The organism is Pseudomonas sp. PWP3-1b2 (assembly GCF_049896045.1).
Classification (GTDB): domain Bacteria; phylum Pseudomonadota; class Gammaproteobacteria; order Pseudomonadales; family Pseudomonadaceae; genus Aquipseudomonas; species Aquipseudomonas antarctica_B.
Window position 1 is genome coordinate 230,687 of the sequence record NZ_JAFCTN010000001.1, and the last position, 42,912, is coordinate 273,598.

40 protein-coding genes and 2 pseudogenes (1 of these 42 running past the window's edge) are annotated in these 42,912 nt (G+C 61.0%); 28 read left to right on the top strand and 14 right to left on the bottom strand.

Annotation, left to right across the window (positions count from 1 at the left end; translation table 11 throughout):
- The 3 genes in view from ACP7A2_RS00995 to ACP7A2_RS01005 are tightly spaced (at most 11 nt apart) and all read left to right on the top strand, a layout consistent with a single transcriptional unit that may run on beyond the window.
- Nucleotides 1–1,053, top strand: the 3' portion of a protein-coding gene (locus ACP7A2_RS00995) for an amino acid ABC transporter permease (protein WP_426132716.1). Its footprint begins 129 nt before the window's first position; the window shows 1,053 of its 1,182 coding nt (coding positions 130–1,182); the start codon falls outside the window, past its left edge; the stop codon is at nt 1,051–1,053.
- Nucleotides 1,054–1,063: 10 nt separating this feature from the next.
- Nucleotides 1,064–2,161: an amino acid ABC transporter permease gene (locus ACP7A2_RS01000; RefSeq protein ID WP_375069884.1), complete on the top strand. Its 1,098-nt coding sequence runs from the start codon at nt 1,064–1,066 to the stop codon at nt 2,159–2,161.
- Nucleotides 2,162–2,172: 11 nt separating this feature from the next.
- On the top strand, nt 2,173–2,937 hold the full coding sequence (locus ACP7A2_RS01005) for an amino acid ABC transporter ATP-binding protein (RefSeq protein WP_375069883.1): 765 nt from the start codon (nt 2,173–2,175) through the stop codon (nt 2,935–2,937).
- Between the two features lie 51 nt (nt 2,938–2,988).
- Here ACP7A2_RS01005 and ACP7A2_RS01010 read toward each other — a convergent pair whose 3' ends face one another.
- Both ACP7A2_RS01010 and ACP7A2_RS01015 read right to left on the bottom strand, forming a co-directional pair.
- Nucleotides 2,989–3,480 carry a type II toxin-antitoxin system MqsA family antitoxin gene (locus ACP7A2_RS01010; protein ID WP_426132717.1) on the bottom strand — a complete coding sequence of 164 codons (492 nt, stop codon included), beginning with the start codon at nt 3,478–3,480 and terminating at the stop codon, nt 2,989–2,991.
- A pseudogene (locus tag ACP7A2_RS01015) lies at nt 3,477–3,593 on the bottom strand (type II toxin-antitoxin system MqsR family toxin); the annotation flags it as partial. The pseudogene ACP7A2_RS01015 and the gene ACP7A2_RS01010, both read right to left, overlap by 4 nt.
- 149 nt (nt 3,594–3,742) lie before the next feature.
- Between ACP7A2_RS01015 and ACP7A2_RS01020 the strand changes: the two are divergent.
- The 9 genes from ACP7A2_RS01020 to dacB all read left to right on the top strand — a co-directional run bounded on the left by ACP7A2_RS01020 (nt 3,743) and on the right by dacB (nt 14,085).
- Nucleotides 3,743–4,402, top strand: a complete 660-nt coding sequence (locus tag ACP7A2_RS01020) for a FadR/GntR family transcriptional regulator (RefSeq protein WP_426132718.1) — start codon at nt 3,743–3,745, stop codon at nt 4,400–4,402.
- Entirely contained in the window at nt 4,392–5,654 is a 1,263-nt protein-coding gene (locus ACP7A2_RS01025; RefSeq protein WP_426132719.1) for a CynX/NimT family MFS transporter, read from the top strand. The genes ACP7A2_RS01020 and ACP7A2_RS01025 overlap by 11 nt, the downstream gene beginning before the upstream one ends.
- A gap of 474 nt (nt 5,655–6,128) precedes the next feature.
- The gene (locus tag ACP7A2_RS01030) at nt 6,129–6,953 is read left to right on the top strand and encodes a response regulator (protein WP_426132720.1); all 825 of its coding nucleotides are present in this window, start codon (nt 6,129–6,131) and stop codon (nt 6,951–6,953) included.
- Between the two features lie 188 nt (nt 6,954–7,141).
- Nucleotides 7,142–7,777: a response regulator gene (locus ACP7A2_RS01035; RefSeq protein WP_426132721.1), complete on the top strand. Its 636-nt coding sequence runs from the start codon at nt 7,142–7,144 to the stop codon at nt 7,775–7,777.
- A 280-nt stretch (nt 7,778–8,057) separates the two neighbouring features.
- Nucleotides 8,058–8,528, top strand: coding sequence for a nuclear transport factor 2 family protein (locus ACP7A2_RS01040; protein ID WP_348057965.1), 471 nt, complete (start codon nt 8,058–8,060; stop codon nt 8,526–8,528).
- 36 nt (nt 8,529–8,564) lie between these two features.
- Nucleotides 8,565–8,837, top strand: coding sequence for a GIY-YIG nuclease family protein (locus ACP7A2_RS01045; protein ID WP_348057963.1), 273 nt, complete (start codon nt 8,565–8,567; stop codon nt 8,835–8,837).
- Between the two features lie 75 nt (nt 8,838–8,912).
- Nucleotides 8,913–9,848 (top strand): glutathione S-transferase family protein, encoded by a 936-nt coding sequence (locus tag ACP7A2_RS01050; protein ID WP_426132722.1) that lies wholly within the window; start codon nt 8,913–8,915, stop codon nt 9,846–9,848.
- Between the two features lie 108 nt (nt 9,849–9,956).
- On the top strand, nt 9,957–12,371 hold the full coding sequence (locus tag ACP7A2_RS01055; protein ID WP_426132723.1) for a TonB-dependent siderophore receptor: 2,415 nt from the start codon (nt 9,957–9,959) through the stop codon (nt 12,369–12,371).
- A gap of 262 nt (nt 12,372–12,633) precedes the next feature.
- Entirely contained in the window at nt 12,634–14,085 is a 1,452-nt protein-coding gene (dacB, locus tag ACP7A2_RS01060; protein WP_426132724.1) for a D-alanyl-D-alanine carboxypeptidase/D-alanyl-D-alanine endopeptidase, read from the top strand.
- A gap of 1 nt (nt 14,086) precedes the next feature.
- On the opposite strand, the gene ACP7A2_RS01065 is transcribed toward dacB, so the two are convergent.
- Nucleotides 14,087–14,866, bottom strand: a complete 780-nt coding sequence (locus ACP7A2_RS01065) for an IclR family transcriptional regulator (RefSeq protein WP_426132725.1) — start codon at nt 14,864–14,866, stop codon at nt 14,087–14,089.
- 120 nt (nt 14,867–14,986) lie between these two features.
- Here ACP7A2_RS01065 and hmgA point away from each other — a divergent pair, with 120 nt between their 5' ends.
- The 4 genes from hmgA (at nt 14,987) to ACP7A2_RS01085 (ending at nt 19,708) form a co-directional block, all read left to right on the top strand.
- Nucleotides 14,987–16,270: a homogentisate 1,2-dioxygenase gene (gene hmgA / locus ACP7A2_RS01070; protein ID WP_426132726.1), complete on the top strand. Its 1,284-nt coding sequence runs from the start codon at nt 14,987–14,989 to the stop codon at nt 16,268–16,270.
- Between the two features lie 3 nt (nt 16,271–16,273).
- Nucleotides 16,274–17,560: a fumarylacetoacetase gene (gene fahA / locus ACP7A2_RS01075; protein ID WP_426132727.1), complete on the top strand. Its 1,287-nt coding sequence runs from the start codon at nt 16,274–16,276 to the stop codon at nt 17,558–17,560.
- A 12-nt stretch (nt 17,561–17,572) separates the two neighbouring features.
- On the top strand, nt 17,573–18,208 hold the full coding sequence (gene maiA, locus ACP7A2_RS01080) for a maleylacetoacetate isomerase (protein ID WP_426132728.1): 636 nt from the start codon (nt 17,573–17,575) through the stop codon (nt 18,206–18,208).
- A 129-nt stretch (nt 18,209–18,337) separates the two neighbouring features.
- Nucleotides 18,338–19,708 (top strand): MFS transporter, encoded by a 1,371-nt coding sequence (locus ACP7A2_RS01085; RefSeq protein WP_426132729.1) that lies wholly within the window; start codon nt 18,338–18,340, stop codon nt 19,706–19,708.
- A 326-nt stretch (nt 19,709–20,034) separates the two neighbouring features.
- On the opposite strand, the gene ACP7A2_RS01090 is transcribed toward ACP7A2_RS01085, so the two are convergent.
- Nucleotides 20,035–20,838, bottom strand: coding sequence for a SirB1 family protein (locus ACP7A2_RS01090; protein WP_426132730.1), 804 nt, complete (start codon nt 20,836–20,838; stop codon nt 20,035–20,037).
- Nucleotides 20,839–21,025: 187 nt separating this feature from the next.
- On the opposite strand from ACP7A2_RS01090, the gene ACP7A2_RS01095 reads away from it, so the two are divergent.
- Complete coding sequence (locus ACP7A2_RS01095; RefSeq protein ID WP_375069859.1) at nt 21,026–22,045, top strand: Leu/Phe/Val dehydrogenase; 1,020 nt, start codon at nt 21,026–21,028, stop codon at nt 22,043–22,045.
- Nucleotides 22,046–22,100: 55 nt separating this feature from the next.
- Here ACP7A2_RS01095 and ACP7A2_RS01100 read toward each other — a convergent pair whose 3' ends face one another.
- Nucleotides 22,101–22,361: a YebG family protein gene (locus ACP7A2_RS01100; RefSeq protein WP_003171979.1), complete on the bottom strand. Its 261-nt coding sequence runs from the start codon at nt 22,359–22,361 to the stop codon at nt 22,101–22,103.
- A gap of 327 nt (nt 22,362–22,688) precedes the next feature.
- Between ACP7A2_RS01100 and ACP7A2_RS01105 the strand changes: the two genes are divergently transcribed.
- The gene (locus tag ACP7A2_RS01105) at nt 22,689–23,177 is read left to right on the top strand and encodes a phosphate-starvation-inducible protein PsiE (RefSeq protein WP_426132731.1); all 489 of its coding nucleotides are present in this window, start codon (nt 22,689–22,691) and stop codon (nt 23,175–23,177) included.
- On the opposite strand, the gene ACP7A2_RS01110 is transcribed toward ACP7A2_RS01105, so the two are convergent.
- The 3 genes from ACP7A2_RS01110 to ACP7A2_RS01120 all read right to left on the bottom strand — a co-directional run bounded on the left by ACP7A2_RS01110 (nt 23,174) and on the right by ACP7A2_RS01120 (nt 26,479).
- A complete protein-coding gene (locus ACP7A2_RS01110) occupies nt 23,174–23,491 on the bottom strand; it encodes a DUF3509 domain-containing protein (protein ID WP_426132732.1) in 318 nt (105 codons plus the stop codon). The two genes, ACP7A2_RS01105 and ACP7A2_RS01110, sit on opposite strands and share 4 nt — an antisense overlap.
- Nucleotides 23,492–23,755: 264 nt before the next feature.
- Nucleotides 23,756–25,042, bottom strand: coding sequence for a serine/threonine transporter (locus tag ACP7A2_RS01115; protein ID WP_426132733.1), 1,287 nt, complete (start codon nt 25,040–25,042; stop codon nt 23,756–23,758).
- A 60-nt stretch (nt 25,043–25,102) separates the two neighbouring features.
- Nucleotides 25,103–26,479: an L-serine ammonia-lyase gene (locus ACP7A2_RS01120; protein WP_426132734.1), complete on the bottom strand. Its 1,377-nt coding sequence runs from the start codon at nt 26,477–26,479 to the stop codon at nt 25,103–25,105.
- Between the two features lie 137 nt (nt 26,480–26,616).
- On the opposite strand from ACP7A2_RS01120, the gene ACP7A2_RS01125 reads away from it, so the two are divergent.
- Both ACP7A2_RS01125 and ACP7A2_RS01130 read left to right on the top strand, forming a co-directional pair.
- Complete coding sequence (locus tag ACP7A2_RS01125) at nt 26,617–27,564, top strand: LysR substrate-binding domain-containing protein (protein ID WP_426132735.1); 948 nt, start codon at nt 26,617–26,619, stop codon at nt 27,562–27,564.
- A 212-nt stretch (nt 27,565–27,776) separates the two neighbouring features.
- Complete coding sequence (locus tag ACP7A2_RS01130) at nt 27,777–28,187, top strand: HPF/RaiA family ribosome-associated protein (protein WP_348057929.1); 411 nt, start codon at nt 27,777–27,779, stop codon at nt 28,185–28,187.
- 58 nt (nt 28,188–28,245) lie between these two features.
- Here the strand turns inward: ACP7A2_RS01130 and ACP7A2_RS01135 are convergent, their stop codons facing one another.
- Entirely contained in the window at nt 28,246–29,757 is a 1,512-nt protein-coding gene (locus tag ACP7A2_RS01135) for an MFS transporter (RefSeq protein ID WP_426132736.1), read from the bottom strand.
- A gap of 106 nt (nt 29,758–29,863) precedes the next feature.
- On the opposite strand from ACP7A2_RS01135, the gene ACP7A2_RS01140 reads away from it, so the two are divergent.
- Nucleotides 29,864–30,736 (top strand): LysR family transcriptional regulator, encoded by an 873-nt coding sequence (locus ACP7A2_RS01140; protein WP_426132737.1) that lies wholly within the window; start codon nt 29,864–29,866, stop codon nt 30,734–30,736.
- A 58-nt stretch (nt 30,737–30,794) separates the two neighbouring features.
- On the opposite strand, the gene fecA is transcribed toward ACP7A2_RS01140, so the two are convergent.
- The 3 genes from fecA to ACP7A2_RS01155 all read right to left on the bottom strand — a co-directional run bounded on the left by fecA (nt 30,795) and on the right by ACP7A2_RS01155 (nt 34,648).
- Nucleotides 30,795–33,131, bottom strand: coding sequence for a TonB-dependent Fe(3+) dicitrate receptor FecA (gene fecA, locus ACP7A2_RS01145; RefSeq protein ID WP_426132738.1), 2,337 nt, complete (start codon nt 33,129–33,131; stop codon nt 30,795–30,797).
- Nucleotides 33,132–33,221: 90 nt separating this feature from the next.
- Nucleotides 33,222–34,163 (bottom strand): FecR domain-containing protein, encoded by a 942-nt coding sequence (locus tag ACP7A2_RS01150; RefSeq protein ID WP_426132739.1) that lies wholly within the window; start codon nt 34,161–34,163, stop codon nt 33,222–33,224.
- Nucleotides 34,160–34,648 carry a sigma-70 family RNA polymerase sigma factor gene (locus ACP7A2_RS01155; RefSeq protein WP_426132740.1) on the bottom strand — a complete coding sequence of 163 codons (489 nt, stop codon included), beginning with the start codon at nt 34,646–34,648 and terminating at the stop codon, nt 34,160–34,162. The genes ACP7A2_RS01150 and ACP7A2_RS01155 overlap by 4 nt, the downstream gene beginning before the upstream one ends.
- A gap of 170 nt (nt 34,649–34,818) precedes the next feature.
- Here ACP7A2_RS01155 and ACP7A2_RS01160 point away from each other — a divergent pair, with 170 nt between their 5' ends.
- From ACP7A2_RS01160 to ACP7A2_RS01185, 6 genes are all read left to right on the top strand, one after another.
- Nucleotides 34,819–35,121: a DUF3649 domain-containing protein gene (locus ACP7A2_RS01160; RefSeq protein ID WP_375069848.1), complete on the top strand. Its 303-nt coding sequence runs from the start codon at nt 34,819–34,821 to the stop codon at nt 35,119–35,121.
- The gene (locus ACP7A2_RS01165) at nt 35,118–36,692 is read left to right on the top strand and encodes a PepSY-associated TM helix domain-containing protein (protein WP_426132741.1); all 1,575 of its coding nucleotides are present in this window, start codon (nt 35,118–35,120) and stop codon (nt 36,690–36,692) included. Before ACP7A2_RS01160 ends, ACP7A2_RS01165 begins: the two co-directional genes overlap by 4 nt.
- The gene (locus tag ACP7A2_RS01170) at nt 36,693–37,019 is read left to right on the top strand and encodes a DUF3325 domain-containing protein (protein WP_426132742.1); all 327 of its coding nucleotides are present in this window, start codon (nt 36,693–36,695) and stop codon (nt 37,017–37,019) included. It abuts the gene before it with no gap.
- Between the two features lie 7 nt (nt 37,020–37,026).
- Nucleotides 37,027–37,605: an RNA polymerase sigma factor gene (locus ACP7A2_RS01175; RefSeq protein ID WP_426132743.1), complete on the top strand. Its 579-nt coding sequence runs from the start codon at nt 37,027–37,029 to the stop codon at nt 37,603–37,605.
- A complete protein-coding gene (locus ACP7A2_RS01180; protein WP_426132744.1) occupies nt 37,602–38,579 on the top strand; it encodes a FecR family protein in 978 nt (325 codons plus the stop codon). Before ACP7A2_RS01175 ends, ACP7A2_RS01180 begins: the two co-directional genes overlap by 4 nt.
- 189 nt (nt 38,580–38,768) lie before the next feature.
- Entirely contained in the window at nt 38,769–41,009 is a 2,241-nt protein-coding gene (locus tag ACP7A2_RS01185; protein ID WP_426132745.1) for a TonB-dependent receptor, read from the top strand.
- Nucleotides 41,010–41,088: 79 nt separating this feature from the next.
- Here ACP7A2_RS01185 and ACP7A2_RS01190 read toward each other — a convergent pair whose 3' ends face one another.
- Nucleotides 41,089–41,439: a glutaredoxin family protein gene (locus ACP7A2_RS01190; RefSeq protein WP_375069837.1), complete on the bottom strand. Its 351-nt coding sequence runs from the start codon at nt 41,437–41,439 to the stop codon at nt 41,089–41,091.
- Entirely contained in the window at nt 41,439–42,443 is a 1,005-nt protein-coding gene (yejK, locus tag ACP7A2_RS01195; RefSeq protein WP_348060401.1) for a nucleoid-associated protein YejK, read from the bottom strand. Before yejK ends, ACP7A2_RS01190 begins: the two co-directional genes overlap by 1 nt.
- A gap of 396 nt (nt 42,444–42,839) precedes the next feature.
- On the opposite strand from yejK, the pseudogene ACP7A2_RS01200 reads away from it, so the two are divergent.
- Nucleotides 42,840–42,912, top strand: a pseudogene (locus ACP7A2_RS01200) (HU family DNA-binding protein); the annotation flags it as partial.

A 42,912-nucleotide genomic window follows, 5' to 3' on the forward strand; every position in this document is an offset into this window, starting at 1 on the left:
CAGACCAACCTGCAACACCGGGGCATTACTTCGGGTTTCGACTTTCTTGAGCGCAGTGCCGGCTTCGGCATCGCTCAACACCTGATCGACTACACAGAATCGGACAGCTATGCCCGGGTCTTTGTCATCGGTCTGCTCAACACCTTGCTGGTGACGGTAATCGGCGTGGTCCTGGCGACCTTGCTCGGTTTCATCATCGGCGTGGCACGGCTGTCGCCGAACTGGATGATCAACAAGCTGGCGACCGTGTATGTGGAAGTATTCCGCAACATTCCGCCGCTGCTGCAAATCCTGTTCTGGTACTTCGCGGTGTTCCTGACCATGCCGGGGCCGCGCAACAGCCACAACTTTGGCGACACCTTCTTTGTCAGCAGCCGTGGCCTGAACATGCCGGCAGCGATTGCCGCTGACGGGTTCTGGCCATTCGTGGTCAGTGTGGTGGTGGCGATCATCGCGATTGTGCTGATGACGCGCTGGGCCAATAAACGCTTCGAAGCGACGGGCGTACCGTTCCACAAGTTCTGGACCGGGCTGGCGTTGCTCATCGTGATCCCGGCGCTGTGCGCGCTGATCTTCGGCGCACCGCTGCACTGGGAAATGCCAAAGCTTGCAGGTTTCAACTTTGTCGGCGGCTGGGTACTGATCCCTGAACTGCTGGCGCTGACCCTGGCGCTTACGGTCTACACGGCAGCGTTTATTGCCGAGATCGTGCGGTCGGGCATCAAGTCCGTCAGCCACGGCCAGACCGAAGCCGCGCGCTCCCTGGGCCTGCGCCCTGGGCCGACGCTGCGCAAGGTCATCATTCCGCAAGCCCTGCGGGTGATCATTCCGCCGCTGACCAGCCAGTACCTGAACCTGGCGAAAAACTCGTCACTGGCCGCCGGTATCGGTTACCCGGAAATGGTTTCGCTGTTTGCCGGCACGGTGCTCAACCAGACCGGCCAGGCCATCGAAGTGATTGCTATCACCATGAGCGTGTACCTGGCGATCAGCATCAGCATTTCGCTGCTGATGAACTGGTACAACAAGCGCATTGCGCTGATCGAGCGGTGAGGAAACACGCATGAGTACGCATACTTTCAAACCTGATATGCCGCCGCCGAACAAAGTGTTCGGGCCGATGGCCTGGATGCGCGCCAACCTGTTCTCCAGTTGGCTCAACACCCTGCTGACGTTTCTGGCGTTTTACCTGATCTACCTGATCGTGCCGCCGATTCTGCACTGGGCAATTCTGGACGCCAACTGGGTCGGCACCACGCGTGCCGACTGCACCAAAGAGGGCGCCTGCTGGGTGTTTATCCAACAGCGCTTCGGGCAGTTCATGTACGGCTACTACCCCGGCGACCTGCGCTGGCGTGTGGACCTGACTGTGTGGCTGGCCATCGTTGGCGTGGCGCCGTTGTTCATCTCGCGTTTTCAACGCAAGGCGGTCTACGGCCTGAGCTTCCTGGTGCTGTACCCGATCATTGCCTATTGCCTGCTGCACGGCGGGGTGTTCGGCCTGACCAATGTGGCGACCAGCCAGTGGGGCGGCCTGATGCTGACCCTGGTGATCGCCACGGTCGGTATCGCCGGCGCCTTGCCGTTGGGCATCGTGCTGGCGCTGGGACGGCGTTCGAACATGCCGGCGATTCGTGTGGTCTGTGTGACCTTCATCGAATTCTGGCGCGGCGTGCCGTTGATCACCGTGCTGTTCATGTCTTCGGTCATGCTGCCGTTGTTCCTGCCCGAAGGCATGGGCATCGACAAACTGCTGCGGGCCTTGATCGGCGTGATCCTGTTCCAGTCGGCCTACGTGGCTGAAGTGGTGCGCGGTGGCTTGCAGGCGATTCCCAAAGGTCAGTACGAAGCGGCTGCGGCGATGGGCTTGGGTTACTGGCGCAGCATGGGCCTGGTGATTCTGCCGCAAGCCCTGAAGCTGGTGATCCCGGGCATCGTCAACACGTTTATTGCGCTGTTCAAGGACACGAGCCTGGTGATCATCATCGGTCTGTTCGACCTGCTCAACAGCGTCAAACAAGCTGCCGCCGACCCGAAATGGCTGGGCATGGCCACTGAAGGCTACGTGTTCGCGGCCCTGGTGTTCTGGATTTTCTGTTTTGGTATGTCGCGCTATTCCATTCATTTGGAACACAAGCTCGACACAGGCCACAAGCGTTAGGAGTTGATGTTATGAGCGAAGCGATCAAACAGCCTGTGAGCCCTGAAGGCATTATCCAGATGCAGGGCGTCAACAAGTGGTACGGCCAGTTCCACGTGTTGAAAGACATCAACCTCAACGTCAAGCAGGGCGAGCGTATCGTGCTGTGCGGCCCGTCGGGTTCGGGCAAGTCCACCACCATCCGCTGCCTCAACCGTCTGGAAGAGCACCAGCAAGGCCGCATCGTGGTCGATGGTGTTGAGCTGACGAACGACCTCAAGCAGATCGAAGCGATCCGCCGTGAAGTCGGCATGGTGTTTCAGCATTTCAACCTGTTCCCGCACCTGACCATCCTGCAAAACTGCACGCTGGCCCCGATGTGGGTACGCAAGATGCCCAAGCGCAAGGCCGAAGAAATTGCCATGCACTACCTTGAGCGTGTGCGCATTCCGGAGCAGGCCCACAAGTTTCCGGGGCAACTGTCCGGCGGCCAGCAACAGCGTGTGGCGATTGCCCGTGCCCTGTGCATGAAGCCGAAAATCATGCTGTTCGATGAACCGACGTCGGCACTCGATCCGGAAATGGTCAAGGAAGTACTCGACACCATGATCGGCCTCGCGGAAGACGGCATGACCATGTTGTGCGTGACCCACGAAATGGGCTTTGCCCGCACCGTGGCCAATCGCGTGATCTTCATGGACAAAGGCGAAATCGTTGAGCAGGCGGCGCCAAATGACTTCTTCGACAACCCGCAGAATGACCGGACCAAGATGTTCTTGAGCCAGATTTTGCATTGATCGATGGTTGAAACAATAAACCCGGCCTTGTGCCGGGTTTATTGTTTGGGGCTAGGACGCTTTAAGTGCTCCAGCGTCGTGGTGCACCGTGTAGGTAAAGGCGCCGCGCATGTCCGCACCTTCGGCCAACGCTTTTGCGTCAGCCAGCAAATGCGGGTGACGATCCAATAAACGCATCAGCACCACCAAGGGTTTGGGGGCAAGAAGCTCGCCGCGTTCGTAGCGGGAGAATGCGTTGTGGCCGCCACCTGAGAGCAACTCCACTGCTTCTTTTTGGGTAAGGTGCAGTTTGCGGCGGGTGCGTTTGATCTCGGCGCCGATCATTTGCCGAGCCGCGAGGACCAACTCGTCCATTGCTGCGTCGTAGCGGTCTGTACTGTCGTTGTTTGGGTCCCAGAAGCCGTCGCCGCACTCCGTGCATTCCCAGCCTGAGAGATTGTCGACGCGACGCTCCATGCCTTTAACGCTGATGGTTTCGCTACGGCCTTCGAAATACATCAGCCCATTGGGCGCGCCGCAGATGTAGCAATTTTTAACCTTCATAGGTTTTTCTCCTTGAAGGAGATCACCGGAGGGTCACCGTCCGGGGAGTAAGTGACCTTGATGTAAATCTCCCTGTCTTTTGCGTGCGTGTGGTACACGTCCTGCCAAACCCGAGTCCAATAATTACCCTCTGAGGGTAATTTTACCAATCGAAAATACTGCTCCTTTTGTTGCCTCAGAACCCTAGCCCGTTGCCTTTGTAGGCAGCTACGAATAGGCTGTAGGAAAATTCATCCTATGATTGGACGAAAGTGCAAAACCCATGACAGACATCGCCCCCTTGATCAAACGCTCCCTGGTCGATCAGGCCCTTGAGCAACTGCGCTTGCGCATCAGCAAAGGTGTATGGGCCATTGGCGAACGCCTGCCCACCGAGCCCGAGTTGTCTGCCGAGTTGGGCATCAGCCGCAACACTGTGCGCGAGGCCATGCGCGTGCTGGCGTTTTCCGGGTTGATTGACATTCGCCAGGGCGATGGCAGTTACCTGCGCTCCATGACCGACCCGCTGGGGACGATGCGCGCGTTATCGCATTGCACGATCAGCCAGGCGCAGGAGACGCGGCAAATACTCGAAGTGGAAGCGATTGGCCTGGCGGCCGTGCGCCGAACCGATGAAGACCTGAACGGTTTGCGCGCGGCGCTCAACGCCAGTGCCGAGCTGTATCACGGTGATTTGGAGGCCTATATCAGCGCCGACCTGGTGTTTCATCAGCGCATGGTCAACGCGGCACACAACCCGGCGTTGAGTGAGCTGTACCACTACTTCTCCGCCATCGTCGGCGCCCAGCTGCGCCAGACCCTGAACATTTCGCCGCGTCGCCAGGCGGTGTTCGACCTGCATATCGCCCTGCTCGAAGCCGTCGAACGCCAAGACCCGGAACGCGCCAAATCCCTCTGCCGGCAGTTGATCAATGAACCCTGAAAACACGCTTGAAGAACTGTTGATCGACGCCGAGGCGGACGACGAAGTGGTGCAACACAGCCAACCCGTCGTCAGTCGCCCGTGGCTGTTGCTGCTCGGCTTGATTCTGGTGGCGTTGAACCTGCGCCCGGCGCTGTCGAGCATGTCGCCGTTGCTGAGCGAGGTGTCCGTCAGTTTGGGGTTGTCGGCCGCCAAGGCCGGTTTGCTGACCACCTTGCCAGTGCTGTGCCTGGGCTTGTTCGCGCCGCTGGCGCCGATGCTGGCGCGGCGTTTTGGCGCCGAGCGCGTGGTGTTGGGCATTCTGCTGACGCTGGCCGGCGGCCTCATCCTGCGCAGTGCTTTGGGTGAGGTCGGGTTGTTCGCCGGCAGCCTGATCGCTGGCGCGAGCATCGGCATTATCGGGGTGTTGTTGCCCGGCATCGTCAAGCGCGATTTCGCTAAACAGGCCGGCACCATGACCGGCGTCTATACCATGGCACTGTGCCTGGGCGCGGCATTGGCGGCGGGCGCTACAGTGCCGTTGAGTCATTACTTCGACAACAGTTGGAACATCGGCCTGGGCTTCTGGATTTTGCCCGCGTTAGTGGCGGCGCTGTGCTGGTTGCCGCAGGTTCGGCAAAAGCACGGCGCGCATCAAGTTGCCTATCGGGTGAAGGGCTTGCTGCGCGACCCGCTGGCCTGGCAGGTGACGGTGTACATGGGCTTGCAGTCGTCGCTCGCCTACATCGTGTTTGGCTGGGTGCCATCGATCCTGATCAGCCGTGGCCTGAGCGCCACCGAAGCCGGGTTGGCGTTGTCGGGTTCGATCATCGTGCAACTGCTCAGCGCCCTGACCGCGCCTTGGCTGGCGACCCGTGGCAAGGACCAGCGCCTGGCCATTGTGGTGGTGATGGTGTTGACACTGGGTGGGCTGTTCGGCTGTTTGTATGCGCCGCTTGAGGGGCTGTGGGGCTGGGCGATTCTGCTGGGATTGGGGCAGGGTGGCACGTTCAGTTTGGCGTTAACCCTGATCGTCTTGCGTTCGCGCGATGCTCACGTGGCAGCCAACCTGTCAGGCATGGCCCAGGGCATCGGCTACACCTTGGCTTCGTTGGGCCCGCTGGCCGTCGGCGTGCTGCATGACTGGACCGGTGGCTGGGGCGCCACGGGCTGGGTATTTGGCGTGATCGGCCTGGGCGCAATTGTTGCGGGGCTGGGCGCAGGCCGCGCGGCCTACGTGGGTGTCACCAGCGAGAGCGTCAAGCGTTCATAGGCCTGGATCAGGTGCTTTGAATGCGGCACCGGTATTCCACGGTCAGGGCGACGGAGCCGTCGATGAGCGCCTCAGCGTCTATTCTTTCAGCAGGTCTTGCTGTGAAAGGGTGTGTGGGGCAGACGCGTACGGTGAAGTTGCCCGGTGTTATAGCGTTGTTTTGGGCACGCGCAGCGACCGGGATAACGGGAGAGAATTTATCGCCGGGATGAAACCCGGGGATGCAACTTTCCCTTATGTCAGGGTGGCAATGAAGCGCCGGGCGTGTTGATTAAAAAATCACAGTTTGGTCATCGTTGTCGTAGTTGTTGTATCGCTGCGCCATAAACATTCGGCTATGTTTTCGCGCGGGTTGATTTCCGCAATCTGTTAATCGGGTTCCGGTAATCATGTTGCTGCGAACAGTTCGAAACGGTTCGATGTCCCGCTGCGGCAGGCAGGCCGGGCGAGTTGGTCGCTCTCGATGAGGGCGCTATGGCGGGCAACTCTGCAGACCGAGGTTCGCGGCAGGCGGCTTCTGACTCGGCCACGTTGGCTCACTGGTCTCACGCTCAAGTGCTCGTGGTGGATGACCATCGCACCTACCGTTTGCTGCTGGGGGCCATGCTGGAAAAGCTCGGTGTGGCCTATCGGTGTTGTGACAACGGCCAGCAGGCATTGCACGCGCTGGACGCTGACCGCTTCGACCTGGTGATCACTGACTGTCGAATGCCGGTGATGGACGGTTTTGCCATGACCCGTGAACTGCGCCGACGCGAGAGGGCTGAGGGGCGTGCGGGAATCATTGTGCTGGCGCTGACCGCAGGCCTGGGGCCGGAGGACATCCGGCAATGTGAGGCGTGCGGAATGAATGGTTGGCTGACCAAACCCCTTGGTCTCGCGCAGTTGGACGAGGTGCTGCGTTGCTGGTTGAACCCTTCGCAAGCCGCACCGCCTGCCGACAAGCCCACGGGCTCAGCGCGTGTGCGCAACATTCCCATTCCCAGCCGAGCGAGCCTGATCGAGACGTTCGGCACGTGGGAGGTGGTCGAGCCGATGCTGCTCAGCCTGCTTCAGGAGGCCCACGCGGACCTTGCCGTGTTGACGGGTGCCCAAGCGTGCCTGGACGCCAGCCTGACCACGCAGTCTTTGCACCGTTTGGTAGGCAGTGTCGCCTTTTTGGGTGAGAGCGGTCTGGAAGACGAGGCGATCAAGCTGATCAATGCCGTGCATTTATCCGGGGTCGAACTGAACCAAACCGCCTTGAATCAGTTGCGCGAGGACATCAACTTGTATCTTGATTACTTGGCTCAGCTGTAGAGTTGGTGAAGGAATTTATACATTTGTGCGTAGTACGTTTCCGTATGTCTTTTCTCTTTGTTGTGTGGGAGTTTGTGGTGGGCTCTTTAAACACGGGGCGGAACGGAAAGTGGCTAATTATTTCCTATTGTTGCTAAAAGACTATCGCGCTATGTTCGCGGTCTCAAATTGCCATCATGGAAAAGTCGATGATCCGCGTCATTATTGCTGACGATCACCCTATCGTTCGTGTGGGCCAAAGAGTGGTGATCGAGGCGAGTGGTAAATACAAAGTAGTCGGCGAGGCAGATGGCCCCGATCAACTGCTTGATCTGGTCGATCGAATCCCTTGCGACGTGATCGTTACGGATTTCGCGATGCCCGGAAATCAACAGGCCGACGGCTGTGGGTTATTGGGCTTGTTGAACCGCAGGTACCCTGACTTGCCTGTGATCCTGGTGACCATGTTTGCCAATGTCGCGACCCTGAGAGCCGCCTTTGGCCACGGTGCCAAGGGTGTCATTGCCAAAAGCGCGTCTGCCAGGGAGCTACCCAAAGCATTGATGTCGGTGACGCAGGGGCGCACTTTTGTCAGTGAGTGCCTGCGCGTGCAACTGGACCAGGCCTGCCTGGCGCGGCCCACTCAAGCGCCCAAGTTGTCGGGTAAGGAACAGGAAGTAGTGCGCATGTTGGCGAGCGGAATGACGGTCACCCAGATTGCTGCACGGGTTAATCGAAGTATTTCTACTATTAGTAAACAGAAGAGTACAGCGATGCATCGGTTGTGTATTTCCACAGATGTTGATTTGTTCAATTACGCGCGTGACGCGGGTATGGTGCCTTAAACTTTTCAGCAAGTTTCGTCGGATCTTGCTCGGATATTAAAGGCAACTAATGACAATGTTCAGGCAGTGTTTAAAGTTCGGCGCGTGATTGTTTTCAGACGCTGGAGCTGAACGCATTACGGCTGAAGGCCTGGTCTGACAATGACCAGGCATCATAAGCGCCGAAGGACGTATGCCTAGTACGCGCATCCTGCTCATTTACAGGGCAAATGGTCATGGCCTTCCCGGCGTCCGCAGACTATCGTGCAGCCCTGATAACAATGAACTGCGGAGCCTGCTTATGAGTGATGCCCACAACGCCCTGATCACGAGTTTTTACCAGGCGTTCCAACGCCTCGACGCCGAAGCCATGGCCGCCTGTTACACCGACGACGTGGTGTTCAGCGACCCGGCTTTTGGTGAGCTGCGCGGCCGTGACGCCGGCGACATGTGGCGCATGCTCACCACTCGCGCCAAAGACTTTTCCCTGACGTTCGACCATGTGCGCAGTGACGAAACTACCGGCAGCGCCCATTGGGTAGCGACGTACCTGTTCAGCGCCACCGGCAATACAGTGGTCAACGACATTGGCGCGCGGTTTGTGTTTCGCGACGGCAAGATCAGCGAGCACCACGACCACTTTGACCTGTGGCGCTGGTCCCGCCAGGCGCTGGGTATCAAGGGCCTGTTGCTGGGCTGGTCGCCCGCGTTGAAAAACGCCGTGCGCGTGCAGGCACTCAAAGGCTTGAAGGCATTTCAGGCCAGTCGTTGATAAGATTGGTGCCCCTTTGCTGTGCCGAATTTACCCGTGACCACGCCTGAACCCAAACCCTGGTTTGTCTACCTGGTGCGCGCCGCTAACGGCTCGCTGTATTGCGGCATCAGCAATGACCCGCAGCGCCGCTTTGCCTCGCATCAAAGCGGCAAGGGCGCGCGGTTTTTTCTGTCGAGCCCGGCGGTAGCGTTGGTGTACACCGAGCAATGCGCGAGCAAAGGTGATGCGCTGCGCCAGGAGCGGTTGATCAAGAAGTTGAAGAAGAGCGCCAAGGAGTGCCTGGCAGCGAGCGGTGAATCACGCTGACTGATAGGTGCTCATCACGCCTATTCACGGTGTCTCGCGCTAAGCTAGCGGCTCATTTGTTTAGCGGAGCCTGGCATGTCTGAGTTGATCCTCCACCATTACCCGCAATCTCCCTTTGCTGAAAAAGCCCGCTTGCTGCTGGGCTTCAAAGGCCTGTCCTGGCGCTCCGTGCCTGTTCCGCCGATGCTGCCAAAACCTGACCTCACGGCACTCACCGGCGGCTATCGCAAGACGCCGGTGTTGCAGGTTGGCGCGGATATCTACTGCGACACCGCCCTGATCGCCCGTCGCCTGGAGCAGGAAAAAGCCGCACCAGCGCTCTTTCCGCGTGGGCAGGAATTCACCACCCAAGCCTTCGCGGCCTGGGCCGACAGCGTGGTGTTTCACCATGCCGTGAGCCTGGTGTTCCAGCCGGAATCGGTGGCCGTGCGTTTTGCCAGATTGCCGCCGGACGTGTTGAAGGCGTTTGTCGCTGACCGCGTGGCGCTCTTCAGCGGCGGCACGGCGAACAAGATTCCGCCCGAGCTGGCGCGGCATCAATGGCCAGCGATCATGCTGCGTTTGGAGCAGCAGTTGCAGCACGAGTCGGGCGACTTCCTGTTTGGCGAAGCCTCGATTGCCGACTTTGCCCTGGCCCACGTAATGTGGTTTCTCAAGGCCACGCCGGTTACTGCGCCGTTGGTGGATGAGTACCCGGCGGTCGTGGCCTGGCTGGGTCGGGTGCTGGGCTTTGGGCATGGCACCGCCAGCGACATGACTGCCGAGCAGGCGCTGGAAATTGCCCGCAACGCCACGCCCGCGCCGTTGCCGGACGAAGTCTTTGTTGACCCCAACGGCTTCAAGGCTGGCCAACAGGTGACCATTGCGGCAACGGACTACGGCGTCGATCCGATCGCCGGCGAGTTGCTCTTTGCCGGGCGTGAAGAGCTGATTCTGCGCCGCACAGACGAACGCGGTGGCATCGTCCACGTGCATTTCCCGCGTTTCGGGTTCCGCCTGCAGGCGCAATAAACAGATTATTTTCAAAAAGAGGTGAGGTAAATCCACCGCCCAACCGTGTAGTGCTTGAAACTGCGATCTATTCGCATTAACAGCGTTTTCTACACGGGTTCTCACAGCATGAAGTCGACGGCGGGCGGTTGGGTTAAACAGTGGCTGGGAGCCTCGGTATTGGCGGTATCGGGGTTAGCGTTGCTGCCCCTGGGCATCGCGCAGGCGCAGGAGCAGCAAAGCGCCCGGTTTACCTTTGCCCTGGCAGCCAAACCGCTGCCCCAGGCCTTGAGCGATTTCAGCCGCGTCACCGGCATCAGCGTGATCTACACCGACGAAGCGCCCTACGGCCTCAGTGCCCCAGCGGTGAGCGGGCAGATGAGCGCCACCCAGGCCCTGCAACGCTTGCTCGGCAACTCGGGCTTTACCTTCCGCCAGGTCGACGCTCACACGCTGGCCCTGGAGCCGGTGCCCACCGACGGCGCAGTCAACCTCGGCGCCACCACCATCAGCGGCGCCAGCTCTGTTCAGGACAGCACCAGTTACCAGCCACCGCCCACCAGCTCGGTGATGCGCTCCCACGGCTTGCTGCTGGAAACCCCGCAAACCGTCAACGTGGTGCCCGCCCAGGTGCTGCGCGACCAACAACCGCGCAACCTGGACGACGCCCTGGGCAATGTCAGCGGCATTACCCAGGCCAACACCCTTGGCAGCACGCAGGACGCGGTGATGCTGCGCGGCTTTGGCGACAACCGTAACGGCTCGATCATGCAGGACGGCATGCCCGTGGTGCAGGGCCGCGCGCTGAACTCCACCGCCGAACGTGTCGAGGTGCTCAAGGGCCCATCGTCGTTGCTGTATGGCATTCAGGACCCGGGCGGCGTGGTCAATATCGTCAGCAAAAAGCCTGAACTGGTGCAGTCCACGTCCTTGACCGCGCGCGGCTCGACCTTCGGCGACGGCAAGAACGGCAGCGGCGGCAACCTCGATACCACCGGCCCCATTGGTGACAGCGGCCTGGCCTATCGCTTGATCGTCGACCATGAAGACGAAGATTACTGGCGCAACTACGGCACCCACCGCGAGACGCTGGTGGCGCCGTCCCTGGCCTGGTACGGCGACACCACCCAGGTCGTGTTCGCCTATGAACACCGCGAATTCCTCTCGCCGTTTGACCGTGGCACTGCTATTGACCCGAAGACCAACCACCCGCTGAACATCCCGGCGACGCGTCGCCTGGACGAGCCGTTCAACAACATGGAAGGCCGCTCCGACCTGTACCGCCTGGAAGTCGATCACGATTTGAACGACGACTGGAAAGCGCATTTCGGCTACAGCTGGAACCGCGAAACCTACGACGCCAGCCAGGTGCGCGTGGCCAAGGTCAACGCCAACGGCACCCTGACCCGCAGCATGGACGGCACGCAAGGTGCGCTGACCACCGACCGCTTTGCCACCACCAGCCTGGAAGGCAAGGTCAACGTGGCCGGCATGAGGCATGACCTGGTGTTCGGCCTGGACGATGAGTACCGCAAAATCTACCGCGCCGACCTCATCCGCCAGGCGCCGCGTGGCACCTTCAACTACAACAACCCGGTGTACGGCAACGAAGTGGCGGGCACCACCGTCAGCGCACCGGACAGCAACCAGATGGACCAACTGCGCAGCGACTCGCTGTTCTTCCAGGACGCCATTCACCTGACCGACCAGTGGATTCTGGTGGGCGGCGCGCGCTATCAGATGTACGACCAATACGCCGGCAAAGGCGTGCCGTTCACCGCCAACACCGATGGCAACGGCCAGAAGTGGGTGCCGCGCGCGGGCCTGGTGTACCGCTACACCGATGAGTTGTCGTTCTACGGCAGCTACACCGAGTCGTTCAAACCCAACTCCACCATCGCGCCGCTGGCCAACAAAAGCGTGCTGGATGGCAGCCTGGAGCCGGAACAATCCAAGGCCTGGGAATTGGGTACCAAGTTCGACCTGCCGGGGCGCATCACCGCGAGCGCGGCGCTGTTCAACATCGAAAAACGCAATGTGCTGGTGCAGGTCGGCGATGGCCTGACCTCGGTGTACAGCGTCGCGGGCAAAGTGCGATCCCGTGGTTTGGAACTCGACGCCAGCGGCCAGTTGACTGACCAGTGGAGCCTGATCGGCAGTTATGCCTACACCGACGCCGAGGTCACCGAAGACCCGGACTTCAAGGGTAACCGCCTGCAGAACGTCGCGAAAAACACCGGCTCGTTGTCGGCCGTATATGACTTCGGCAGCATCCTGGGCGGCGACCAACTGCGTGTCGGCGCGGGTGCACGCTATGTCGGCGAGCGGGCAGGGGACGCCGCCAACAGCTTCGAACTGCCGGGCTACACCGTGGCCGATGCATTCGCCAGCTATGACACCAAGGTCGAAGGGCAGAAGGTCAAGTTTCAGCTCAACGTGAAGAACCTGTTTGATCGCACGTACTACACCTCATCGGTGAACACGCAGTTTGTGTCGATTGGCGATGCGCGGCAGGTGTCGGTGTCCAGTACCCTCACGTTCTAACCCTGTGGTGAGCTCGCTGAGGTGAGTGGGCCTGTTGTGTTGAGCCGGCCTGTTGTGGTGAGTGGGCTTGTTGTGGCGAGCGGGCTTGCCCCGCGTTGGGGCGCGAAGCGGCCCCTTTTAAAGCCACCGCATTTCTCCAGGCACACCGCACTGCCTGGTTTTGGGGCTGCTGCGCAACCCAACGCGGGACAAGCCCGCTCGCCACAAGTGAGCCGAGCTGGTAGCGTTGCCGCCACTAAAGGCTTTGCGGAAAACGGTACTGATGCAATTGGGTAGATGGATACACACCAGCGCGATGCTGGTGGGCTTGAGTTTTTTACTGGGAGGCTGTGCGAGTGTTTCACCGACCTCAACCTCTCTGGACCAATTGCTGGCCGACCCTGCACTGCACGGCGCCACGGTGTCCCTCACAGTGCGCGACGCCCGCAGCGGCAACACGCTCTATCAACACAACCCGCGCACGCGGCTGGTGCCTGCCTCCAATCTCAAACTGCTGACCACGGCGGCGGCGATGGACGTGCTGGGGCCGCAATACCGTTTCGCCACGCAACTGCTGAGCAACGGCATACGCCAGGGCGACCGCCTGACCGGTAACCTCTACCTGCGCGGCCTGGGTGACCCGACCCTTCAGTTCGCCGATTACCAGGCACTCGCGGCGCAACTCGCCAGCCAGGGTATCCGCCAAGTGCAGGGCGACCTTGTGTTCGACGACACCTGGTTTGATGCCGAGCGGCTGGGCGTCGATTGGTCCCAGGACGACGAAAGCACCTACTACGGCGCGCAGATCTCGGCGCTGACCGTGGCGCCCAATACCGACTTTGACGCAGGCACCGTGCTGGTCACGGCCAGGGCGCCGATGCGCGGTGGTCAGCCGGTGAGTGTCGAGATTTTCCCGCCCACCGATTACCTGCAATTGAGCAACCGCGCCATCAGCGGGCCGGGCAATACCTACGGGATCAACCGCCGCCACGGCACCAACCTGTTGCAGCTCAGCGGCGCCGTGGCACCGGGCAAGCAAAGCAAGCAATTGGTCAGCGTGTGGGAGCCGACGCAGTTGGTTGCCAACCTGTTTGAGCAAGCGTTGGCGCAGCAGGGCATCAGCGTGTCCGGCCGTCGCCTGATCGGCGGCGCAACGCCAGCGGCCGTTACTGTGCTGGCCGAGCATCAATCGGCGCCGTTGCAGGAGCTGATTACGCCGCTGCTCAAGCTGTCAAACAACAACATGTCCGAAGCCTTGCTCAAGGCCATGGGGCGCAAAGCGTCCAACAGCGGCACGGCGGCGGCGGGTGTGGTGGCGGTGGCCGGGTTTCTCAAGCGTCAGGGGCTGGATACGGCGGCGCTGAATCAGGTCGACGGTTCGGGCTTGTCGCGGCTTAACCTGGTGTCGTCGCAAACCGTCACCGACCTGTTGCTGGCCGCGAGCAAACAGCCGTGGTTCAACGCTTGGTACAACGCGCTGCCGATTGCCGGCAACCCCGACCGCATGACCGGCGGCAGCCTGCGTTATCGCCTGCGCGAAACGCCCGCGCAGAACAACCTGCATGCCAAGACCGGTTCGATGGGCGGCGTATCGTCCCTGAGCGGCTACATCACTGATGCCCACGGGCGCCGGTTGGTGTTCTCGATGATCACCAATAACTATGTGGTCTCGGGCGAACACGTCAAAGGCGTGGAAAACCGCGTGGCAGTGGCGCTGTCACGCTGGGGCGGTTGATTCAGGGCTGGTAACCCATGCGCCAACTCACGGCCCGGGTCGCCGCCAGCAAACGCTGCGCCGCCGGGCCATCTTCATCGGCATGAAACAGCGAGGTGGGGCCGACCACGGTCATCACCGCCGCCACCTGCCCGACCGCGTTGAAGACCGGTGCCGACAACGCATCCACGCCGGGCATCAGCAAACCATGCACAAAGTGCAGGCCACGGCTGCGGATTTGTTCACAGGCGCTGGCGTACGCGGTGTCGTCCGCCAAGGCGTGGGCAGTGCCGGCCTGAACCTCACGCTCACGCAATTCCACGGTTTCGCGCGACGGCAAATAAGCGCTGAACACCAGCCCGGTGGACGAGCTGAGCAGCGGCAACACTGAACCCAACTGGGTCACGACGGTGATGGCGCGCACCGCCGGTTCAATCTGCACAACTGTTGCGCCCTGATTGCCCCACACCGCCAGAAAACAGGTTTCATTCAACTCATCGCGCAGCTCTGCCAGGGGCATCGCGCCGACTTTCAGCACATCCATGCTGCCGAGCGCAGCCAGGCCCACGCGCAAGGCTTCGCGGCCAAGGCCGTAGTGGTTAGTGGCGGTGTTCTGTTCGGCAAAGCCTGAGGCAATCAACGCCTGCAGATAGCGGTGCACTTTGCTCGCTGGCATCTGCACGTGCTCGGCCAGGCGCGACAGCGACGTTGCCGGCGCCAGTTCGGCGAGGGCTTTGAGAATGTCGGTGCCTACTTCGGCCGAGCGGACTTTCTGTTTACCGGTGTCGCGGGGCTTTTCCATGGAAGGGCGAGAATCCGAGAGATGAATGGGCGTCTTTATAGCTTGACGGTCAGCAGTGATCAAATTACGTTATGCGTAACTGGATTACGATAAAAACAACTTCCGTCAAGAGGATGATCCATGCACCTCGAATACCTGTCGGGCTTCGGCAATGAATTCGCCAGCGAAGCCTTGCCCGGCGCGCTGCCCGTTGGCCAGAACTCCCCGCAAAAAGCCCCCTACGGCCTCTACACCGAACTCTTCTCCGGCACGGCCTTCACCATGGTGCGCAGCGAAGCCCGTCGCACGTGGCTGTACCGCATTCAGCCGTCGGCCAACCACCCGGCATTCGTCAAACTGGAACGGCAGTTGGCCGGCGGGCCGTTGGGCGCCGTGACGCCCAACCGTCTGCGCTGGAACCCTTTGGACACGCCTAGCGAGCCGACCGATTTTATCGACGGGCTGGTAGGCATGGTTGCCAACAGCGGGTCGGAAACTCCCTCAGGTATCAGCATCTATAACTACCGCGCGAATCAGTCGATGGACCGCGTGTTCTTCAATGCCGACGGCGAACTGTTGATCGTTCCCGAGAACGGCCGCCTGCGCATCGCCACCGAATTGGGTGTGCTGGACGTTGAACCACTGGAAATCGCAGTGCTGCCTCGTGGCCTGAAATTTCGCGTTGAGCTGCTTGATGGCCAGGCGCGCGGCTACGTCGCCGAGAACCATGGCGCACCGCTGCGCCTGCCGGACCTGGGGCCTATCGGCAGCAACGGCCTGGCCAACCCACGCGACTTCCTCACGCCGGTTGCCCGTTACGAAGACCTGAAACAACCGACAACGCTGGTGCAGAAATTCCTGGGTGAACTGTGGGCCTGCGAACTCGACCACTCGCCCCTCAACGTGGTCGCCTGGCATGGCAATAACGTGCCGTACAAATACGACCTGCGTCGCTTCAATACCATCGGCACGGTGAGCTTCGATCACCCGGACCCGTCGATCTTCACCGTATTGACCTCGCCCACCAGCGTGCACGGCCTGGCCAACCTCGACTTCGTGATTTTCCCGCCGCGCTGGATGGTGGCCGAGAACACCTTCCGTCCGCCGTGGTTCCATCGCAACCTGATGAACGAATACATGGGCCTGATCAGGGGCGCCTACGACGCCAAGGCCGAAGGCTTCCTGCCCGGCGGCGCCTCGCTGCACAGCTGCATGAGCGCCCACGGCCCGGACGGTGAAACCTGCACCAAGGCGATAGCCGTGGACCTGGCGCCGCACAAGATCGATAACACCATGGCCTTCATGTTCGAGACCAGCCAAGTGCTGCGTCCCACACAGTTCGCCCTCCAGTGCCCGCAACTGCAAAACACTTACGACGCTTGCTGGGCCTCGCTGCCCGCCACCTTCAACCCGAATCGGAGATAACCCATGACTCAGCCAACACCTACCCGCAGCTGGGTGGCCTCCGCCAACGGTCACGCCGATTTCCCCCTGCAAAACTTGCCGCTGGGTGTGTTCAGCATCAACGGCTCGGCGCCGCGCAGTGGTGTAGCGATTGGCGACGCGATCCTCGACCTGCACGCGGCGCTGGACGAGTTCGAAGGCGAAGCGCGCCGCGCTGTTGAAGCCACCGCGGGCGGCCAGTTGAACGCCTTTTTCGAACTCGGCCGCGGCCCGCGTGTGGCCTTGCGCGAGCGCTTGCTGGAGCTGCTCGCCGAAGGCAGCAAGCTGCACACCCGTGAAGCGCAGGTGCTGCACCGCGCGGTAGATTGCCAGATGCACTTGCCGGCGAAAATCAGCGACTACACCGACTTCTATGTCGGCATTGAGCACGCGCAGAACGTCGGCAAACTGTTCCGTCCGGATAACCCCTTGCTGCCGAACTACAAGTACGTGCCGATCGGTTATCACGGTCGCGCGTCGACCATTCGCCCGTCGGGCACCGAAGTGCGCCGCCCTAAAGGCCAGACCCTGCCAGCCGGGCAAACCGAGCCGACTTTCGGCCCGTGCGCACGCCTGGATTACGAGTTGGAGCTGGGGATCTGGATTGGCCAAGGCAATGCCATGGGCGACTCGATTGCCATTGGTGACGCGGCTGAGCACATCGCCGGTTTCTGCCTGCTCAATGACTGGTCGGCGCGGGATATCCAGGCCTGGGAATACCAGCCGCTGGGGCCGTTTTTGTCGAAAAGTTTTATCACCAGCATTTCGCCGTGGGTGGTAACGGCCGAGGCCCTGGAGCCGTTCCGCCAAGCGCAACCGGCACGCCCGGAAGGCGACCCGCAGCCGTTGCCGTACCTGCTGGATAAACGTGATCAGGCTGCGGGTGGTTTTGATATCGAACTGGAAGTGCTGCTGACCACCGCCTCGATGCGTGAGCAAAACCTGCCGGCCCATCGCCTGACACTGAGCAACACCCAGCACATGTACTGGACCGTGGCGCAAATGGTTGCGCACCACAGCGTTAACGGCTGCCAGTTGCAGGCCGGTGACCTGTTCGGTTCGGGCACTTTGTCCGGCCCGCAGCCGGGGCAGTTCGGCAGCCTGCTGGAAATCACCGAAGGCGGTAAAAAGCCGATTGAACTGGCCTCAGGCGAAGTGCGCAAGTTTCTCGAAGACGGCGATGAAATCATCCTGCGCGCCCGTTGCAACCGTGAAGGGTTTGCCTCCATCGGCTTCGGCGAATGCCGTGGCACCGTGGTCGCGGCGCGCTAAGAGGGCAGGGCGATGGAACTCTATACCTACTACCGTTCTACCGCGTCGTACCGGGTGCGTATCGCCCTGGCGCTCAAGGGTTTGGATTTTACCGCGCTGCCGGTCAACCTGCTGGCGCCGCCGGGAGGCGCCAATCGCCAGCCCGAGTATTTGGCAATCAACCCGCAAGGGCGAGTGCCGGCGTTGCGCACCGACGAGGGCAAGTTGCTGATTCAATCGCCCGCGATCATTGAGTACCTGGACGAACGTTATCCACAGGTGCCGTTGCTTTCCAGGGACCTGACGATTCGCGCGCATGAGCGTGCGGTGGCCGCGATCATCGGTTGCGACATTCATCCTCTGCACAACTCCAGCACCCAGAACCTGCTGCGCCAATGGGGGCATGACGAGGCGCAATTGCTGGAGTGGATCGGGCACTGGATCAGCCAGGGATTGGGCGCAGTGGAGCAGTTGATTGGGGACGCAGGGTTTTGTTTCGGCGAGCAGCCGGGGTTGGCGGATACGTTTTTGATTGCGCAGCTGTATGCGGCGGAGCGCTTCAAGGTACCGCTGACGGCGTACCCGCGCATTGGGCGCGTAGCCGCGCTGGCAGCGCAGCATCCGGCGTTCATTCAGGCACACCCTGCCAACCAACCTGACACCCCCTAAATCAATGTGGGAGCTGGCTTGCCTGCGATCCAGTCACCTCGGTACATCAGGTATATCGAGGTGATCCTGTCGCAGGCAAGCCAGCTCCCACCGGATTCACCCGAATAAAAATAATAAAGGTACCTTGCGATGCACAATCAGATTGCCAGCTTTCGTGCGGCACTCGACGCCCGTCCGGTGTCGCGCTATCAGTGGTTGATTCTTCTGTTGCTGGCATTGCTGCTGGTCACCGACGGCTACGACGCCCAGGTGCTCGGCTATGTAGTGCCTGCATTGGCCAAGGATTGGGGCCTGGAAAAAGCCGCATTCGGCCCGGTCTTCAGCGCCAACCTGCTGGGGCTGACGTTGGGTTCGCTGCTGGTAACGCCGCTGGCGGATCGCTTTGGTGTGCGACGAATCCTGTTCGGCTGTGTGCTGATCTACGCCAGCCTCACCGTGCTGATGGTGTTTGCCAATTCACTGACCACGCTGATGGCCGCGCGGTTTATCTGCGGCGTTGGCATGGGCGGCGCGATGCCCAGCGCCATGGCGTTGATGTCGGAATATTCGCCGCCGCGCATGCGCACCTTGATGGTGACCCTGGCGGCGTGCGGCTTTTCGTTCGGCGGTGCGGCAGGTGGGTTTGTGGCCGCAGGGTTTATCGAGGGTTACGGCTGGCAGGCGGTATTTCTGGCGGGCGGTGTGACGCCGTTGCTGCTGTTCCCCTTCCTGGTGTGGCTGCTGCCGGAATCCTTGCCACGGTTGTTACGAGATGCGCCGCCGTATGTGCGGTTACGCAAGGTCACCTCGCGCATGTTGCCCGACTGGCAACCGCCGCTGGCGAGTGAGGCGGAAAACCGGAGGGAGCAAGGCAGCAAACTGACGGTTGTGGAGCTGTTCCGTCACGGCTATGCACGTGCGACCCTGCTGCTTTGGGCGACCTTTTTTGTCAGCCTGATCCTGCTGTATTTCATGATCAGCTGGTTGCCGTCGCTATTGCTGGAAAGTGGCCTGGCATTGAAAGAAGCCAACCTGGTGACCTCGATGTTCCTGTTCGCCGGCACGCTGGGCGCCATCGGCATGGCCTGGTTCGCCGACCGCCTGAAAAGCAAGGTGCGGTTGCTGTCCGGCGTGTTGGCGGCGGCTGCCGTGTGCACCATTCTGCTGGGCCTGAACCACGACAACCCCCGTTATCTGGTGGCCTGCGTATTTGCCGCCGGGTTCTGCATCATCGGCGGGCAACTGACCCTCAACGCCTTTGCCAGCAACTTCTATCCGGCGCACGTGCGCGCTACCGGAACCGGCTGGGCGCTGGGCGTGGGGCGATTTGGCTCAATCCTGGGGCCGCTGTTTGGCAGCATGCTGTTGGCAATGCACATTCCGGTGGAGCAGATTTTCTTCTTTTGCGCGATTCCGGCGGTGATAGCGGCGTTGTTGATTATTCAAGTGCGTTCGCCGGGAACGGTAATGCCGAAGAGCCCGCTGCAGGGCGATATCCTTAAGGCCCCGGCGAATCACTGAGGTCTGGTTGGGTTAGTGGCAAACGGGAGACCGTGGCCAGCCAGCTTGTTGTGGCGAGCGGGCTTGCCCCGCGTTGGGCTGCGGAGCAGCCCCAAAACTAACACCCAGTACATCCTGACACACCGCATTCTTCCGTATCAGGGGCTGCTTCGCAGCCCAACGCGGGGCAAGCCCGCTCGCCACGACAAGCCCGCTCGCCACGACAAGCCCGCTCGCCACAACAAGCCCGCTCGCCACAATAGGCCCACTCACAACAACAGGCCCGCTCGCCACACAAGGCCCTATGCCATAGCAATCCCGGCCACAACAAACCCCGTCATCAAGCCTTAGTGCACAACGCTGTTGGGCGGCAGATGCCCCAGCCGCTCGGTCAGGCGCAGGCGCTGGATCGGGTCTTCGCTGAGCAACAAAGCGTGTTCCAGGTCGAAGCGCTCGGCGCTTGGGCAATCCAGGCGTTGGTACAGGCTGGCGCGTGCCAGGTAGTCGGCGGCGCTGCCATTGCCCAGCTCCAGCACGCGCTCGGCGTCGATCAAGGCGGCCAGTGGGGCGTCGTTGGCAAGGTGCAGCTGGCGCAGGTTGCGCGACAGCCGCTGCAGGATCGCGCGCGGTTCGGCGGTCAGCAGGTGGTCGGCGTGCAACTTGAGATTCGGCCCGTACTGACGGTGCAGCAGTTCGCGGCAATCGTTGGGATACAGGCGTCGACCGCCGCAGGGGTCAAGCAGGTGATCGTTACCGGGCACCCGCAGCAGGAAATGGCCGGGGAAGTTCACGCCCACCATGGGGATGTTCAGGCGACGCGCCATCTCCAGTGCAATCAGGCCCATGACCAACGGTTGCCCGCGTTTGCGCTGCAGCACCTTGTCGAGCAGGGCAGCGGCGGGGCGCAGAGGGGTGAAGTCATCCTGGGCGAACCCCAGGTCGTTCAGGCGCCGCAGCAGCGGTTGGCCGAGTTCATCCGCCGGGAGCATGGGCATGCCAACGCTGACCTGTTGCTGGAGCACCACCAAGTCTTGCAGGATCAGCAATGGCTGCACGCTGGCGTCGTGTTCGGCGGCAATCCACAGCGCGGCTTCAAACAGCGCAGGTGGCGAGCGTTCAAGGCAGGCGAAAAAGGCTGTGCGGGGATTCATTGCATTCTCCGGCGTATGCCCCCGTTTTAGCCTTGCTGGGAATATTCGTCCAGCACCTTAAGCGATATACCAGCGGCTTATGTCTCAGGGCCCGCAAAACCGGGCGGCTTATTCCAGCGTGCTCCGGCATTTTTCTGCCGCAAGCCTATACTTGGGCCTCAACCAGAAGTGATTCGGGAGCTTGACGATGTTTGCTCTCATGCACAGCACCCGCCTTGAATCGCTGCACCTGAGCATCGACCCGGTGACCGGGCTGAAGGCGGTCATAGCCATCCACAACAGCCGCCTGGGCCCTGCCTTGGGCGGGTGTCGTTACCTGTCTTACCCCGACGATGAAAGTGCCGTGGCCGACGCCGCGCGCCTGGCTCAAGGCATGAGCTACAAAGCCGCCCTGGCTGGCCTGCCGGTGGGCGGCGGCACCGCAGTGATCATCCGCCCGGTACACGTCGAAAGCCGCGCTGCGTTGTTTGAAGCCTTTGGCCGCTGTATCGAGAAACTCGACGGACGCTTCATCACCGCGATCGACAGCGGCACGTCGGTCGCCGACATGGACTGCATCGCCCAACACACCCGTTTTGTCACCAGCACCACCGCCGCCGGCGACCCTTCCGCGCACACCGCCATGGGCGTGTTCACTGGCATCCGCACCACTGCCATGGCCCGCCTGGGCAGCGATAACCTCGAAGGCTTGCGCGTCGCGGTACAGGGCTTGGGCAATGTTGGCTACGCCCTGGCCGAACAACTGCACGCGGCGGGCGCCGAACTGCTGGTCAGCGACATTGACCACGGCAAGGTGCAACTGGCCATGGAGCAACTCGGCGCGCACCCCATCGCCAACGACGCCTTGCTCAGCACCCCCTGCGACATCCTTGCGCCTTGCGGCCTTGGGGCCGTATTCAACCGCCTCAGCGTCGGCCAATTGCGTTGCGCCGCCGTCGCCGGTTCTGCCAGCGCACAACTGACCAACCTCGACGTGGCCGACCAGTTGGAAGGGCGCGGCATCCTCTACGCCCCGGACTACGTCATCAACTCCGGCGGCCTGATTTACGTCGCCCTCAAGCACGGCGGAGCCGAACTGCCGGGCATCACCGCCCACTTGGCGAACATCGGCACGCGCCTCACGGAAATCTTCGCCCACGCCCAAGCCGAAAAACGCTCCCCTGCGCGGGTGGCGAATGAGTTGGCCGAGCGCCTGCTCTACAAATAACCCAGGCATTAAAAAGGCCCTGAGTCAGTGACTCAGGGCCTGTTCAATTCGGGCTTTATTCCGCCGCTGCGTTGAGCAACTCGGACAACGCGTCCGGCTGGCTCTTGAACGCCTTGGCAAACACATCGCGATTCTTCGCCATGTAGATCCCGGCTTCTTCCACCTGCTGCTCGCTCAGGGACGGCACGGCTTTTTGCAACACTTCTGCCAGCAACTCTGCGAGTTCAAGCATTTTGTCATGACGGTCAGCTTCGGCTTTATCCATGAACAAACGCTCCAGATCTCGGCTGCTGCGGTATACCACTTCGACGGCCATTCACCACCTCACATGCCTTCACGATAGTTGTCTTTTGCGACTACTGTATTTATATACAGCGAAAAGGATAAGCCAAACCACGGGGTTTGGGTAGCAGCTTTTTAATGTAGCCGAGAAATAGCCGGCGGAGCACCTCAAACGCAGTCAGCGGCCTGAGCCCAGCGGGAGCAAGCGCCCTCGCCACAGGAGTGCGCTTCCCTAACGACTGTGCCTCATGTCGCGCGGCCATCATCTCATTTCTCACTCCCTGGCCTTTTTTCTGCATGCAGAACAACCGTCACGTCTAACCCGCACTATCCGGTCGAGCCGACCTAAGGAAGCATCATCGTGAAAATCAATTGGGCCGAAAGGCTGCGCCAGAAAGTCCATGGGCTGGCCGAGTCGCTGGGCAATCTGTTCGTGGAGACGTTCCACTACCTGGCGCTATTCGCCATTGGTGCAGTGACCGCGTGGGCGGCGGTGATGGAATTTCTGGGGATGCTGGAGAACGGCCACATCAAGATCGATGACATCTTGCTGCTGTTCATCTACCTGGAATTGGGCGCAATGGTCGGGATTTACTTCAAGACCAACCACATGCCGGTGCGCTTTCTGATCTACGTGGCGATCACCGCGCTGACGCGTTTGCTGATCTCCAACGTGTCGCACCACAACCCGCCGGACATCGGCATCATCTACCTGTGCGGCGGCATTCTGTTGCTGGCGTTCTCGATTCTGGTGGTGCGTTACGCCTCGTCGGCGTTCCCTTCGGTGAAAATCGAAGGCCCGCGTCGCAAGGGCGAGGCAAGCCTGGAGACCGAGAAAGGCGAACTTTAAAGCCCGACGCTGAAGGGCAGGGGGCGGGCAGGCGGTGGCTGCAAGAGCTTGTGGCTGTCGCCGTCGGTCATCACCGCCAGGATCTCCATGGCGCTGTGACCCTGCTCAATGGCAATGCCGAATTGAATGCTTTGCACCAGGCGTTTGAGCCGTTGCGGATCGTTGCGTTGCTCGGCGCTGATCATGCGTTTGGCCACCACGCCAGCCTCATTCGAGAGGGTGAGCATGATGCTGCCATCCAGCCGCTGGATGCTTAAGTTGACACGGTAAGTGGGCGTGAACGTGTCGGTGATGATCTGAAAAGGATTGTCCATAGTGCGTTACCGCCTGATTAGAACATGCAGTCATTGACGACCGGTGTCGGGATTGGTTCGCGTCTCCTGACCACCGGCCAAATTCCGTTTCCCTCAGAAGCTGTACAGCAAAGGCCGTGCCGTACAGCAACCTTCCAGACGCTGAAATCCAATGTGGGAGCGGGCTTGCCCGCGATTGCGGTGTGTCAGCGGGTTAAAAACTGGCTGACAGACCGCTATCGCGGGCAAGCCCGCTCCCACAGGGGGTGTGTGTTGTGCTTTGTTTCAGGGCAACACAGAGAAAACGATCGCAGACAGCGCAATCAGCCCGATTACCACCACAAACACATTCGACGCCTGCCCTGAATACTGGCGCAGGGCGGGTACGCGGTGGATGGCGTACATCGGCATCAAAAACAGCAGGCACGCGATGATCGGCCCGCCCATGGTTTCGATCATCCCCAGAATGCTTGGGTTGAAGGTGGCCACGGCCCAGCAGGTCAGCACCATGAACAGCGCGGTGCTGCGTTCCAGCCATTTGGCCGACAGGCTGCGGTTACGCCCGCGCAGGGATTTGACGATCAAACCCTGGAAGCCTTCGCTGGCGCCGATGTAGTGGCCGAGGAAGGATTTGGTGATGGCCACCAAGGCAATCAACGGCGCAGCGTAGGCGATCACCGGCGTCTGGAAGTGGTTGGCCAGGTACGACAGGATCGAGATGTTCTGTGCCTTGGCCGCGGCCAGATCAGCCGGTGACAGCGCCAGTACGCAGCTGAAGCAGAAGAACATGACGGTCAGCACCATCATGCCGTGGGCGGTGGCGAGGATGCCGCTGCTTTTGCGCTCGGCTCCGGCGCCGTACACGCGCTTCTGGTCGACGGCAAAGGCGGAAATGATCGGCGAGTGGTTGAAGGAGAACACCATCACCGGGATCGCCAGCCACAGGGTTTTGAAGAACAGTGGCAGAGGCATGCCTTCGCTGGCGGAGGCGAAGAAGGCGCCGTTCCAGTTTGGCACCAGGCTCACCGCCAGCAACAACAGAGCCGCGACGAACGGGTAGACCAGCACGCTCATGGCCTTGACGATCACGCCCTGGCCGCAACGCACAATTGCCATCAGGCCGAGAATCAGCACCAGCGAAAGAATCGCGCGGGGCGGCGGCGCCACGTGCAGTTGGTGTTCCATAAAGCTGCTCAGCGTGTTGGTCAGTGCGACGCTGTACACCAGCAGGATCGGGAAAATCGCGAAGAAGTAGAGCAGGGTGATTAGCTTGCCCGCGCCGACGCCGAAGTGTTCTTCGACCACCTCGGTAATGTCACCGGATGTGCCCGACAGCACAAAGCGCGTCAGCCCACGGTGAGCGAAGAAGGTCATGGGGAAAGCCAGCAGCGCCAGTACGATCAGCGGCCAAAAGCCGCCGACCCCGGCGTTGATCGGCAGGAACAGGGTGCCTGCGCCGATGGCGGTGCCGTAGAGGCCCAGCATCCAGGTGGTGTCGTGCTTGGTCCAGCCGGTTGTTGCGGTCGTTTCGGCAGCAGGATTGTCGGCAGCAGGTGTACGTACATCGGTCATCGGTATTGCCTCGTTATTATTTTTGCGCGGGCTCACGTGTGGGGCGGGTAGCAGTGCTCGTCAGCACTCCACCCAGCTGACCGCCAGGCCGCCCCGTGAAGTTTCTTTGTATTTGTCGTGCATGTCGGCGCCGGTGTCGCGCATGGTGCGGATCACCCGGTCGAGGGAAATGAAGTGTTTGCCGTCACCGCGCAGGGCCATTTGCGTGGCGTTGATCGCCTTGACGGCGGCGATGGCGTTGCGCTCGATGCACGGCACCTGCACCAGGCCACCGACCGGGTCGCAGGTCAGGCCGAGGTTGTGTTCCAGGCCGATTTCGGCGGCGTTTTCCAGTTGCTCAGGCGTGGCACCGAGGATGTCCGCCAGCCCGGCAGCAGCCATGGCGCAGGCCGAGCCGACTTCACCCTGGCAACCGACTTCGGCGCCCGAGATTGAGGCGTTTTTCTTGCACAAAATGCCGACGGCAGCCGCGGCCAGGAAGAAATTGACCACATCGTCGTCGGACGCGTCGGGGTTGAATTTCATGTAGTAGTGCAGCACCGCCGGGATGATCCCGGCCGCGCCATTGGTCGGCGCGGTGACCATGCGCCCGCCGGCGGCGTTTTCTTCGTTGACGGCGAGGGCGAACAGGTTGACCCATTCCATGGCCGACAAGGTCGAGGTGATGACATTCGGTTTGCCGATTTCCAGCAGGCTGCGGTGCAATTTCGCGGCGCGGCGCGGCACATCCAGGCCGCCAGGCAGGATGCCCTCATCGCGCAGGCCTTGTTCCACGCATTCGCGCATCACCGACCAGATATGCAGCAGGCCGCTGCGGATTGCTTCATCGCTGCGCCAGGCACGTTCATTGGCCATCATCAGCTCGGAAACCCGCAGGCCGTGCTTATTGCACAAGACCAGCAGTTCAGCGGCGCTGGAAAAGTCGTAGGGCAATTGCACAGTGCTGGTCGGCGCAATGCCCGACTCGGCTTCGGCGGCTTCAATGATGAAACCGCCGCCCACCGAGTAATAGGTTTGCTCACTCAACAGCCCGTTATCACCGTAGGCATGCAGGGACATGGCGTTGGGGTGGTAGGGCAGGCTTTCGTCCAGCAGCAGAAGGTCGGTGTGCCAGTTGAAGGCGATGTGATGAGTGCCGGCCAGAGGCAGCCTGCCGGATTCGCGCAGTTGCTGGATGCGGGCGTTGATAGAGGTTGGGTCGACCTGATCTGGCCATTCACCCATCAGGCCCATCACGCAGGCGCGGTCGGTCGCGTGGCCGACGCCGGTGGCGGACAGCGAGCCGTATAAGCGCACTTCGATGCGACGGGTCTGGCTGAGCAGCTGTGTGTCTGTCAGTGCCTGGGCAAAGGTCGCCGCCGCCCGCATCGGGCCGACGGTGTGGGAGCTGGACGGGCCGATGCCGACTTTGAATAGATCAAAAACACTGATAGCCATGCTAAAGCCTTACAAGCAATGGAGTAGAAATCGCTGCCATGTTTTGTAGAGCGAGCGGAATTTGCGCGATACTGAGCCTCTGGATTGGCACTGACCAACGAATTATTCTAAGACACCCTTTAGCAGGACTAAACTCTATGAGCCGGCATCTCCATGGCCAGACGTACGTCTGGTTGCACGTTTTTTCCTGTGCGGCGCGGCATTTGTCGTTCACCCGCTGCGCCGAAGAGCTGCACATCACGCCGGGGGCGGTGAGCCAGCAAATTCGTCAGTTGGAGGAGCGTTTGGGCTTTCGGTTGTTCCATCGGCGCGCGCGCGGCGTGGAACTCAGCGCCGAAGGGCAGCGGCTGGCCACAACGGTGGGAGAGGCGTACGGCAGCATTGATGCAGAGTTGCAGCGGCTGGACGCGGGCATGATCAGCGGCACCTTGCGTCTGCGTTCTATCCCGTCGTTTTTGGGCAAGTGGCTGACCCCGCGTTTGCCGCGGTTGCAGCAGCGGTTTCCGGATATCCAGCTGCGCATGGTTGCCGAAGACAGCAGCATTGCTCTGCACGAAGGCGATTTTGACCTGGCTATCGACTTGAACGACGGCAGCTACCCGGGCTTGTTATCCACAGCCTTGCTCGATGAGCAAATATTCCCGGTGTGCGCGCCGAGCCTGCTGCGCGGCAGGCCACCGCTGCATGGCCCGGCCGACCTGGTGCATTTCCCGCTGCTGCACGACATTACCGCCTGGCGTGGGAGTTATGAGTACGCCGAGTGGGAGTTTTACCTGAATGCCATTGGCTACCATGGCGCCGACGTTCGGCGCGGCCACACCTTCAACCGCAACCACCTGACCATTGAAGCCGCCATCGCCGGCATGGGCGTGGCCATCGCGCGGCGCACGCTGCTCAACGATGAACTGGAGCGCGGCACCTTGATCGTGCCGTTCGGCCTGGCCGTGCCCAACCATAAACGCTATGTGCTGCTGTATGCGCCCGGTGCGCTGAACCATCCGGGCGTGCGGGCGGTCCATGATTGGCTGGTGGAAGAAGCGAAGATTTTTCGTGGATTGCACCCCCTGGGAGAGGGGCAATTGTAGGGAAGTGGGCGTGTAAGAAGGCGTGCCCAACTCCCGACCATAACAGCGTGTTTGATGGTTGTCAGACTTAATTTGTAATGTGTGATTTATCTTCGCAAAGGGGTTGAATTGTTTTGCGGTCTGCCCAATTGTGTAATCAAGAGGTCATGGTTTTACCTGCCTGGTAAAGCAGTCGTGACCTCTCGCGAGCTAGCTGAAATAAGGGAAAAACTATGCAAATCCAAGTCAATAGCGATAACCATATTGAAAGCAGCATCCGACTGGAGGAGTGGGTACGTACTACCATTGAAAGCACGCTCGAACGTTACGAAGAGGACCTGACCCGCGTTGAGGTCTACCTCAAAGATGAGAACGGTGATAAGCCCGGTCCCCACGATTTAAGTTGCCGCCTGGAAGCACGGCCAAAGGGTCACCAGCCGGTTTCGGTGCTGCATAAAGCCGATACCCTGGAACAGGCGATCGACGGTGCCGCCACCAAGTTGGATCATGCGTTGGAACATCTGTTTGGCCGACTGCAAGGCAAGCCACGCGCTGCCGGGAAAAACCTGCCGGTCACCAAAGTGAATGAAGACGAACTTGAACAGGAGTTTCTTGAAAAAGAACGCGCTGTGTTTAACGGCTGATCGCTGAGAGTTTCTCATCCCCATGAAGACGGGCCTGCACACGCAGGCCCGTCTTCGTTTAGCGGCTGCGATGGAAGAAATACCTGCTCATCAACGCCAGCCCGCACGCTCCCAAACCCGCAAACAGCATGGCCCAGCCGGCGCCGTGACGCAGTGCTGCACGGGCATCCTCACGCGCCAACCCCAACGCATCCAGTTTGCCTGCTGCAATATTCTGGCTTATCGCCGGCCACTCCAACATGCTGGTTTCGGGCAGTAGGCTTGCAAGGTGATGACTGATCCCCAGCAACAGCACCAACCCCATCAGCGCAATGTTGAGCGCCAGCGTGATCAACCGCGCACTGAGGTCGATGCCCGACGCCATGCCCGCGCGATCAGCCGACACCGAGCCGGTGGTGGTGTTGGTGGTGGGTGAGTTGGTCAGGGCCAGCCCCACTCCCGCCAACGCGCAACTGAACAGCACTAAAACGATGCTTGGATGGGCAACGCCGTTGGCGGCGGCCATGGTCATAAAGCCCGCGCCCATCAAACCCAAACCCAGCGGAATGATGCGCTCGGCGCCATAACGCAAGGCCAGGCGTTCGGCCAGCGGCGGCACCAGCAACGTCGGCAAGGTGTAGGCGAGCAGTGCGCCGCCGGTGGTCAGGGTGTCGTAGCCCAGCCCCGCCTGGAAGTAGAGCGGCAGGTAAATCATGAACGGCCAGAAGCTGAAGTTCATGCCGATCGAACCCATCAGCGCGCCATTGAAACGCTGGATGCGAAACACGCAAAAGTCGAACATCGGGTGGGAGCTGCGTCGCTCAACAACGATGAACAGCAGCAACCCGGCCAGCGACAAACCTGCCCAACCCAGCATGCCCGGCGTTGCGAAACCCTTCTCTGAGCCTTGAGTGATGAAGTACACCAGCGCAAACACCGACAGCGTCAGCGTGAGCATGCCTGCGATATCGAGGCGGTGGCTCGCCGGGTCGCGTGATTCCGTCACGCTGATGCGCAGCAGCACCAGGGTGAACAGGGTCAGCGGCACATGCACCAGAAACACCCAGCGCCAGTCCGCCACCGCCAGAATCAATGCGCCTACCATCGGCCCGAACCCCAGCCCCACACCCGCGATCACACCCCACACCGCAAAGGCCCGCGCTCGCGCCGCCGGTTCGCGAAACCGGTGCGACAGAATCGCGAACTGACAAATCATCATCGCCCCGGCACCGATGCCCTGTACAAACCGCGCGGCGATCAGCGTGGACGCATCGTTTGCCAGCCCACAGGCCAGTGAGGCCACTCCAAATATCCCCAAACACACCACCAGCATCCGGCGCCGGCCAAAGCGATCGGCCAATGTACCGGCCGCCATCAACACGCTGGTGCAGGCCAGGGTGTAGGCGTTCATGATCCATTGGGCGTCCTGGAACCCCGTGCCCAGTTGTTGCTCCAGCGTCGGCAGGATGACCGGCACGCTGGAGATTTCCAGGCCGAACATCAATGCCACCAGGCACACGGCGGTGAGCGCGAGGCCATCTGTGGCGCTGCGCGAAGGGCAAGCGGTGGCGACTGTGGCGGTAGGTGGCATGGGACTCTCCTGTCGATGGGGGTATCCACTTATTTTCAGGGGAATCTGATTCTTTATTCGTGATAAGTTTTCCGCTGATGAGGGAATCACAGGCGACAATAGAATCATGGCCACTCCACGTTTTGACGGCGTCGAACTCTTTCTGCAGATCGTCGAAAGCGGCAACCTCACCGAAGCTGCCGAACGCCTGAACCTCACGCGCTCTGCGGTGGGCAAGGGGTTGGCACGACTGGAAGCACGCTTGGGCACTTGCCTGTTGCAGCGCTCTACCCGGCGCCAACGCCTGACCGAAGACGGGCAGGCGTATTACGAACATTGCTTGCGCGCCCTGGCAGAACTTGAGGCCGCTGAATCGGTGCTGGAAAGTGGCCGGCAACAGCCGCGCGGTCGGTTGCGGGCGAGCCTGCCACTGGCCTTTGGGCACCATTACGCCGCGCCTGCCTTGTGGGGCTTGATGGACCGTTACCCGGAACTGGAGATCGAGATTTCGTTTTCTGACCGGCTGATAGACCTGGCGCAGGAAGGTTTTGACGTTGCGGTGCGCATTGGCCCGCTCCCGGACACAGACCGCCTGAGCGCGCGCCGTCTGGGCGAACAGTCCGTGGGCCTGGCCGCGTCACCGGCGTATCTGCAGCGTGTTGGGCGGATTGAAAGCATCGATGACCTCGCAGGCCACCGTGGTATTGCCTACCGCAGCAATACCGCGTTTCGCTCGTGTGTGACATCGCCCTTGGTGCTGGACGACCTCCAGGCCGTGGCCGACGCCGCGATTGCGGGCGTTGGCCTGGCCTGGTTGCCGAGCTGGTTGATTGCGCACTATGTGCTGCGCGGTAGCCTGGAAGCGGTACTGCCAGGCTACCGCGACCAGCCGGCGCCGATCCACGTGATTTGGCCGACGGCGGCGCACATGCCGGCCAAGGTGCGCTGCGCCATCGATGCGCTGGTGGCGGCCACTCCCAGCTGCCTGGCCGGCAGTTAAACCCCAACCGGCAAGCCAGCTCCCACAGGGGGTTACAGCATTTGCAAAATAAGGTCAGTTAAAACGCGATGGACGTTTGCACGTACACAGTGCGCGGCTCGCCGATGTATTTGCCCTTGTTGTTATCGTCAAACGAGCGCGTGTAGTACTGCTTGTTGAGGATGTTTTTCACCCCGACCGCTACGTTCAAATCCGACAGCTGCGGGCCGAAGTCATACGCTGCGCGGCTGCTGAACAACATATAGCCCGGAATGCGCCCCGTGCTGCCGTCGGCGCTTTCCGCCTGTGTGTTGGCGTTGTCGGCAAACTGGCTGCTCTGATAGCTGCTGTCCAGGTTGAGTTTCCATTGGCCTTCGGTGTACCCCACGCCGAGCGTGCCTTTGTGCTTGGACGAAAACGGCACGCGGTTGCCTTTGTTCGGGCCGTCTTCGCGGATGGTTGCGTCCACGTAGGCGTAGGTGGCGTACACATCAAAACCGGCCAGCGCCGGGCTTAAACCATCGAGGGCGTAATTGATGCTCGACTCGATGCCTTGGTGGCGGGTTTCGCCACGGGCGATCACCGTATCGTTGGTCTGGTTGCTGTCGTACTGGTTGTCGAAGTTGATCAGGAACGCGCCGATTTCCGCACGCAAGGTGCCGTTGTCATAGCGCGTGCCGAGTTCCCAGGTGCGAGCCTTTTCCGGTTTCACTTCGCCGCTGGTCACGCGGTTTGGCATCTGGCTGTACTGCACGCTGCCGAACGAGCCTTCGGTGTTGGCGTAGAGGTTCCAGTCTTCGGTGAGGTGGTAGAGCACGTTCAACGCCGGCAACGCGGTGTTGTAGTCGCCTTTGTATTTGACGTTTGTCAGGTTGTTGGTCTGCTGCGACTCGATCATCTCGTAGCGCACGCCCGGGGTGATGGTCCACTTGCCGATATCGATGCGGTCGTCGACGAAAAATGCATTGGCTTCGGTGGCGCCACGGGTGTCGCGGTCGTTGCGGCTGTTGGTGTCGGGCAGTTGCTGGTTGGCGCTGATCGGCGTGCGGTAGCGCAACTCATGCCCGGCTTCGTTGATGTAGCGGTAGCCGACGCCGACTTCATGGCTGGTCGGGCCAAGGTCGAAGCCTTGAGCGAAACGGGTTTCGAGGCCGCGCACCCAGTACTCACGCGGCGACAGCGAGAGGAAGTTGCCCTGGTCGAGGTAGCCATTACGCAAGGTGGTGGTGAAGAAGGTGTTGGCAGTGAATTCGCGGCGGTCTTGCTGGTAACGGTAACCGGCGTTGAACATCGTGCGGCGGCCCCAGAATTTGTCGTAGGGGCGGGTGGACTGATAGGGGTCGGCTTTGTAGTCCTTGACGTTCAAGCCGCCGGGCATATCGGCCTGGCCTTCGTAGTACTGCGCCATGGCGTTAAAGCTGTTGGCGTCGTCGAGCTGGTACTTGCCCTTGAGGATCAAATCGTCGATGCGCGTGTTGCTGTTTTCCCGCCAGTCGCCGCCACGGGTGCCGGAGTACAAAATCGCGCCGCCCAGGCCGTTATCGGCAGTGCCGCCGGCCAGCAGGTTGCCGGTGGTTTTGAAGCCGTCGTGGCTGGAAGACGGGCTGGTTTCCGTCTGCAAGCCGCCTTTGACGGTGGGTGCATCCGGGATTGCGCGCGTGACGAAGTTGACAATGCCGCCGACGTTTTGCGGGCCGTAGCGCACCGCGCCGCCGCCGCGCACCACATCTACTGCATCCATGTTGCCCATGCTGATCGGCGCGAACGACAGCTGCGGCTGGCCGTAAGGCGCGAAGGGCACCGGGATGCCGTCCATCAATACCGTGGAGCGCGACGCCAGGCGTGGATTGAGGCCGCGAATGCCGAAGTTCAGCGCCATGTCGTGGCTGCCGGTGCCGTTGTTGTCCGGGGCGTTGACGCCGGGAATGCGGTTGAGTACATCGCGGGCCTGGGTTGCGCCCTGGCGCTCAAACTCTTCGCGGCGGATCACATCGCGTGCGCCGGGGTGTTCGAACACGTTGGTTTGCGCGGCGTCGCCGAGCCAGTCGCCAACCACGTTGGAGGTTTGCAGTTCGAGGGTCGCCGGGGCGTTTGCAGGTTGCAGGCTGTAGGCGTTTTCGCCCTCGGCGCGAGCTTGCAGGCCGGTGCCTTCGAGCAGTTTTTGCAGGCCTTCAGCGGCGCTGTAATTGCCCGACAAACCGGGGCTCTGCATGCCCGCCGTCACCTCTGAACCGAAAGAAATCAGTACGCCGGCTTCGCGGCCAAACTGGTTCAGGGCTGTTTCCAGCGAGGTCGGCGCGATGTGGTACGGCTTGGCGTCGGCCGCCATCACCGGCGAGAGCACGGTCAGGCTGAGGCTGGCGCCGAGCAGGAGTTGGCGCAAGGTGCGGGCGAGAAGCGTCGGTGGCTGGGGCATGAAGGGCGGTCCTGAGAAGGAAGGATCAAGGTGGCTTTCCTTCTCTGTCACGCGAGGGGTGGAAAACGGCTCAGTGTTTTTTAAAAAAGTTTAGACGCGTGCCTGGACGCTCACCCAGTAGCGCGTGAAGCGCCGAACCTTGACCGGCAAACTGACTTCCAACAGGTCGAGAATGCGCTCGCTGTCATCCAGCGGGTAACTGCCGGACAGCAGCAAATTTGCCACCTGCGGGTCGCAACTCAGTTGGCCTCGGCGGTAGCGGCCCAGCTCATTGAGGAAGTCTTCCAGGCGCATATGCGCGGCCACCAGCATGCCGTCGGCCCAGGCGCCGCTGTTGGCGTCGGTGGGGCGCGGAGTGTCCCAGCCCTTGCGGGTGAAATTGACCTGGCGCGAGGCTTCGACGGTCAGCGGCAAACCGCTGTAGCTGTTCGGCATGACGTCCACATGGCCGTCGAGTACGGCCAATTGGGTGTGGTCGTTAAACTGGCGCACGTTCAGTCGCGCCGCCTGGCTGCTGAGCAAGCCTTGGCCCGTGAGAATTTTCAGGGGGGCCGGTGCGGCGCGAGCGGTCAGCAGGATTTCGCCTTCCAGCAGACGGATCAAACGCTGCTCGCCATCGAAATGCACATCCACCGCGCTGCCGGTATTGAGCTGCAACTGGCTGCCATCGGCCAGTTGTACGCGGCGGCGCTGGCCGACGGGGCTGCGGTAGTCGGCAGTCAGTGGTGGCAGAACGTGTTGCTGGCGCAAACCCCAGGCGGCGGCGGAACCGGCGCCGAGGATCAGCAACAGCTTCAATGCCTGACGCCGGCTGCTGGACTTCGGCGCATTCAACGCCGCATGCGCCAGCGGCGAGGGCATGCCGCGCAGGCGCTGATTGACGCGCTGGATATGGTCCCACGCGCGCTGGTGCTCACTGTGCGCCGTCAGCCATTGCTGCCAGGCCGCCTGCTGGCGCGGGTTGAGTGCGCCTTGCTGCATTTCCATCAGCCAGTGCACGGCTTGTTCGGCGACTTGCGTGGAGAAATTCATAGGGCAAAGTAGCAGCGCATGGCGGCTTTATTCAGGTGGCGTTTGACGGTGGCGAGGGAGATGCCGAGTTCCGTGCCGATTTGCGCGTAGGTCAGGCCGTCGAGCTGTGCCAGCAGGAACGCGCGCTTGACCTGAACGGGCAGGCCGTCGAGCAATTGGTCCAGCTCTACCAGGGTTTGCAGGATGATCGCGCGTTCTTCTTCCGACGGCGCCACGTGCTCGGGCATTTGCGCCAGTGCATCTAGGTAGGCGCGCTCCAGGTCCTGGCGACGGTAGAAATTGAACAACACGCGCTTGGCGACCGTGGTGAGGAAAGCGCGCGGCTCGATCAAGGTCGGGGTTTCGCGCGCGGTCAGCACGCGGATGAACGTGTCCTGGGCCAGGTCGGCCGCGCTTTCCGGGCAGCCGAGCTTGCGTCGCAACCAGCCGGTGAGCCAGTGGTGATGGTCCTGATACAAGACTTCGACGGTGTTTGACGGCTGCAACGCGATCACTCCACAAGCAATAGCATGCTTTAGAGAACAAGAATTGTTCGCATTGTAGGGCGCCAGACAAGGTTCGGCAATCCGCCAGGGCAGGTGATTCATCCGTTCTCTTTTGCTTATGAGAATATTTATCATTAATATTGCGCACCGATGAACCTGGCGCTGCCCGCATGAAAAGCACAACCTCACTTCCCGCCGCTTACCGCCTCGCCGTCACGTCCCGCGTGTTGGCTGCCGTGGTCGGCGGCTATTTGATGGCTTCCCTGGCAGCCGTTTGCCTGGCGCTGTGGATGCCCACTTCGCGCGCCGACGCCGTGATTACCGGGATGATGAGTTCGTTTGTGTTCTATTTGCTCGCCGTCATCTGGTGCTTCGCTTGCCGCACCGCGTGGCGCGCCTGGTGGGGCGTGATGCTGCCGAGCGCGCTGTTTGCGGCATTGGCGGGCGTGGGTTACTGGATGGTGCGCACATGAAAGAGGGCTTTCGTCAGGCGATGGCCTGGTTGCACACCTGGGCTGGATTGATCTTCGGCTGGCTGCTGTTTGCGATTTTTCTGACAGGTACGCTTGCGTATTTCAAGGACGAAATTACCCACTGGATGCAGCCCGAAGTGCAGGAGCACCCATTGGACGACGCGCGCAGTCTTGCTGCCGCCCAAGCCTATCTGCAGCAACAGGCACCCAATGCTGCGCGCTGGTTTATCACCTTGCCGGACAGCCGAGACCCCGGCTTGTCGGTGATGTGGCAAGACAAGGTCGACGCCGGCAAACGCGGCAATTTCATTCAGAAAGTCCTCGACCCGCTCACCGCTCAACCGGTGCAGGCCCGCGAAAGCATGGGTGGCGATTTTTTCTACCGCTTCCACTTCCAGCTGCAAATGCCCTACCCGTGGGGCCGCTGGCTGTCGACCATCGCCGCCATGGTGATGTTCATCGCACTGATCACCGGCATCATCACCCACAAGAAAATCTTCAAGGACTTCTTCACCTTCCGCCCTCGCAAGGGCCAGCGGTCCTGGCTCGACGGGCACAACGCCGTCGGCGTGCTGGTGCTGCCGTTCCACTTGATGATCACCTACAGCAGCCTGGTGATTTTCATGAGCATGGTGATGCCCGCACCCATCGTCGCTTCGTATGGCGACGACAGCCGCGCATTTTTCAATGAGGTATTTCCCAATACAGACAACCCTCCCGCGCTCGGCCAGCCGGGGCAGTTGTTGCCCTTGCTGCCGATGTATCAGCAAGCGCGCGAACAATGGGCGGGCGGGCATGTCGGGCGGTTGGTGGTGAATAACCCGAGTGACGTGAATGCCTCGGTCAATGTGGTCCGCGCCGGTTCCGACCGGGTGGTGCATGATTTCGGCAGCACTGTGTCATTCAGCGGTACCACCGGCGACGTGTTGCGGGTCAGTGGCGAGCAGTCGCTGCCGGCAGCCATTGGCGGCAGTTTTTACGGCTTGCACATGGGCCATTTTGCCGGCCCGGTGCTGCGTTGGCTGTATTTCATCTGTGGCTTGGCGGGTACGGCGATGATCGGCACCGGCCTGGTGATTTGGCTCGGCAAACGTCAGCTCAAGCACGCCAAAACGGGCGTGATTCCATTTGAATTGCGGCTGGTGGAAGTGCTGAACATCGCCAGCATGGCCGGGCTGATGATCGCCATCGCCGCATTTTTCTGGGCTAACCGCCTGCTGCCGGTGAGCTTTGCCGAGCGCTCCGGCTGGGAAGTGCAGGTGTTCTTTATTGCCTGGGCATTGAGTGTGCTGCATGCGCTGTTGCGTCGGGGCCGCCAGGCCTGGGTCGAACAATTGAGTGTTGGCGCGCTGCTGTTTATAGCGATCCCGCTGCTGAACGCGCTGACCACCTCGCAACATCTGGGCGTGTCACTCGCCAAGGGCGACTGGGCCATGGCCGGTTTCGACCTGACGTGCCTTGCCAGCGGGCTGTTTCTCATGTGGGCAGCCTGGAAGATGCAATACCGCACGGTGCCGCAACCCCAGACCGCCCGTGCGCGTGGTTTGGCGCTAAAGCAGGGGGCCCACTGAATGCTCCTCGCGTCGCTGATGTGCTACGCCGGTTTTTGCGCACTGTGCCTGTCCACCGACCGTCACCATGGCGAGTTACTGCGCAGCAAACCTTCACCGCGTCGGCGCTTGAGCCTGCGCGTCACCGGTTGGCTGCTGTTGAGCGTGTCGATCTGGCCCGCCGTCGCCGCCACGGGATGGGGCCAGGGGTTGGTGGAGTGGTGCGCCGTGCTGATGCTCAGCGCGCTGCTGTTGGTGTTGCTGTTGCCGTACCGGCCCAGGCTGGCCTTGATCCTGGCAGGCGTTAGCGTGCTCGCCAGCCCTGTTGCGGCCTTCGCCTTCTCCTGAGTTTCTCGTGATGATCAGCACCCCACCCGAATCCCCGGACAACCCGCACACCGATGCGGCCGGTGGGCGTGCGCATTTCCTGCAGGTGTTTTTGTCCCAGCGTTCGCAGATGGAAGCACTCGTCAGCCGGCGCGTCGGTTGCCGCGCCACGGCGGCGGACCTGGTGCAGGACCTGTTCCTGCGATTCTGGCGTCGGCCGCTGGTGCAGGTTGAAGAACTCAGCACCTACTTGCTGCGCTGCGCCGGCAACATCGCCATCGACCATCTGCGCAGTGAAAGCGCGCGGGTACGCAGCAACGAAGGCTGGCTGCCGGAACAGCAAGACAACGGCGGTTCTGAGCCTCAAGCGGCGCTCGAGGCGGGCAACGATTTGCGCCATGTCGAAGCCGCCTTGCGCAGCTTGCCGGAGCGCACCCGGCAGATTTTCCTGCTTAACCGCATTCACGGGCGCAAGTACGCAGAAATCGCCAAAGCCATGGGCCTGTCCCAAAGCGCCGTGGAAAAACATATGATGCGCGCCCTCGAAGCCTGCAAAGCCAGCCTTCGCGAACCATCGACCCCACGCTCGCCAGGGAAAGCACCGTGAACGCCACCCCCACGCCCGCCCAGGAACAGGCCGCTCTTGACTGGTTGAGCCTGTTGCACGACAGGCCCAGCAGTGGCGACCAGGCCACGTTCAGCCAGTGGCTGCGAGCCGACCCGGCGCACGTCGAGGCCTATTCTCAGGCCCAGGTGCTGTGGGAGTTGAGCGAAGTGCCCGCACGCGCACTGGCGGACGAAGATGCACTGGCCTTGCAGGGTTACCTCAATGCGATGAACACCTCCAAACGCTCGCGGGTCGTGCGCGGGTTCGGCGCGTTGGCTATGGCCGCGTGCCTGCTGGTGATGGTGTCGATGGGCGCCGGTTGGCAGCCGTCGCGGTGGGTCGATGACCTGGGTGCCGATTACGTGACCGCGCCAGGTGAGGTCAAAACCTTCACCCTGGCTGATCAATCCCACGTCACCCTGGATGCTGACAGCGCCATCGACGTGGATTTCAGCCAGGGCGAACGGCGCATCCGCTTGCGTCGCGGCGCGGGCTTTTTCAGCGTGACCCACACCGGCCAGCCCTTCGTGGTGGAGGCGGGCAGCGGTGAGGCGCGGGTGCTGGGCACCCAGTTCGAAGTGCGCCTGCAACCGGCCGGCGCTGAGGTGACCGTGTTGTCTGGCCGGGTTGGCGTGACGCCGTCCCACACCGGCCAACAGCAAGTTCTGACGGCAGGCCAGCAAGTGGCCTACGCCGAAGGCGTGGCGCAGGCCATGCACCCGGTCGACAGCGAATCACGCCTGGCCTGGCGTGACGGCTGGCTCAATTACTACAAGGCGCCGTTGGCCGATGTGGTCAAGGACCTCGGCCGATATTACCCGGGCCGCATTCTTTTGCTGAATGACGAGATGGGCACCAAGCGCGTCAGCGGCAGCTTTCCGAGCAAAGACCCACAGGCGGTGTTGAATGCCTTGCAAGCCGTGCTGGGCTTCGAGCAACACAGCCTGCTGGGTCGGGTGATTGTGTTGCGTTAGACACATACACCGCCGCGCCTTCACTGAACCGTCATCGCAATCACTCAAACCTGTCACCAAACGGTTACACGTGCCGTGGATCATCCGCAGGTTCCTGAGCAAACGGTCAGGAAACCATGCGTCGCCTGTCAGACCAGCCCCGACGCAGCTGCCCCATACAACAGAGCAACGTCAGTAAGGGATCTACACGTGAACTACAACAATCTTTATGCCCTGCTTTTAGCATCGGGCCTGGGTGGTTTTGCGCCGCTGGTTTTGGCGGACGACGCTCAGGACGTGGGGTCGGTGAATATCGCCGGCAAACAAACCCTCGGCAATGGCCACATGATTCGCGAAGAAAGTGCCAAGGCGCGGTCGACGGTGACCAAGGAAGCCATGGACGAAATGTCGTCAACCGCCAACGCCATCGACAAGCTCAAATACACCCCCGGCATCAACGTTTCCAGCGATGACGCCAGCGGCACCAGTGGCACCAACTTCACCATGCGCGGCATGAGCTCCGACCAGGTCGGCGTGTCGGTCGATGGCGTGCCGATCAACGACTCGGGCAACTACAGCGTTTATTCAAACCAGCTGGGCGACCCGGAAAACCTCGCGGAAGTGTTCGCCACCCAAGGCTCTTCGGAAGCCGACGGCCCGCACATCGGCTCGAGCGGCGGCAACATCGGCATGATCACCGTACGGCCGACCAAGGAATCCGGGGTGTTCGCCAAGCAGATCGTGGGCGCCAATGACCTGCGCAAGAGCTTCGTGCGGGTCAATACCGGCGATTTTGGTGGCCTTAAGACCTGGGTCTCGGCTTCTCACCTGGAAGGTGATAAATGGCGCGGCAAAGGCACCCTGCGCAGCGACAAAGTCGAGTGGAGCAGCCTGTTTGAAGACGACAACGGCAATTCCACACTGGCTACGGTGAAGTACAACAACCAGGAAAACTACAACTACAACAGCTTGAGCAAGGCGCAGTTCGAGAACGAAGGGCGGCGCAAGGACTACGCCGAAACACCGGTTTACAAAGCCGGTTTGTTGTCGGCGTCCTACAAGCTCAATCGCAACCCGTTCGAAAGCGTCAACGCCACGCTGACTCAGCGCTGGCGCCTGCAAGACAATCTGTCGCTGACCGTCACGCCGTATTACTACTGGGCCAACGGTGGCAGTTTCAGCGGCCAGACCGCTTCCAGCCTGGGGCCGACGTCTGACAAGGCTGGCAACTACACCCTGAGCAACCTGAAATCGGACAACTACTATCGGCCTTCATGGACCGAGACCTGGCGGCCTGGCTTCACCGCCAAAATGAAATGGGACATCAACGACGAGCACAGCCTGGATTACGGCTATTGGTATGAACGCGCGCGCCAGCGCCAAACCCAGCCCTTTATCGGCATCAACGGCGAAGGCGCTCCGGATGACGTGTGGGGCGACTACAACGCGGGCGGTCAGGTGGTCGACAAGAACGGCGCCACGGTGCAGGGGCGCCACTACTACACCGTCACCCCGTCACAAAAAATCTGGGTGCAGGACAGCTGGCAGGCCACGCCAGACTTGAGTTTTAACGGCGGCGTGGCGTACCAGTACGTTGAGCGTGACGGCAACAATCTGGGCAGCCTGTACGACAAGGCGGAAAAACGGAACACCCGTTACCATCAATTCCTGCCCAGCTTCAACGCCAAATACCAGGTCGATGAGAGCAATCAGACGTTCTACAACGTCACCCGCAACATGCGTACGCCGCCGAACTACGTGCTGTACAACAAGGGCGATTCCGTCAGTCTCAAGTCGGAATTGAGCTGGAACCAGGAACTCGGCTGGCGTTACACCGAAGACGACCTGGCACTGAGCGCGACCCTGTTCTACATCAGCTTCAAGGACCGTCAGGTGTCGACCACTGACGCTGCCGGTGACTACATGGTGCTCAACGTTGGCAGCGTCGAAAACAAAGGCCTGGAACTGGAGTGGAGTGGGCTGCTGCCGCACAACTTCAATTATTACGCCTCGTACACCTACACCCAGTCTGAGCAGCAAGACAATGTGCTGAGCAAGAACGTGCGGTTGCCGACGTCGGGCAAGCAACTGGCCAACGTGCCGGAAAACATGTTCAACCTGGTGTTCGGGTATGACGACGCGCGCTTCTACGGCAACATTGCGGGCAAGTACGTGGGCAGTTTTTACGGCGATTTGACCAACGATGAAAAGATTTCCGGGCGCACAGTGTTTGACCTGAACGCAGGTATTTATTTGCCGGTGGACAAGAAGGTGGTCAAGTCGGCGGCCCTGCGGTTTTCAATGCTTAACGTGTTCGACAAGCAATACCTGAGCTCGGCGCGCACTGTGTCTTTCAACTCGGCTCCGGTGGGTGGTTTGGCACCGAGCACGGCGTATTACAACGTCGGAGAGGAGCGCACGGCGATGGTCTCGCTGGAAGCTAACTTCTAATGCCGCAGCAGGGCTGAATGTTGGAGCTGGCTTGTGTGGGAGCCAGCTCCCACAAAGGCCAGCTCATACAGCTTCGGGGTTACTTCAACGCGGCCATGATTGCATCGGGGTTGTAGTCCCGAATCAACGTGCCGTTCACCTCCACAAACGGAATCCCGCCGCCGCCCAACGCCTCGTACGCCTTGCGCGCCTGGGCGTCTTTCTCGATATCCAGCGCCTGATACGGGATGCCCTTTTGGTCCAGAAAGCGCCGGATCTGCTTGCAGTAGCCACACCACTCGGTGGAATAGAGCGTCACGCGCGCCGAAGCGCGCACCTGTTCCGATACCACCTGTGAGGGGTTGAACAGCCGCTCGATCTTGCCCCAGTTCTGGATGACTACCACCACCAGCAACACCAGCAGGACTTTCTTGAGGACCCCGCCGAGCATCAGTTACGGCGCTTGAGCTGGTCAGTGAGCTGGGTCGGCAGGCCCTTGATGATCAAGGTGCCAGCGGCTTCGTCATACTCGATCTTGTCGCCCAGCAGGTGCGCTTCAAAGCTGATGGACAAGCCTTCGGCGCGGCCGGTGAAGCGGCGGAACTGGTTGAGGGTGCGTTTGTCGGCCGGGATTTCCGGCGACAGGCCGTAGTCCTTGTTGCGGATGTGGTCGTAGAACGCCTTTGGCCGCTCTTCATCGATCAAACCCGAGAGTTCTTCCAGGCCCATCGGCTCGCCGAGTTTGGCCTGGCTGCTGGCGTAATCCACCAGGGTTTTGGTTTTTTCGCGGGCCGATTCGTCCGGCAAGTCTTCGCTTTCAACAAAGTCGCTGAAGGCCTTGAGCAGGGTGCGGGTTTCGCCCGGGCCGTCGACGCCTTCCTGGCAGCCGATAAAGTCGCGGAAGTACTCCGAGACCTTCTTGCCGTTTTTGCCTTTGATAAACGAGATGTACTGCTTGGACTGCTTGTTGTTCTGCCACTCGGAAATGTTGATGCGCGCGGCCAGGTGCAACTGGCCCAGGTCCAGGTGGCGCGACGCGGTTACGTCCAGCTCCTCGGTCACCGCCACGCCTTCGCTGTGGTGCAGCAGGGCGATGGCCAGGTAGTCGGTCATGCCTTGTTGGTAGTGGGCAAACAGCACGTGGCCGCCAACGGAGAGGTTGGACTCCTCCATCAGCTTTTGCAGGTGCTCAACGGCGGTGCGGCTGAAGGTGGTGAAATCCTGACCGCCGTCGAAATACTCTTTCAACCAGCCGCTGAACGGGTGCGCGCCGGACTCGGCATGGAAGAAACCCCAGGCCTTGCCTTGTTTGGCGTTATAGCTCTCGTTGAGGTCGGCAAGCATGTTCTCGATGGCCGCAGATTCGGACAGTTCCGAGTCGCGGGCGTGGAGAACTGCGGGTGTGCCGTCGGGTTTTTTGTCGATCAGGTGGACGATGCAATGACGGATCGGCATAGGCTTCTCGGCTGGTTGAAGGGGAGCAGGTGGCCTCCCCGAAAAGTCGCCCAGTGTACCGCACCCGTTGGCCAAGACGCGCCTGCATGGGCGTTTTGGCCGACCTCCGACGACCTATATGCCTTTTTTTCACGGTTTAGAGCGATAAAGCTGACCAAATGGCTAGGTAGAGGCGGATATTTCCCCGTCTCTGTGCTAGTTTTGCCCCGTCTTACGCCAAGTCTCGGCGTTAAGCGTGCATTCAGCATCTGTCAGGTCGAACCAATCCCCGATTCAAGCATCTATAACCCCGATCTCCGTGGTTATAGCCGGGGGTGCCAGGCCATGACGGTCGGGCTCGACGGCTGACACTGCACTCTGCAATCCATATGAATTTGATAGGGAAGGAACACCACAATGGCTATTACTAAAGACCAACTGATCGCTGACCTGGCTGAAGCAGTAGACGCACCGAAGACCACCGTGCGCG

What these genes read in the sequence shown, in the direction of transcription:
- ACP7A2_RS01000 (WP_375069884.1), top strand. Translation starts at nt 1,064, where the DNA reads ATGAGTACGCATACTTTCAAACCTGATATGCCGCCGCCGAACAAAGTG.
- ACP7A2_RS01005 (WP_375069883.1), top strand. Translation starts at nt 2,173, where the DNA reads ATGAGCGAAGCGATCAAACAGCCTGTGAGCCCTGAAGGCATTATCCAG.
- ACP7A2_RS01010 (WP_426132717.1), bottom strand. Translation starts at nt 3,480, where the DNA reads ATGAAGGTTAAAAATTGCTACATCTGCGGCGCGCCCAATGGGCTGATG.
- ACP7A2_RS01020 (WP_426132718.1), top strand. Translation starts at nt 3,743, where the DNA reads ATGACAGACATCGCCCCCTTGATCAAACGCTCCCTGGTCGATCAGGCC.
- ACP7A2_RS01025 (WP_426132719.1), top strand. Translation starts at nt 4,392, where the DNA reads ATGAACCCTGAAAACACGCTTGAAGAACTGTTGATCGACGCCGAGGCG.
- ACP7A2_RS01030 (WP_426132720.1), top strand. Translation starts at nt 6,129, where the DNA reads ATGGCGGGCAACTCTGCAGACCGAGGTTCGCGGCAGGCGGCTTCTGAC.
- ACP7A2_RS01035 (WP_426132721.1), top strand. Translation starts at nt 7,142, where the DNA reads ATGATCCGCGTCATTATTGCTGACGATCACCCTATCGTTCGTGTGGGC.
- ACP7A2_RS01040 (WP_348057965.1), top strand. Translation starts at nt 8,058, where the DNA reads ATGAGTGATGCCCACAACGCCCTGATCACGAGTTTTTACCAGGCGTTC.
- ACP7A2_RS01050 (WP_426132722.1), top strand. Translation starts at nt 8,913, where the DNA reads ATGTCTGAGTTGATCCTCCACCATTACCCGCAATCTCCCTTTGCTGAA.
- ACP7A2_RS01055 (WP_426132723.1), top strand. Translation starts at nt 9,957, where the DNA reads ATGAAGTCGACGGCGGGCGGTTGGGTTAAACAGTGGCTGGGAGCCTCG.
- dacB (WP_426132724.1), top strand. Translation starts at nt 12,634, where the DNA reads ATGCAATTGGGTAGATGGATACACACCAGCGCGATGCTGGTGGGCTTG.
- ACP7A2_RS01065 (WP_426132725.1), bottom strand. Translation starts at nt 14,866, where the DNA reads ATGGAAAAGCCCCGCGACACCGGTAAACAGAAAGTCCGCTCGGCCGAA.
- hmgA (WP_426132726.1), top strand. Translation starts at nt 14,987, where the DNA reads ATGCACCTCGAATACCTGTCGGGCTTCGGCAATGAATTCGCCAGCGAA.
- fahA (WP_426132727.1), top strand. Translation starts at nt 16,274, where the DNA reads ATGACTCAGCCAACACCTACCCGCAGCTGGGTGGCCTCCGCCAACGGT.
- maiA (WP_426132728.1), top strand. Translation starts at nt 17,573, where the DNA reads ATGGAACTCTATACCTACTACCGTTCTACCGCGTCGTACCGGGTGCGT.
- ACP7A2_RS01085 (WP_426132729.1), top strand. Translation starts at nt 18,338, where the DNA reads ATGCACAATCAGATTGCCAGCTTTCGTGCGGCACTCGACGCCCGTCCG.
- ACP7A2_RS01090 (WP_426132730.1), bottom strand. Translation starts at nt 20,838, where the DNA reads ATGAATCCCCGCACAGCCTTTTTCGCCTGCCTTGAACGCTCGCCACCT.
- ACP7A2_RS01095 (WP_375069859.1), top strand. Translation starts at nt 21,026, where the DNA reads ATGTTTGCTCTCATGCACAGCACCCGCCTTGAATCGCTGCACCTGAGC.
- ACP7A2_RS01100 (WP_003171979.1), bottom strand. Translation starts at nt 22,361, where the DNA reads ATGGCCGTCGAAGTGGTATACCGCAGCAGCCGAGATCTGGAGCGTTTG.
- ACP7A2_RS01110 (WP_426132732.1), bottom strand. Translation starts at nt 23,491, where the DNA reads ATGGACAATCCTTTTCAGATCATCACCGACACGTTCACGCCCACTTAC.
- ACP7A2_RS01115 (WP_426132733.1), bottom strand. Translation starts at nt 25,042, where the DNA reads ATGACCGATGTACGTACACCTGCTGCCGACAATCCTGCTGCCGAAACG.
- ACP7A2_RS01120 (WP_426132734.1), bottom strand. Translation starts at nt 26,479, where the DNA reads ATGGCTATCAGTGTTTTTGATCTATTCAAAGTCGGCATCGGCCCGTCC.
- ACP7A2_RS01125 (WP_426132735.1), top strand. Translation starts at nt 26,617, where the DNA reads ATGAGCCGGCATCTCCATGGCCAGACGTACGTCTGGTTGCACGTTTTT.
- ACP7A2_RS01130 (WP_348057929.1), top strand. Translation starts at nt 27,777, where the DNA reads ATGCAAATCCAAGTCAATAGCGATAACCATATTGAAAGCAGCATCCGA.
- ACP7A2_RS01135 (WP_426132736.1), bottom strand. Translation starts at nt 29,757, where the DNA reads ATGCCACCTACCGCCACAGTCGCCACCGCTTGCCCTTCGCGCAGCGCC.
- ACP7A2_RS01140 (WP_426132737.1), top strand. Translation starts at nt 29,864, where the DNA reads ATGGCCACTCCACGTTTTGACGGCGTCGAACTCTTTCTGCAGATCGTC.
- fecA (WP_426132738.1), bottom strand. Translation starts at nt 33,131, where the DNA reads ATGCCCCAGCCACCGACGCTTCTCGCCCGCACCTTGCGCCAACTCCTG.
- ACP7A2_RS01150 (WP_426132739.1), bottom strand. Translation starts at nt 34,163, where the DNA reads ATGAATTTCTCCACGCAAGTCGCCGAACAAGCCGTGCACTGGCTGATG.
- ACP7A2_RS01160 (WP_375069848.1), top strand. Translation starts at nt 34,819, where the DNA reads ATGAAAAGCACAACCTCACTTCCCGCCGCTTACCGCCTCGCCGTCACG.
- ACP7A2_RS01165 (WP_426132741.1), top strand. Translation starts at nt 35,118, where the DNA reads ATGAAAGAGGGCTTTCGTCAGGCGATGGCCTGGTTGCACACCTGGGCT.
- ACP7A2_RS01170 (WP_426132742.1), top strand. Translation starts at nt 36,693, where the DNA reads ATGCTCCTCGCGTCGCTGATGTGCTACGCCGGTTTTTGCGCACTGTGC.
- ACP7A2_RS01190 (WP_375069837.1), bottom strand. Translation starts at nt 41,439, where the DNA reads ATGCTCGGCGGGGTCCTCAAGAAAGTCCTGCTGGTGTTGCTGGTGGTG.
- yejK (WP_348060401.1), bottom strand. Translation starts at nt 42,443, where the DNA reads ATGCCGATCCGTCATTGCATCGTCCACCTGATCGACAAAAAACCCGAC.